The organism is Vogesella urethralis (assembly GCF_007644045.2).
Lineage (GTDB): Bacteria > Pseudomonadota > Gammaproteobacteria > Burkholderiales > Chromobacteriaceae > Vogesella > Vogesella urethralis.
Genome location: NZ_VMDW02000091.1, coordinates 1 through 56,001 on the forward strand (window position 1 = coordinate 1; position 56,001 = coordinate 56,001).

Annotated in this window: 55 protein-coding genes and 1 pseudogene (1 of these 56 only partly in view); 15 read left to right on the plus strand and 41 right to left on the minus strand. The window is 64.1% G+C overall.

Features of this window, described 5'->3' with window-relative positions; genetic code table 11:
- Positions 1-335 precede the first annotated feature (335 nt).
- From FLQ03_RS11005 to FLQ03_RS11025, 5 genes are all read left to right on the plus strand, one after another.
- Positions 336-1,043, plus strand: coding sequence for an energy transducer TonB (locus tag FLQ03_RS11005; protein WP_144373333.1), 708 nt, complete (start codon positions 336-338; stop codon positions 1,041-1,043).
- 3 nt (positions 1,044-1,046) lie between these two features.
- Positions 1,047-1,721: a MotA/TolQ/ExbB proton channel family protein gene (locus tag FLQ03_RS11010; RefSeq protein WP_144373334.1), complete on the plus strand. Its 675-nt coding sequence runs from the start codon at positions 1,047-1,049 to the stop codon at positions 1,719-1,721.
- Positions 1,708-2,121 carry an ExbD/TolR family protein gene (locus tag FLQ03_RS11015; protein ID WP_144373335.1) on the plus strand — a complete coding sequence of 138 codons (414 nt, stop codon included), beginning with the start codon at positions 1,708-1,710 and terminating at the stop codon, positions 2,119-2,121. Before FLQ03_RS11010 ends, FLQ03_RS11015 begins: the two co-directional genes overlap by 14 nt.
- Before the next feature lie 122 nt (positions 2,122-2,243).
- Positions 2,244-2,924: a Fe2+-dependent dioxygenase gene (locus tag FLQ03_RS11020; RefSeq protein ID WP_144373336.1), complete on the plus strand. Its 681-nt coding sequence runs from the start codon at positions 2,244-2,246 to the stop codon at positions 2,922-2,924.
- A 571-nt stretch (positions 2,925-3,495) separates the two neighbouring features.
- Positions 3,496-4,407, plus strand: a complete 912-nt coding sequence (locus tag FLQ03_RS11025; RefSeq protein ID WP_170252386.1) for a LysR substrate-binding domain-containing protein — start codon at positions 3,496-3,498, stop codon at positions 4,405-4,407.
- A 25-nt stretch (positions 4,408-4,432) separates the two neighbouring features.
- Here the strand turns inward: FLQ03_RS11025 and FLQ03_RS11030 are convergent, their stop codons facing one another.
- The 8 genes from FLQ03_RS11030 to FLQ03_RS11065 all read right to left on the minus strand — a co-directional run bounded on the left by FLQ03_RS11030 (position 4,433) and on the right by FLQ03_RS11065 (position 13,641).
- A complete protein-coding gene (locus tag FLQ03_RS11030; protein ID WP_144373338.1) occupies positions 4,433-6,418 on the minus strand; it encodes a hypothetical protein in 1,986 nt (661 codons plus the stop codon).
- On the minus strand, positions 6,418-7,080 hold the full coding sequence (locus tag FLQ03_RS11035; protein ID WP_144373339.1) for a hypothetical protein: 663 nt from the start codon (positions 7,078-7,080) through the stop codon (positions 6,418-6,420). Before FLQ03_RS11035 ends, FLQ03_RS11030 begins: the two co-directional genes overlap by 1 nt.
- A gap of 23 nt (positions 7,081-7,103) precedes the next feature.
- Entirely contained in the window at positions 7,104-7,508 is a 405-nt protein-coding gene (locus tag FLQ03_RS11040) for a prepilin-type N-terminal cleavage/methylation domain-containing protein (protein WP_144373340.1), read from the minus strand.
- Positions 7,489-7,944 carry a pilus assembly FimT family protein gene (locus FLQ03_RS11045; protein ID WP_420855656.1) on the minus strand — a complete coding sequence of 152 codons (456 nt, stop codon included), beginning with the start codon at positions 7,942-7,944 and terminating at the stop codon, positions 7,489-7,491. Before FLQ03_RS11045 ends, FLQ03_RS11040 begins: the two co-directional genes overlap by 20 nt.
- A complete protein-coding gene (locus tag FLQ03_RS11050) occupies positions 7,938-8,399 on the minus strand; it encodes a type IV pilin protein (RefSeq protein ID WP_144373342.1) in 462 nt (153 codons plus the stop codon). The genes FLQ03_RS11045 and FLQ03_RS11050 overlap by 7 nt, the downstream gene beginning before the upstream one ends.
- Before the next feature lie 424 nt (positions 8,400-8,823).
- A complete protein-coding gene (locus FLQ03_RS11055; protein WP_240802257.1) occupies positions 8,824-11,904 on the minus strand; it encodes an efflux RND transporter permease subunit in 3,081 nt (1,026 codons plus the stop codon).
- A complete protein-coding gene (locus tag FLQ03_RS11060; RefSeq protein WP_170252388.1) occupies positions 11,901-13,235 on the minus strand; it encodes an efflux RND transporter periplasmic adaptor subunit in 1,335 nt (444 codons plus the stop codon). Before FLQ03_RS11060 ends, FLQ03_RS11055 begins: the two co-directional genes overlap by 4 nt.
- Positions 13,236-13,455: 220 nt before the next feature.
- Positions 13,456-13,641, minus strand: a complete 186-nt coding sequence (locus FLQ03_RS11065) for a hypothetical protein (protein ID WP_144373345.1) — start codon at positions 13,639-13,641, stop codon at positions 13,456-13,458.
- Between the two features lie 206 nt (positions 13,642-13,847).
- On the opposite strand from FLQ03_RS11065, the gene FLQ03_RS11070 reads away from it, so the two are divergent.
- From FLQ03_RS11070 to FLQ03_RS11075, 3 genes are all read left to right on the plus strand, one after another.
- Complete coding sequence (locus FLQ03_RS11070; RefSeq protein WP_144373346.1) at positions 13,848-14,240, plus strand: YidB family protein; 393 nt, start codon at positions 13,848-13,850, stop codon at positions 14,238-14,240.
- A 215-nt stretch (positions 14,241-14,455) separates the two neighbouring features.
- Entirely contained in the window at positions 14,456-14,632 is a 177-nt protein-coding gene (locus tag FLQ03_RS19125; protein WP_170252389.1) for a hypothetical protein, read from the plus strand.
- A 57-nt stretch (positions 14,633-14,689) separates the two neighbouring features.
- Positions 14,690-15,247 carry a GNAT family N-acetyltransferase gene (locus FLQ03_RS11075; protein WP_144373347.1) on the plus strand — a complete coding sequence of 186 codons (558 nt, stop codon included), beginning with the start codon at positions 14,690-14,692 and terminating at the stop codon, positions 15,245-15,247.
- 103 nt (positions 15,248-15,350) lie between these two features.
- Here FLQ03_RS11075 and FLQ03_RS11080 read toward each other — a convergent pair whose 3' ends face one another.
- The 4 genes and pseudogenes from FLQ03_RS11080 to adh form a co-directional block, all read right to left on the minus strand.
- The gene (locus FLQ03_RS11080; RefSeq protein ID WP_144373348.1) at positions 15,351-16,058 is read right to left on the minus strand and encodes an META and DUF4377 domain-containing protein; all 708 of its coding nucleotides are present in this window, start codon (positions 16,056-16,058) and stop codon (positions 15,351-15,353) included.
- A 185-nt stretch (positions 16,059-16,243) separates the two neighbouring features.
- Complete coding sequence (locus FLQ03_RS19675; protein ID WP_420855657.1) at positions 16,244-16,900, minus strand: methyl-accepting chemotaxis protein; 657 nt, start codon at positions 16,898-16,900, stop codon at positions 16,244-16,246.
- A gap of 159 nt (positions 16,901-17,059) precedes the next feature.
- Positions 17,060-18,253 (minus strand): annotated as a pseudogene (locus FLQ03_RS19680) (FIST signal transduction protein); the annotation flags it as partial.
- A gap of 241 nt (positions 18,254-18,494) precedes the next feature.
- Positions 18,495-20,009, minus strand: coding sequence for an aldehyde dehydrogenase (adh, locus tag FLQ03_RS11090; protein ID WP_144373350.1), 1,515 nt, complete (start codon positions 20,007-20,009; stop codon positions 18,495-18,497).
- 274 nt (positions 20,010-20,283) lie between these two features.
- On the opposite strand from adh, the gene FLQ03_RS11095 reads away from it, so the two are divergent.
- Positions 20,284-22,134 carry a sigma-54-dependent Fis family transcriptional regulator gene (locus FLQ03_RS11095; protein WP_144373351.1) on the plus strand — a complete coding sequence of 617 codons (1,851 nt, stop codon included), beginning with the start codon at positions 20,284-20,286 and terminating at the stop codon, positions 22,132-22,134.
- Positions 22,135-22,259: 125 nt separating this feature from the next.
- Here FLQ03_RS11095 and FLQ03_RS11100 read toward each other — a convergent pair whose 3' ends face one another.
- From FLQ03_RS11100 to FLQ03_RS11145, 10 genes are all read right to left on the minus strand, one after another.
- Positions 22,260-22,973 (minus strand): hypothetical protein, encoded by a 714-nt coding sequence (locus FLQ03_RS11100; protein ID WP_144373352.1) that lies wholly within the window; start codon positions 22,971-22,973, stop codon positions 22,260-22,262.
- 61 nt (positions 22,974-23,034) lie between these two features.
- Positions 23,035-23,397: a roadblock/LC7 domain-containing protein gene (locus FLQ03_RS11105; RefSeq protein ID WP_144373353.1), complete on the minus strand. Its 363-nt coding sequence runs from the start codon at positions 23,395-23,397 to the stop codon at positions 23,035-23,037.
- Between the two features lie 22 nt (positions 23,398-23,419).
- Positions 23,420-24,055, minus strand: coding sequence for a roadblock/LC7 domain-containing protein (locus tag FLQ03_RS11110; protein WP_144373354.1), 636 nt, complete (start codon positions 24,053-24,055; stop codon positions 23,420-23,422).
- A 2-nt stretch (positions 24,056-24,057) separates the two neighbouring features.
- Positions 24,058-24,600, minus strand: a complete 543-nt coding sequence (locus FLQ03_RS11115) for a GTP-binding protein (protein WP_144373355.1) — start codon at positions 24,598-24,600, stop codon at positions 24,058-24,060.
- Positions 24,601-24,609: 9 nt separating this feature from the next.
- On the minus strand, positions 24,610-25,776 hold the full coding sequence (locus FLQ03_RS11120) for a response regulator (RefSeq protein WP_144373356.1): 1,167 nt from the start codon (positions 25,774-25,776) through the stop codon (positions 24,610-24,612).
- Entirely contained in the window at positions 25,754-27,178 is a 1,425-nt protein-coding gene (locus tag FLQ03_RS11125; protein ID WP_144373357.1) for a type IV pilus assembly protein FimV, read from the minus strand. Before FLQ03_RS11125 ends, FLQ03_RS11120 begins: the two co-directional genes overlap by 23 nt.
- A gap of 4 nt (positions 27,179-27,182) precedes the next feature.
- A complete protein-coding gene (locus tag FLQ03_RS11130; protein WP_144373358.1) occupies positions 27,183-27,953 on the minus strand; it encodes an oxygen-binding di-iron domain-containing protein in 771 nt (256 codons plus the stop codon).
- Positions 27,954-28,140: 187 nt separating this feature from the next.
- Positions 28,141-29,511 carry an NAD(P)(+) transhydrogenase (Re/Si-specific) subunit beta gene (locus tag FLQ03_RS11135; protein WP_144373359.1) on the minus strand — a complete coding sequence of 457 codons (1,371 nt, stop codon included), beginning with the start codon at positions 29,509-29,511 and terminating at the stop codon, positions 28,141-28,143.
- A 12-nt stretch (positions 29,512-29,523) separates the two neighbouring features.
- Positions 29,524-29,820: a proton-translocating transhydrogenase family protein gene (locus tag FLQ03_RS11140; RefSeq protein WP_144373360.1), complete on the minus strand. Its 297-nt coding sequence runs from the start codon at positions 29,818-29,820 to the stop codon at positions 29,524-29,526.
- A gap of 11 nt (positions 29,821-29,831) precedes the next feature.
- The gene (locus FLQ03_RS11145; RefSeq protein WP_144373361.1) at positions 29,832-30,953 is read right to left on the minus strand and encodes a Re/Si-specific NAD(P)(+) transhydrogenase subunit alpha; all 1,122 of its coding nucleotides are present in this window, start codon (positions 30,951-30,953) and stop codon (positions 29,832-29,834) included.
- Positions 30,954-31,506: 553 nt separating this feature from the next.
- On the opposite strand from FLQ03_RS11145, the gene ugpQ reads away from it, so the two are divergent.
- Positions 31,507-32,259: a glycerophosphodiester phosphodiesterase gene (gene ugpQ, locus FLQ03_RS11150; RefSeq protein WP_144373362.1), complete on the plus strand. Its 753-nt coding sequence runs from the start codon at positions 31,507-31,509 to the stop codon at positions 32,257-32,259.
- An 18-nt stretch (positions 32,260-32,277) separates the two neighbouring features.
- Here ugpQ and FLQ03_RS11155 read toward each other — a convergent pair whose 3' ends face one another.
- The 5 genes from FLQ03_RS11155 to FLQ03_RS11175 form a co-directional block, all read right to left on the minus strand.
- Complete coding sequence (locus FLQ03_RS11155; protein WP_144373363.1) at positions 32,278-33,084, minus strand: substrate-binding periplasmic protein; 807 nt, start codon at positions 33,082-33,084, stop codon at positions 32,278-32,280.
- Complete coding sequence (locus FLQ03_RS11160; protein WP_170252391.1) at positions 33,081-33,848, minus strand: substrate-binding periplasmic protein; 768 nt, start codon at positions 33,846-33,848, stop codon at positions 33,081-33,083. The genes FLQ03_RS11155 and FLQ03_RS11160 overlap by 4 nt, the downstream gene beginning before the upstream one ends.
- Positions 33,849-33,972: 124 nt before the next feature.
- On the minus strand, positions 33,973-35,580 hold the full coding sequence (locus tag FLQ03_RS11165; protein ID WP_144373365.1) for a sulfatase-like hydrolase/transferase: 1,608 nt from the start codon (positions 35,578-35,580) through the stop codon (positions 33,973-33,975).
- A gap of 322 nt (positions 35,581-35,902) precedes the next feature.
- On the minus strand, positions 35,903-37,438 hold the full coding sequence (locus tag FLQ03_RS11170; protein ID WP_144373366.1) for an aldehyde dehydrogenase family protein: 1,536 nt from the start codon (positions 37,436-37,438) through the stop codon (positions 35,903-35,905).
- 132 nt (positions 37,439-37,570) lie between these two features.
- Complete coding sequence (locus FLQ03_RS11175) at positions 37,571-38,470, minus strand: LysR substrate-binding domain-containing protein (RefSeq protein ID WP_144373367.1); 900 nt, start codon at positions 38,468-38,470, stop codon at positions 37,571-37,573.
- 106 nt (positions 38,471-38,576) lie between these two features.
- On the opposite strand from FLQ03_RS11175, the gene FLQ03_RS11180 reads away from it, so the two are divergent.
- The 4 genes from FLQ03_RS11180 to FLQ03_RS11195 all read left to right on the plus strand — a co-directional run bounded on the left by FLQ03_RS11180 (position 38,577) and on the right by FLQ03_RS11195 (position 42,947).
- A complete protein-coding gene (locus FLQ03_RS11180; RefSeq protein WP_170252392.1) occupies positions 38,577-39,938 on the plus strand; it encodes an NAD(P)/FAD-dependent oxidoreductase in 1,362 nt (453 codons plus the stop codon).
- Positions 39,939-39,952: 14 nt separating this feature from the next.
- On the plus strand, positions 39,953-41,308 hold the full coding sequence (locus FLQ03_RS11185; protein ID WP_144373369.1) for a flavin monoamine oxidase family protein: 1,356 nt from the start codon (positions 39,953-39,955) through the stop codon (positions 41,306-41,308).
- Positions 41,309-41,327: 19 nt separating this feature from the next.
- Positions 41,328-42,416, plus strand: a complete 1,089-nt coding sequence (locus FLQ03_RS11190; RefSeq protein ID WP_144373370.1) for a polyamine ABC transporter substrate-binding protein — start codon at positions 41,328-41,330, stop codon at positions 42,414-42,416.
- 315 nt (positions 42,417-42,731) lie between these two features.
- Positions 42,732-42,947 carry a hypothetical protein gene (locus FLQ03_RS11195; RefSeq protein ID WP_144373371.1) on the plus strand — a complete coding sequence of 72 codons (216 nt, stop codon included), beginning with the start codon at positions 42,732-42,734 and terminating at the stop codon, positions 42,945-42,947.
- Positions 42,948-43,617: 670 nt separating this feature from the next.
- Here FLQ03_RS11195 and FLQ03_RS11200 read toward each other — a convergent pair.
- The 14 genes from FLQ03_RS11200 to rpmH all read right to left on the minus strand — a co-directional run bounded on the left by FLQ03_RS11200 (position 43,618) and on the right by rpmH (position 55,201).
- Positions 43,618-43,947 carry a hypothetical protein gene (locus FLQ03_RS11200; protein WP_144373372.1) on the minus strand — a complete coding sequence of 110 codons (330 nt, stop codon included), beginning with the start codon at positions 43,945-43,947 and terminating at the stop codon, positions 43,618-43,620.
- On the minus strand, positions 43,944-44,189 hold the full coding sequence (locus FLQ03_RS11205) for a hypothetical protein (protein WP_144373373.1): 246 nt from the start codon (positions 44,187-44,189) through the stop codon (positions 43,944-43,946). Before FLQ03_RS11205 ends, FLQ03_RS11200 begins: the two co-directional genes overlap by 4 nt.
- A complete protein-coding gene (locus tag FLQ03_RS11210; protein ID WP_144373374.1) occupies positions 44,186-44,662 on the minus strand; it encodes a hypothetical protein in 477 nt (158 codons plus the stop codon). The genes FLQ03_RS11205 and FLQ03_RS11210 overlap by 4 nt, the downstream gene beginning before the upstream one ends.
- Positions 44,663-44,937: 275 nt before the next feature.
- Entirely contained in the window at positions 44,938-47,823 is a 2,886-nt protein-coding gene (locus tag FLQ03_RS11215) for a DUF927 domain-containing protein (protein WP_144373375.1), read from the minus strand.
- Positions 47,820-48,125, minus strand: a complete 306-nt coding sequence (locus FLQ03_RS11220) for a hypothetical protein (protein WP_144373376.1) — start codon at positions 48,123-48,125, stop codon at positions 47,820-47,822. Before FLQ03_RS11220 ends, FLQ03_RS11215 begins: the two co-directional genes overlap by 4 nt.
- 10 nt (positions 48,126-48,135) lie before the next feature.
- Positions 48,136-48,519, minus strand: coding sequence for a hypothetical protein (locus FLQ03_RS11225; protein ID WP_144373377.1), 384 nt, complete (start codon positions 48,517-48,519; stop codon positions 48,136-48,138).
- Complete coding sequence (locus tag FLQ03_RS11230) at positions 48,516-48,695, minus strand: hypothetical protein (protein WP_144373400.1); 180 nt, start codon at positions 48,693-48,695, stop codon at positions 48,516-48,518. Before FLQ03_RS11230 ends, FLQ03_RS11225 begins: the two co-directional genes overlap by 4 nt.
- Before the next feature lie 371 nt (positions 48,696-49,066).
- The gene (locus tag FLQ03_RS11235) at positions 49,067-49,288 is read right to left on the minus strand and encodes a helix-turn-helix transcriptional regulator (protein WP_144373378.1); all 222 of its coding nucleotides are present in this window, start codon (positions 49,286-49,288) and stop codon (positions 49,067-49,069) included.
- Positions 49,289-49,587: 299 nt separating this feature from the next.
- Positions 49,588-50,805 carry a tyrosine-type recombinase/integrase gene (locus tag FLQ03_RS11240; RefSeq protein WP_144373379.1) on the minus strand — a complete coding sequence of 406 codons (1,218 nt, stop codon included), beginning with the start codon at positions 50,803-50,805 and terminating at the stop codon, positions 49,588-49,590.
- Between the two features lie 494 nt (positions 50,806-51,299).
- The gene (gene mnmE, locus FLQ03_RS11245) at positions 51,300-52,652 is read right to left on the minus strand and encodes a tRNA uridine-5-carboxymethylaminomethyl(34) synthesis GTPase MnmE (RefSeq protein WP_144373380.1); all 1,353 of its coding nucleotides are present in this window, start codon (positions 52,650-52,652) and stop codon (positions 51,300-51,302) included.
- 202 nt (positions 52,653-52,854) lie between these two features.
- Positions 52,855-54,498 (minus strand): membrane protein insertase YidC, encoded by a 1,644-nt coding sequence (gene yidC / locus FLQ03_RS11250; protein ID WP_144373381.1) that lies wholly within the window; start codon positions 54,496-54,498, stop codon positions 52,855-52,857.
- A gap of 17 nt (positions 54,499-54,515) precedes the next feature.
- Entirely contained in the window at positions 54,516-54,725 is a 210-nt protein-coding gene (yidD, locus tag FLQ03_RS11255; protein WP_144373382.1) for a membrane protein insertion efficiency factor YidD, read from the minus strand.
- Positions 54,710-55,063 carry a ribonuclease P protein component gene (rnpA, locus tag FLQ03_RS11260; protein ID WP_144373383.1) on the minus strand — a complete coding sequence of 118 codons (354 nt, stop codon included), beginning with the start codon at positions 55,061-55,063 and terminating at the stop codon, positions 54,710-54,712. Before rnpA ends, yidD begins: the two co-directional genes overlap by 16 nt.
- Positions 55,064-55,066: 3 nt before the next feature.
- Entirely contained in the window at positions 55,067-55,201 is a 135-nt protein-coding gene (gene rpmH, locus FLQ03_RS11265) for a 50S ribosomal protein L34 (protein ID WP_088965802.1), read from the minus strand.
- 383 nt (positions 55,202-55,584) lie between these two features.
- Between rpmH and dnaA the strand changes: the two genes are divergently transcribed.
- Positions 55,585-56,001, plus strand: partial view of a chromosomal replication initiator protein DnaA gene (dnaA, locus tag FLQ03_RS11270; protein ID WP_144373401.1) — the start only. 1,038 nt of this gene lie beyond the right edge of the window; only the first 417 of its 1,455 coding nucleotides appear in the window; it begins with the start codon at positions 55,585-55,587; its stop codon lies off the right edge, out of view.

Sequence of the window (56,001 nt, forward strand, 5' to 3'; positions counted from 1 at the left end):
GGTTTGTTTAAAGAGCGGTGCTGACTTCGTTTCGTTTGCGTCGTCAGCTGAGGAGGCGAACTATACCCACCCCGCACTGGGCCGTCAACACCTCGGGCACAAAAAAGTGCAAGTAATTGCTTAAGTGGCTGATTTGCAAAGGTGACGAAAAGCAAAAAGGTTGGCCGCAAGCGGCCAACCTTTTCTTTATTGTGCAGCCGCCGGGCGCAACCGGCACGCTATAGACAGACAAAAGCCCGTTGCGCGCGTGGTCGCAGTGGCGTGTTGTCTACTTTGACACGAAGTGGCTATCGCATTAGTATTAATGAGAATAATTATCACGCTTACTCTCAGTAATGGAACACCGTGCTTTTCATTATGGCGCACTGGGCATCATCGGAGCGGCCCACCTGGGTTTGCTGTTCATGACCCCGGGCCATGCCGCGCAGACTACCCCGCCGCAAGTGTTGCCCATGATAGAGATGGTGCCGGTGAGTCAGCAGCAAGCTGCGCCCAAACCGCCTGCACCGCAGCCGCGCAAGCCCGAGCCGACGCCGCCTAAGCCGAAGGCACTGCCCAAACCGACGCCGACGCCGCCGGTACAGGTGAGCCAGTCCAAACTGGCGCCGCCGGCCAATGCCATTGCGGCACCCGCCCCCACCCCGCCGGCGCCACCGACGCCCGCTGCTGCTGCGCCTGCACCGACAGTCGTGGCAGATAGCCGCCCTGCAGCGGCGGAAAAGCCCGCGGCGGCAGAACAACCCTATATTGCACCGACCCCGATCAGCGGCATGAAAGGCAACCCCAAGCCGGAATACCCGCCGCTGTCGGTGGAGCTGGAGGAAGAAGGCACCGTGGTGTTGCGTGTATTGGTCAGCACCAAGGGGCGGGCACTATCGGTATCGATTTCCAAAAGCAGCGGCTATCCGCGCCTGGATAACTCGGCGCGCCGCACGGTAGCTAGCCAGTGGCAGTTCACGCCCGGCAAGCGCGGCGGCGAAGCGGTAGAAGAGTACTGCCTGGTGCCGATCGAATTTACCCATCCTCACAAAAACAAGACTTAAGCCATGAACCTGATGCTTACCTTTGAACAGGGCGATGCCGTACTGGTATCGGTTTTTCTGATCCTGATCCTGATGTCGGTGCTGACCTGGTACTTCATCGTGCTGCGTGGCTGGCGCGCCTGGCAGGTACGCCGCCTGAATCGCCAAGCGGACGCCCAGCTGTGGGGTGCTGCCAGCTGGCAGGCAGCCGAGAAAGACCTGCAGCAAAGCGAAGCGCCAGTGGCGGCGCTGCTGCGCGAAGGCCTGGGGGCGCTGCGCAAGTATCAGCAGCACCGTGACGGTTCGCTGGGCGAGGCGTGCAGCCTGGACGACTACCTGACCCGTGCGCTGCGCAAGCGCCTGTCGCAGGAACAGCAAAGCCTGGAAGGCGGCATGACCTTCCTGGCCACCATCGGCTCGACCGCGCCGTTCATCGGCCTGTTCGGCACGGTATGGGGCATTTACAACGCGCTGGTGAATATTGGCGCGCAGGGTCAGGTATCGATCGGTACCGTCGCCGGCCCGATCGGCGAGGCGCTGGTGGCCACCGCCGCCGGCCTGGCCGCCGCCATCCCGGCAGTACTGGCCTACAACACCTTTACCCGCCTGAACCGCCTGATCAACCAGGACCTGGATCATTTCACCCACGACCTGCATTCGCACCTGCTGACGCTGGGAGGCAAAGATGGCATTCGGTAGTTTCGACAAGGGCGCCGACGCGCCGATGTCCGAGATCAACACCACACCGCTGGTGGACGTGATGCTGGTCTTGCTGGTGGTGTTCATCATTACCGCCCCGCTGCTGACTAACGCGGTGAAGATCGACTTGCCGCAAGCCAGTGCCGCCGCGCACCAGGAAAAGCAGGAGGCGATCCGCCTGAGCATCGACGCCAGCGGCAAGATTTACTGGAATGACGTACCGATGGAAGAAGGCCGGCTGAAGAGCCGCTTTGCCGAGGCCGCCGCGGCCAACCCGCAAGTGGAGCTGCACCTGCGCGCCGACAAGGCCGTGCGTTATGAGGTGGTAGCCGAAGCGCTGGCCGACGCCCAAAGCGCCGGCGTCAGCCGTATCGGCTTCGTCACTGAAGCCCAGCAATAAGCCTGAGCGGCCTGCCCCACGGCAGGCCGTTTTGCCTATCGTGGCAGACCGATAGGCAAAACGCTGGCCAGGCGCCCCACCCGTCCACGCCGTTTGCCTACCCTGCTGTTACAGGAACCCTCATGCTGTTGCACATCCCTGCCGTCCTTACCCCCGACGAACTCAAGCACGCGCGCGCCCTGCTACTGGCTGCTCCTTGGCACGATGGCCGCGCCACCGCCGGCCAGCAGGCCGTGAGCGTCAAACACAACCTGCAGCTGGCGCCGGAAAGCGACGCCGCACGCGAACTGGCCGCCCTGGTGCGCCAGGCACTGTTCCGCCATCCTTTATATATGTCGGCCGCGCTGCCACAGACGCTGATGACGCCGATGTTCAACTGCTACCAGGGCGGCATGACCTACGGCAACCATGTAGACAACGCCATTCGCCGCGACCCGCTAAGCGGTCAGAGCATCCGCACCGACGTGTCGTGCACCTTGTTCTTTAGTGATCCGGAAGAATACGAAGGCGGCGAGCTTGTAGTGGAAGACACCTACGGCGCCCACAGCGTGCGGCTGCCGGCGGGGGATGCCATCCTGTACCCGTCCACCAGCCTGCACCGGGTAGAGCCGGTTACCGCCGGTGCCCGGCTGGCGTCGTTCATGTGGACGCAGAGCATGGTACGCAGCGATAGCCGCCGCGCCATGCTGTTCGATATCGACATGGCGATCCTGCAATTGCGCCAGAAAGTGGGGGACTGCGCAGAGGTGATGTCGCTGACCGCGACCTATCACAACCTGCTACGGGAGTGGGCGGAAGTATAGGTTGGCCGCACGGACAAAAAAAAACCCGCCGGACATAGCCGGCGGGACACCGTGGGACAGAGCAAAACCCTGATAAATCAGGATTTGACAGCGGGCAAGCCCGCTGCTCGGGCCGGGCCGGCATCCGACGGGTAGACCATACCCGTGACAGTCAGATGGCGACTCGCCCTACCACAGCCCCGTGAGGGGCGGGTTCGGCAGGCAGCGGGCAAACCCGCTGCCGGTATTCGGTAACAACGATAAACCAGTTGCAGTGTAGCAAGTGCCTGCCGGCGACCCAAGCTGTTCAATAAGCCGGGTTGCCGAAAAGACTGTTTAGCCGTCAGGACGTGCCAAGCAATGCGCCTCTTGGGCCATTTATTGCCATCATTTTTTTGCATGGCAATAAAGCGTTGCGCATTTAACGAAAAAGCCACAACAAAATTGCACAAGCCTAACAAAGGTGCCTGCTAAGCATTTATTCTTGCTACAGGTTTCGTCATTTCAGGCTAGCAGCTTACCCACAACATTGCACGTTGACAAAGCATGAATCCGCATGTTTACCATGCGTAAAAATCATGGAATTACTGCAATGAAACTGCCCCCGCTCAATGCCCTGCGTGTGTTCCTGGTGGCTGCCGAACATCACTCGTTTACCAAGGCTGGCGAAACCCTGCACCTGACCCAGGGCGCGGTAAGCCGCCACATCCAGACCCTGGAGGCCCATTACGGCCTGCCGCTGTTTGTGCGCCAGGCACGCGGTTTGACACTGACACCGGAAGGCGTGGCCTTGTTCCCGGCAGTACGCGACGCGTTTTCCCGCATCGAAGCGGCCAGCGACGCCATTTCGCGGCGCTCGCGCGAGCTGCGGGTGAAAGCCAGCCCGTCGATTGCCTCGCGCTGGGTGCTGCCGCGCTTTACCCAGTTCCGCAACCGCTACCCCGAGCTGATGGTGAGCCTGGTGACGGTGACCGGCTTCGACCCCAACTTCAAGAGCCGCGAGTACGACATCTCGTTCCAGGCCTGCGAAACGCAGGAGCCGGGCCTGATCTACCATCGCCTGCGCGGCGCTCGCTTCGTGCCGGTGGCCTCGCCCGACCTGTTCCGCGACAAGCCCTTGCCCAGCATCAAGCAGTTTCTGGACTACCCGCTGCTGCACCCGTCGCACGAAGACCAGTTCTGGTCGCAATGGTTTGCCCTGGCCGGCATGAACCCGGGCAACAGCATCGAGGCTTACGCCTTCGATACGCTGGACCTGGCCATCACCGCCGCCGCGCGCGGCATGGGCATCACGCTGGCCGAGGAGAGCATGATTGCCGACGACCTGGCCAACGGCAGCCTGATCCAGCTGTCGGATATCGCACTGGTCACCAGCTGGGCCTACTACCTGATTTATCCGCAAGAGCTGGCTACCCTGCCCAGCGTGATTGCATTCCGCGACTGGGCCCTGGCCGAATTCAGCGATGCACCGCCGGCCGGCAGCAGTGACGCCGCAGCCGGCTAACACGGGCCAATAACCCGCACAGCCACTACAAGGCGCGCACGCGGACGATGCGCACGGCGCTGACGGTGCCGCTGCTGCCACCGCCGGCGCTACCGCCGCCGCCACTACCTCCACTGCCGCCACTGCCTTGCCCGTCACCACCGTTATCGATGTAGCTCTGATCCGGCGTCAGCTGGCTGACGTCGATCTCCAGCCCTTCATTGGTGATTTCGCTGGGCAGCTCGCTGGCCAGCGTGTCGCCGTCGCCCACCCAGACCGCGCCACGAATGCTCACCTTCTGGCCGCTGACCAGGATCAGCTTGCTGATCACCACATTGCCGGCAATCTGCCAGCCATTGGGCGCAAACGAGCCATTCACCACCACCGCCATATTGCCCACCGGCACGCCAACGTGGCTGCCGGCAGCGTTCTGCCAGGTTTTCAAGCTGCCGCGATCGTCACACAGCTGGGTAGGGTAAACCGATTGCCGGCACGCCTCGGCACGCTGCGGGTTGGCCGCGGTGCCGGAAAAATTGGGCGCCACCAGCTGGCGCAAGCCGGTATTGCTGAGCCGCAAGGTGCCACCGGACAGCAGCGTGTTGTACAGCACGTTGCTGGCGGCACTGATTTCCACGCTGCCATCGTTGGCCGCGGTGCCCTTGAACAACACCACCCCGGGCGGCAGCTCCAGCCCGGCCAGCCGGCCCCAACCGGTGGCGGCGGTTTTTTCCCATAGCCGGCAGCTGCCACCATTGCAACGCATGAACGGCAAGGTAGGGGCACCGGGGAAGCTGGTCAGGCTCAGCGTGCTCTGGCTCAGGTCGTAGGTGCCGGCCAGGTCCAGCCCGCTGCTGCTACGCAGGTGCTGGATGCGCAAGGTGGGGCGGCCGCCATTCTGGTCATCAAAATAGAAAATGTAGTTGGCCTGCGCCGCCAGGCGGTTGGCGTCCTGATTCACCAGCGCCGTCTGGCAATCCACCGGAGGGATGGTCTGTGGCGTCGCCACCGTCAGCCGCGGCAGGGTTACCGTGTTACCGCTGGCCGGCGGCTCGCTGCAGACAAAGCCTTTGCCGTCCAGGCGGCAGCTGGCCGGCTGCGCGGCAGTGTTGTAATCGGGCAAGGTAAACGCGCGGCCGCCAATGCTGCCCAGCGTCAGCGTCGGCAACAGCCAGGGGGACGGCACGTACAGGTTGCCGCCGCCGTGCAGGCTGTCTATCTCGACCGGGCCGGTCGCCAGAAACTGCTGGTAGCTGATGCGCTGGTAGCGCGACGCGCCGCCGGGGCGCACGCGGCCGTCTTCGGCATTGCCGCCGATCACCACGCTGCGCGCCTGCAGGCTGACGTCACGGGCATTGGCGCCGCCAAACACCCAGATATCGCCGCCGGCCAGGTAGCTGCCGGTGTACTGGCCGTTACCGCCAATCTTGATATTGCCGCTGGCGCAGGTAGGCGACGACGCGCTGCTGCTGATTTTCTCGATATTGATGTCGCCGTCCACCGCCACGCCGCCCAAGCCGCTGCTGCCGTTGATGACCTGGAACAGGTTGCCGCTGACGTTCAGGCCGCCGTTCACCGCCAGCGCACTGCCTAGGCGGGCGAAGTCCTGACTGGCGGCGGTCAATTGCAGGCCGGCTTCCAGCGTGGCCGTGCTGTTGGCACTGCGACCAACGACGCGGAAGCAATAAGCCCCCGCCGCCACATTGGCGCAGCCGGGCTGAAAACGGATACGCGCCAGTTCGCTGCCGTCGGCCCGGCGCACGGCCAGCTCGTCCAGCGCGGCCAGATCGGTAGTCTGCTTGCCCTGCAGGTACTGGCGCAGCGCTTCCACGCCGGCCCAGGCGTTGATCTGGGCCTGGGTGCGGGCGTGTACTGCCTGGTTGCTGTCCTGCGCGGCGCGCACGTAGTGCATCACCCCCAGAGTGAGTGCCGACATCGACATGCCGGTCAGCAACACCAGCAACAAGGCGGCCATGCCGCGCTGGCGGGAAAGGTTGGCCGCACACAGCGGGCGGCGACGGCGGGAAAGGGGCATCAGGAAAAATTCATCAGGCAGATACTGCTGTTGACGGTTTGCTGGCCGGCATGGCCTGCCACGGCCAGCCGCAGCAGGTAGCGGCCGCCACTGGCCTGGCTGACCAGGCCATACGGCTGGCAACCGCCCGCAACCGGCAGCAAGGACAAACGCACCACGCCGGTATCCGGCGCGGCAGCGGGGGTAGGGGTGGGCGGCTGCAACAGCGGCGCCGCCACGCTCCAGCCGGCCCAGTCCATGCTGTTGCCCTGCAAGCGCCACAGGCCACCGCTGGCCGGGGCGTACACGCCGTCGTAGTGATAGACGCCGCTGGCATCACGGCTGCGCCACAACAGCGCCTGCCCCGCGCCGCTGGCAGCGGTCAGCGCACCGCTGGCCGGTAGCGCCAGCAGCGGCTCGGCGCTGCCGCCGGGTGTGGCCTGCTGCAGCAGGCGCAGGTCGTCCGGGTAGCGCGGCTGTGGTAGTACGCCGGAGGCAGCCGCATTGACATAACCGGCTTGCGACAACAACTGCTCGGCCGCCAGCAGCGCGGCGGCCAACTGGCCGTCTTGCTGTGCCCCGACCCGGCTTTCGGCGGTGACGCGGCTGGTGGTGCGGAACAGCGACAGCATGGCCATCACGCTAAACATGGCAATCAGCATGCCGACCAGTAATTCCAGCATCGACAAGCCCGCCTGGCGCCGCCTCACGAGCCCAGCGGGTCGACACGGACCTCGCCCCCCAGCACGGTGCCGCTGGCCTGCATCGCCGGCATCGCCACGCTGACGCCCTGGCTGGCCAGGCTGCCGCCCAACGGCACCACCTGCAAGGTGGTCGCCACGCTGCGGCAGCTGGCCTGCACGCCACTGGCGCCCAGCGCCAGGGTAGTGGTCACCGCCGCCGTACCCCGACAGGCACCTTGCGCCAGCGCCTCGCGCATCTGGCTCACCACCAGGTGCTGGCCGGCCGTGCGCTGCTGCGCCACCATGGCCTTGGCCGCCACGTAGGCGGTGCCGATACCGATGACCGACATCAACAACAGGGTGATCAGCGCCTCCAGCAAGCTCATGCCGCGCTGGGCGCGACGTTGCCTAACGCAAGCGGTTGGCACGATGGTCTCCTCCGTCGGCAGACAAGTGATAGAAAACACACGCCGCCAGCGGCAGGCCGGCGTTGTCCAGCGGCAGCGTATTGCTGCAGCCGGCGCTGGCGGCGGCGGTATCGGCCGCCAGCCAGCCGTCCACGCCCTCCGGCAGCGTGGCCGACCACGCCAGCGTGCCACTGCTGCCCTGGTACACCTGCAACTGGCGCGGCGCCACCAGGCGCAAGCTGGCCGCAGCCGTGCTGCCGGTGGCCGCCAGCGGGTTGCGCAAGGCCACGGCCCGCGCCTTGGCGTAGGCCTGTAACAGCTGCGATTCCGCCTGCCCCAGCCGCGCATTGGCCATCCAGCTGCGCGCCAGCGGCACGCTGGCCAGCAGCAGCACCATGGCAATGGTCAGCACGATCATCAGTTCCACCAGGCTGAAGCCGGCTGCCGGCCTTACCACACCGACACCCCGCCGCAAGCGCTGCCGCCACTGACGGCACGCACGTTGTTGCTGGACAAGGTGAGCTGGCAGCCGGCATTGCTGCCGCCAGGCAAGCCGGTGGCGGTCAGCGTGTAGCTGCCGCTGGCGGCCTGCACCGAGTAAGCGAAGCGGTCGCCCCGCGCCGGCGACCACGGCGAGCTCACCCCGCCGGACGCCAGATAGGCCTGGGTCGCCGCCGTATCGGTGGTGGGGTTGCTGGCCGGTTGCGGGTACACCAGCTGGCGCTGGTACAGGCTTTCCATGGCCAGCCCCAAGGCCACCAGGTCGGCGGCGGCGGTCTGCGCGCTGCTGCGGCGGACGTAACTCTGGTAAGCCGGCAGGGCGACGCTGAGCAGGATGCCGGCGAGCGCCACCACCACCACCATTTCCAGCAAGGTGAAGCCGCGAACGCGGGAGGAAGAAGAAAACGGCACAACTGGAACCTTATTGGTATTAATTTAGAAATATTGCTCTAAATTGTTGATTTCAAACATATTTCAGCAAAAGCAATGGTACATCAGCATTAAAATATTGCCAATGTGCCATTTTTTGCACATCAATCTGCGCAACTTCGGCTCAATTTAGCCATATTTTGGCGCCGGAAATTGCCCACTTCGGGCAAATTGGTAGTTTTGTGGTATTACCTACATATTCCTACAGCATGCATTGGTAAAAATGCCACAGTCGCAGCAGCCGCTTCGCGCCGGCCGTGCGCCGGTTACGGTCAAACAAACGCCCCGTGTGCAGGGCACACGGGGCCAAAATGGGCGACACCCCCGGTTGGCCTTGCCAAGCGGGGGTGTCGTGTTACATGCCAGACGGCGGTTTTAGCCGCCGCTGCGGTACGGCGCCAGGCCGTTAAGCCGCAAGCTGCTTGCGGCCAACCTTGGCTGCCAGACCGTCAAACCACAGGTACAGCACCGGGGTGATGTACAGCGTCACCAGCTGCGAGAACAGCAAGCCGCCGACCACCGCCACACCCAGCGGCTGGCGCAACTCGGCGCCGGCCCCCAGCGCCAGTGCAATCGGCAGCGCGCCCATCATGGCGGCCAACGTGGTCATCAGTATAGGGCGCAGGCGCAGCAGGCAGGCGGTACGGATGGCCTGCTGCGGGCTCATGCCCTGCTCGCGCTGCGCCGCCAGCGCAAAGTCGATCATCATGATGGCGTTTTTCTTCACGATGCCGATCAGCATCAGGATGCCGATGCTGGCGATGATGGTCAGCTCCTGGTTCAGCAGCATCAGCGCGCCCAAGGCGCCCATCGCCGCCGACGGCAGGCCGGCCAGGATGGTGAGCGGGTGGATGTAGCTTTCGTACAGCACCCCCAGCAGCACGTAGATCACCAGCAAGGCCACCAGCAGCAGCGTGGTCTGGCTGCCTTGCGACTCGGCAAACGCCGCCGCGTCGCCGGCGTAGCTGGTAAACACGCTGGCCGGCAGGCCGATTTCCTGCTGTATGGCTTTCAGGCGCGCATCTACCTCGCCCAGCGCCACGCCCGGCGGCAGGTTGAACGACAACGTCACCGCCGGCAGCTGGCCCTGATGGCTGACCGATACCGGCCCCACCGTGCGCTGGATGCTGGCCACGCTGGTCAGCGGCACCAGCTCGCTGCCGCTGCCGCGCACGTACAGGCGGGTGAGGTCGTACTCGTTCACGCGCTGGCTGTCGTCCAGCTGCAGCAGTACCGAGTAGTTGTCGTTGTCGGTGTAGATGGTGGCTACCTGGCGCTGGCCGAAGGCGGTATACAGCGCGGTGCGGATAGCCTGCATGCCCACCCCCAGCTGCGCCGCCTTGTCGCGGTCGATGTGCAGCTCGGCCTGCAAGCCCTTGCGCTGCGCGTCGCTGTTGACGTCCTGGAACAGGCTGTCCTTACGCATCGCGCGCTCCAGCTTCTCGCCCCAGTCGTACAGGCTGCTGCTGTCCACGCTCTGCAGCACGTACTGGTAGCGGCTCTTGCTGCTGCGGCCGCCCAGGCGCAGGTTCTGCACCGGGTTGATCGCCGCGCTCAGGCCGTTCACCTTGCGCAGATCCTTGCGCAGGTCGTCCACTACCTGGTCGATCTTGCCGCGCTGGCCGCGTGGCTTCAGCGTGACGAACATGCGCCCGCCGCTGCCGCTGACCGACGACGTCACCGCCGCCACGTGCGGGCTTTGCTGCACGATGGTGGCCGCCCGCGCCTGCAGTGCGGCCAACCGGTCGTAGGACACGTCCTGCGGTACTTCGGTATTGATGCTGATCTGGCCGGTGTCCTCCACCGGGAAGAAGCCTTTCGGAATGGCGTGGAACATCCACGCCGAACCGGCCACGGTGCCCAGCGCCACCAGCAGCGTCAGGCGGCGATGGCGCAAGGCGGCGTCCAGCGTGCGCTCGTAGGCCGCCAGCAGCGCATCGAAGCCGCGCTCGAATGCACGGGCAATGGCGTGGCCCTGGCCGGCGTCGGCATGGTGCGGCATGTGGTCGCGCCGCAAAAAGCGCGACGCCAGCAGCGGGATCAGCGTCAGCGACGCCACCGCCGACACCAGGATGGCCAACGACACCACCACGGCAAACTCGTGGAACAGCAGGCCGATGACGCCATCCATGTAAAAGATGGGGATGAAGATGGCCACCAGCGACAGCGAGATGCTGACGATGGTGAACGCGATCTCGCGCGAGCCTTTCAGCGCCGCCGTCATCGCGTCGTCGCCCTCCTCCATGTAACGCACGATGTTTTCCAGCACCACGATGGCGTCGTCCACCACCAGACCCACCGCCAGCGTCAGGCCCAGCAGCGAGATGTTGTCGATGGAATAGCCCATCAGGTACATCAGGCCCAGCGTGCCCACCAGCGAGATCGGCAGCGTCAGCGCCGGAATCACCGTGGCGGCCATGCGCTGCAGGAACATGAAGATCACCATGATCACCAGCGCAACCGTCAGCAGCATGGTGAGGTTCACGTCGTGCACCGCTTCGCGGATGGACTCGGAACGGTCGGACAGCGGCGTGACGCGCACCGAGCCCGGCAGCTGGCTTTCCAGCTTGGGCAGCATGGCGCGGATGGCGTCCACTACCGCCACGGTGTTGGCGTCGGACTGGCGGAACACCGCCAGCACGATGGAGCGTTCGCCGTTGACCCAGCTGCCGGTCTTCAGGTTTTCGATACTGTCTTCCACCGTGGCCACGTCGGCCAGGCGCACCACGCTGCCGTTACGGTTGGCCACCGCCATGGCGGCAAACTCGGCGGCGCTCTTCAGCTGGCTGTCGGACTGGATGGTCAGCACCTGCGACGGGCCTTCCAGCGTGCCCAACGGCGTATTGCCGTTGGCCGCGCGCAGTGCGGTAGCCACTTCGTCCAGCGTCAGGTTACGTGCGGCCAACCGTTGCGGGTCGGCCTTCACCCGCACCGCGTAGCGCTTCTGGCCAAACACCTGCACCTGGGCCACGCCGTTGATGGTGGACAAGGTGGGCGACACCAGGTTGTCCATGTAGTCATTCAGCTGCGTCAGCGACAGCGCCGGCGAGTTCAGCGCCAGCAGCAGGATGGGCGCGTCGGCCGGGTTGACCTTGCGGTAGGACGGCAGGCTGGTCATCTCGTCCGGCAGGCTACGCTGCGCGCGCAGCAAAGCGGCTTGCACGTCGAGTGCGGCGCCATCCAGATTGCGCCCCGGTTCAAACTCCAGCGTGATCGAGGTACTACCCTGGCTGCTGCTGGAGCTGATTACCGCCACGCCGGGAATGGTGGCGAACTGCTTTTCCAGCGGCGTGGCCACCGAGCTGGCCATGGTCTGCGGGCTGGCACCCGGCAGGCTGGCCGACACGTTGATGGTGGGCGTCTCGTAACTGGGCAGCGCGGCGATGGGAATACGCTGCAGGGCCAACAAGCCGCCGATGATCAGCGACAGGCACAGCAGCACCGTCATCACCGGGCGGCGGATACAGAGCTCGGAAATATTCATCATTGCGCTCCGCTGGCTGCCCGCTGGCGTTGGCCCGCGTCGGCCCGTGGCGCGCTGGCGTCGCCGCCCGCTGTCCGGGCAGCTTTATCGCCCCCGGTCACCGGGCCGCACTCGGCCAGGTTCTGGCCCCCCTTGCCGGCAGCGCGGCTGCCACGGCCACCCTCTGCTGCCGCACCGCTGGCCTCGCTGCGGCCAACCTTGGCTGCCGCACTGGCGTCCTGCTTGCGCGGCGGAGCCAGCGTCACCAGCTCGCCGGGGCGCACGTTCTGGCCGCCATTGACCACCACCTTCAAGCCGGGGGCGATGCCGCGCACGATGGCGCGCTCGTTCTGGATGGCCAGCAACGTCAGCGGTATGCGCTGCGCTTTGCTGTCGGCGCCCACGGTGTAGGCAAACTGGCCGTCGGGGCCGGTGAGCAAGGCCGCCACCGGAATGTTGGCCGCACCGCGGTAGGCGCCTGCTTGCAGCGCGACATTCACAAACTGGCCCGGCCACAAAGCCGTGCCGGCGTTATCGAAACGGGCTTTCAGCAGCACGTTGCCGCTGGCGCTATCGACCGCGCTATCGATAAAGGTGAGTTCGCCGCTGTGGCACTGCCCGGCGCCGTTACCGGTGCGCGCCACCACTTTCAGCGGGCCAGCCTGCTGCGCCTGGCGTACCGCCTGCAGTTGTTGTTCCGGCAACGTAAAGCTGACCGCCACCGGCGACATCCGCGTCAGCGTGAGCATCGGTGTGGCCATGCCTGGCTGCACCAGCGCACCGGGCGACAGGCTGATGGCGCCGACACGGCCATCCACTTGCGCGTAGATAGCCTTCTGGCGCAGGCTTACCCGGGCCGATTCCACCGCTGCGCGGTCGGCGGCCAAGGTGGCCTGCAAGCTGTCTACCTTGCCCTGCAGCGCGTCCAGCGCACTCTGCGAAATGAACTGCTGGCGGAACAGGTCGCGCCCGCGGGCCAGGTCGCGCTCGGCGATCTTCAGCTGCGCCGCGTCGCTGGCCTGCTGCGCCTGTACCCGTGCCAGCGCGGCGCGCTCGGCAGCGTCATCCAGCTGCACCAGCAGGGTGCCGGCTTTCACCAGCGTGCCCTCCTGCACCGGCACCCGGCTGACCACACCGGACACCTGCGGTTTCACCTCGACACGGTCCAGTGCGGTGACAGTGCCATTGGCCGTGAGCACCACCGGCAAGCGGTTGGGTTGCACCGGCGCCAACGCCACCACCGGCGGCCGCTTGGCGCGCGCGTTTTTATCGTCGGCCGCTGCCTTGCCGGCCTGCCACCACCATGCGCCACCGGCCAGGGCGGCCAGCACGGCGACTGTGAGCACTTTGTTCATGTTTGCCATCGCGGAATGTTCGATAGCAGCAAGCATAATCAAAAAGCACGACCGCCTTATGGCGAAGTTCATTAATGAATATGAACAATCTGTCCTGCCCTACGCTAGCTCAGCACCGGCAGCCTTCCATCAGACTGCCACATAAAAACAAAGCCCTTCCTGTTACAGGAAGGGCTGGGTCTGTTGCGGCCAACCGCTTAACGCTACGGCCGTGCCACACTTACTTTTTGTCGTCGCTGTCGGGGCTGTGCTGCTGCAGCAGTTTGCCCAGCAGCGGGTTGTTCAGCTTCTTGTCGTCCTTGGCGTTGGAGGCCTTGCCGAAACGGTCGGGCGAACCGGCTTTGCGGATGTTCTCGCGAACCTTTACCGCCTCGAAACGCTGCATGTCGAAGTAATTGATGGGCATGACGCTCTCCGGAATGGCAAAACGGGGCAGTATGCGGCAGCGCGCGGCGCTTGTCCATGCCGGCGGCGGGCAATGCGCTTGATAAAACAAGCAGTTAAGGCGACATGACGTCACTGTGGCCAAGCGTTTTATTTATAGAAACATTTATCTGTAACAAGAAAAGGTTTAAGTTGGTCGCTCGTTCCCCCTCAATAGAAAGGCACACCATGAGCATCCTCGACCAACTGGGCAGCCTGTTCGGTAACAGCGAACAAGGTGGCCTGCTGCAAGCCGCCAATACCCTGCTGGAAAACAACGGCGGCGTCGCCGGCCTGGTGGAGAAGTTCCAGAACGGCGGCCTGGGCGAGATCGTCTCGTCCTGGGTCGGCACCGGCGACAACCTGGCCATCACCCCGGAACAAATCCAGAGCGTGCTGGGTAACGAGCAGATTGCCGGCCTGGCCGAAAAACTGGGCATCGACCCGGCGGTGGCCTCGCAACAGATCGCCGAACACCTGCCCACCGTGATCGACAAACTCACCCCCAACGGCCAGGTAGAAGGCGACAACCTGCTGGCCCAGGGCGCCAGCCTGCTGGGCGGCCTGTTCAACCGCGGCTAAGCCCGCATCCCGCACCACAGGTTGGCCGCATGCGGCCAACCTGATGCGTCGCCAGGCATCAAGCAGATGCGTGGCCCGCAACCAGACCCGCCTCTTCCCTGTGCTTTTGCCAAAGTCTGGCAACCGGCAAGGCGACGCGAGTTTGCGCAACAAGAACCATGTCATAAAATGGAATTGCCTGCCGATTACCGTACCCACCGCCCGAGGTGAACAGCATGCATCTGCACACCATCCTGCAAGGGGCCAACACCGGCCTGCTGATTTTTGCCCTCACCGTCATCGTCCAGGGCCTGGCCACCCCGGCCAGCCTGCTGCAGCCCGCCAGCTACGTGCTGATCGGCGTCATCGTCCAGCTGGCACTTAGCTGGCGAGGTCAGCGCAAGGCCCGCTAAGCCCGTCGCCGGCGCGGATACCGCCGCGCCGCCGCTCCCCCCGCAGCAGGTCCCCGCATGCCGCTGTCGCTCTCTTTCCCCAACCACGCCTTGCTAGCCAGCTACCAGCAAGCGCTGAGCCGCGGCTGGGCCGGGCACGAGCAGGACCCAGACACCGCCAGCCGCATGCTGGCCGCCTGCCGCGCCGCACCCGACACGTATCTGCTGCACTTCACCCACTACCCGCTGCCGGCAACCGACATAGGGGCAGACGCTGACAATAGCGAACCCTACCTACCCCACTGCCGCTTCTGGATCAGCAACGACGAATACTGCGGCGAACTCAGCCTGCGCTGGCCACTGCCCGGCGACACCCTGCCGGCAGACTGCCCCGGGCACCTGGCCTGGTCGGTGGTGCCGTGGCAACGCGGCCACGGCTACGCCTGCCAGGCGGTGCGGCTGCTACTGCCACGCATCGCCCACCTGGGCCTGCCGTGGCTGGACATGGCGATGGCCACCAGCAACGTCGCCTCCTGGAAAACCGCCGAGCACCTCGGCGCCACACGCATCGCCACCTACCAGACCGGCACCGAACACGGCCACGTCAGCGCTTATCGGTATCGGTTGATGCTATGAAACTGCCCAGGGTGTAGCAACCAGTACTGCGGCCAACTGCTCACAAACAAAAAGCCCCGGCATGCCGGGGCTTGGTTTTTGAGGCCTTACTCGCGTTACACCATCAGGGGGCGATGCGGATCTGCTCGACGATGGTTTCCAGCACCCAGCGGCGGTCGGGGGCGTCGGCGGGCGGGTTGGCCACCTTGATCTCGCTGATGCGCAGGCGGTAGGCAGTGCCCGGCTCGAACTGGAAGCCTTCGATATCGCCGTAATGGTGTTGCCACGGCTGGTTGGCGCGCTCGCGCACTTGTAGGCACTGCATCGGCGCCACGCCGGTGCACGGGCGGCGCTCGGGGGCCACGTAGATAAAACGCTGGGTGGCCGGCTCGGCCGCCGGTACTGCGGTAGCAGCGGTAGTGACGTTAACCGGCAGCGGCTTGGTGACGTGAGCTGGAGCAGCCACCGGCTGCCATACCTGCTGCTGGGCCACTTCGCCGATCAGCAGTTTGTCGCCGTTCAGCCGCACTTGCGGGCGGCTGCGCAGCAGGGCTGCCAGGGCTTGCTCGCGCTGCATGGCGTCCGGGGCGCACGCCATCAGCGTGCTGGCCAGATGGCCTACCACCAGGCGGCCCTGCTCGATGCGGGCCGGGCCGAACATCCGGTTGCAGCCGGCGCTGGCCGAAAGCTGGCCGTCTTTCAGCTGCAGCGTTTGCAGCGGCTGGCCATCGGGGCCGGTTTGCTGCCACTGCCCTTGCTGTGGCACGGTGCTGCTGGCGCAGGCGCCGAGCAACAGCGACATCATGGCAATGCCAAGGCTTTTCCGGTTCATTTCGCGCTCCTGTTTGCAATCAACGGGGCAGCTTATGCCAATGCGCCGACACCGGTCAATGCCAACGGGTTTAACGGTTGTTAAGCGTGTCACAGGCTGTCACAGACGCGGGTGCCCAATAGCAACCGCCGCCAGGCAACCCGGCGGCGGCCACGGCCTGCTCCGGCGCACGCGCCGGTGGGCGGTTACTGTTTTTCCAGCTGCAGGATGGCGTCCAGCTCCTTGTCTACCTCGCGCATGCGGGCGTACAGGCTTTCGGTCTGCGCCAGCATGCTGTCCACGCGCTGCTTGCTGTCTTGCGAGGTGGCGGCCAGGCCGTGCAGCTTGCCCACCACTTGCGCCATTTCACCGGCAAAACCGCTGACCTGGCTGCCCATGCCGCGCACGTCGCCGCCGACGTCGCGCACGCCGTTCATCACGTTGTCCACCGCACCACCGGTGGCGTCCAGGTTGGCCTGGGTGGTGTTGGCCAGCTTGCGCACTTCGTCGGCGACTACGGCAAAGCCACGGCCGGCCTCGCCGGCACGGGCGGCTTCGATGGCGGCGTTCAGCGCCAGCAGGTTGGTTTGTTCGGCGATCTTCTTGATCATCTGCATCACTTCGCCAATCTGCTGCGCGTCTTTTTCCAGTGCGCCGATGCGGCCGGTCACGTTGCTGGCGGTCTGTGCCCCTTGGTCTACTTCCTGGCCAAAGCGGCTGATGTCCTGCTCGATGCTGCCCAGGTGCTCCACCAGTTGGGCGGTGGTGTCGCGGAACAGCGGCAGGCTCTCCATCAACTGGCCGGCAAAGGCCTTGTAACCGTTCAGCTCTTCAATCACGCGGCTCTTCATCTGCCCGGTCATACGGGCTCGCTCGAGTTCGCGGCGGTAGAAGTAGTTCTTGAAGTTGGCGTAATGCACCGGGAAGCGGTCGACAAAGTCGTCGCGGAAGGTGCTGCTGGCCGGGTAAAAGAAGATGGCGGTCAGCGTCTGGTTGATATTGACGCCCAGCAGCTCGCCAAAGGTGGAAAAGCCGGCGGTGGGGATGTCGCCGTAGACATTAGCGCGTGCCAGCGCGCTGGCGTTATTGAGCCGGCGCAGGATGCAATCGTTGAGGATGCCGCCCACCGGTTGCGGCTTGCCGCGGCTGAACTGTTCGAAGTCGCGGCCGGTGCGCTCGGCCAGGTCCACGCTGCGCAGCAGGAACAGCTGTTCGCCGAACGCGAGGTCGCAGGCAAACTGCAGGTAACCCTGCTGTTCGTTGATGGCCAGTACCGAGCGCACGAAGATCTCGTCGTCAATCTTGATGCCGAAGCTGTGGCTTTGCAGCTTGGCGCCCAGCTCGCTGCGCTGGCAGCGGAAGTGCTGGCACAGCGCGTCCAGCACGTTGCGGATCTCGCCACTCTTGCTGTCGATCACCGAGTGCACCTGGCGCAGCTCGGTGCTGGCCTGGGCAATGATGAAGCTGGTGCCGGTGTCTTCAAAGTTCTGGCTCTTGAAGATGCCGTAGCGGTAGGCGGGTGCCAGCTTGATGAAGGCAAACACCGCGTGGCCATCTCGTACCTGCTGGCCGTCGTACAGCCGCGTCATGCTGAAATCCAGCGGGCCGCCGGCCGAGCCGCCGACAAACAGGTAGGGCAGCTTGCCGGATTCGTACAGCGCCTCCATCAGGTAGCTCTCGCTATTGGACAGGCCGTCCACCAGCGTGAGCACAAAGCCCTCGTCGTGACGCATGGCAAACGGCAGGTTGATGCGGCCAACCTGGTCTTTCAGCTTGGCCAGCCGGCTATCGTGGCTAAGCGAGGGCTGGCCGGCCTTGATGTCTTCGCAGGCCAGCGGCACAGCCGCTACGTGCACGTCGCTGACCAGTGCCGCGTCAAACAGCTGGAACACCATGCTCTGCCACTGGCCGTTGGCCGGCAGATAGAGCGGCTGCTGGCGGCCGGCGCTGCACAACTCGCCGGCGGTGGTAGTGAGCACCACTTTGGCCTGCGGAAAGTGGCGCGCCACGCTGCGGCCAACCTGCTCCAGGTTGGCCGCGGGGTTCACATAGCCCAACACCAGCCGGATGCTGCTGCCGGCCTTGGCCGCCAAGGCCTGGTCGTAGCCCTGATTATCGGTGCGCACAATGTGCATCAGCCCGGCAGGGACAGCAGCGGGGCTGGTTTCGGAAGACGGTGGACGTTTCTTGTTGAAAAACAGCATGCGTTGCTCCATCGGTTGTCGTTGTGCAAGTACCGGGTCTGCCCTGGCTTTGTTTTACTTTTTATAGATTATCCTGCCTTGCTGATTATCTTCTCCATAAAAAATGCCACCTGTGTTGCGAAACATCAGGTGGCAGTCAATCCGCCGGCCACGAGCGACCATGGCCGGCCGGGGAGGAAGCAGTGTCAGAGCGGTTACCGGTGCCTCGCCCCCGCCCCGCAGGCGGCGGGCAGGCCACGGCAACCGGTACGGTTTAGAAGAAGCCCAGTTTGTCCTCGCTGTAGCTCACCAGCAGGTTCTTGGTTTGCTGGTAGTGGTCCAGCATCATCTTGTGGGTTTCGCGGCCGATACCGGACTGCTTGTAACCACCGAAGGCGGCGTGCGCCGGGTAGGCGTGGTAGCAGTTGGTCCACACGCGGCCGGCCTCGATGTGGCGGCCCATGTGGAAGGCGGTGTTGATGTTGCGCGTCCACACGCCGGCGCCCAGACCGAACAGGGTGTCGTTGGCGATATGCAGCGCCTCGTCCACGTCCTTGAACTTGGTCACCGACAGCACCGGGCCAAAGATCTCTTCCTGGAAGATGCGCATCTTGTTGTGGCCTTCAAATACGGTGGGCTGGATGTAAAAGCCCTGCTCCAGCGCGCCGCCCAGCATGGCGCGCTCGCCGCCGGCCAGCACGGTGGCACCTTCCTGTTTGCCCAGGGTGAGGTAGCTCTGGATCTTGTCCATCTGCTCTTGCGAGGCTTGGGCGCCAATCATGGTGGACGGGTCCAGCGGGTTGCCCTGCTTGATCTCGGCCACGCGCTTGAGGGCGCGTTCCATGAAGCGGTCGTAGATGGATTCGTGTACCAGCGAGCGGCTGGGGCAGGTGCACACTTCGCCCTGGTTCAGCGCAAACATCACGAAGCCTTCGATGGCCTTGTCGAAGAAGGCGTCGTCCTTGTCGCACACGTCGCCAAAGAAGATATTGGGCGACTTGCCGCCCAGCTCCAGCGTCACCGGAATCAGGTTTTCGCTGGCGTAGTTCATGATCAGGCGGCCCACCGGGGTAGAGCCGGTGAAGGCGATCTTGGCGATGCGCTTGCTGGTGGCCAGCGCCTTGCCGGCCTCGGTACCGAAGCCGTTCACCACGTTCAGCACGCCCGGCGGCAGCAGGTCGCCCACCAGTTCCATCAGCACCAGAATCGACAGCGGGGTCTGCTCGGCCGGCTTCAGCACGATGCAGTTACCGGCGGCCAGCGCCGGGGCGATTTTCCACGCCGCCATCAGCAGCGGGAAGTTCCACGGGATGATCTGGCCCACCACGCCCAGCGGCTCGTGGAAGTGGTAAGCCACGGTGGTGGCGTCGATCTCGCCGATGCTGCCTTCCTGCGCGCGGATGCAACCGGCGAAGTAGCGGAAATGGTCGATGGCCAGCGGCAGGTCAGCGTGGGTGGTTTCGCGGATCGGCTTGCCGTTGTCGAAGGTTTCTACCGTGGCCAGCGTAGCCAGGTGCTGTTCCATGCGGTCGGCAATGCGGTGCAGGATCAGCGCGCGCTGGGCGACGCTGGTCTTGCCCCACGCGGTTTTGGCGGCGTGCGCGGCGTCCAGCGCCAACTCCACGTCGGCGGCGTCGGAGCGCGCCACCTCGCAGATCACCTGGCCGGTGACCGGCGTCACGTTCTCGAAGTAGCGGCCGGCAACCGGTGCCACCCACTGGCCGTTGATGTAGTTGTCGTAACGGGTTTTCAGGTTCAGACCGTACTGTGCCGGGGTAATGATGCTCATCTCTGTATCTCCTGTTGTGTTGGTGTCACCTCGCCGGGTGTAAATGCCACAGTGCATCCCGCGTGCCAGCCTGTTGCCATGCTGCAGCGCAACCAGGCCGTTGCCCTTATCGATGCAGCCTTCTGGTGCATGCATGTTGCATCGCAAAAATCACGGCTTTTTTTGGGCGTACTTTCGCCGCAGCGGCGCGGCACACTTCGGGCCGCTGCGGCGCACCTGGCTGTGTCAGCCTGCTACAGTTGTATCGATACAGTGACACACCGTGGAGAACCCCATGTCCAGCCTGCCCTTGGCCGAAGTACGGCGCCGCTTTTTCGACGGTGACGATGTCCCGGAAAACAGCGTGCCGCAGCCCATCCTGCACTCGTGGCGGCGCTGCCTGGGCCTGGGCCTGCCGGCGGGGCGGCTGCGACAACCCGAGCGGCTGGACCCGAACACGTTGCAGCAACGGCAGCAGGCCAGCGCCGACTGGCTGCAGCTGGCCAAGCCGGCCATCGACGCGCTGTTCGACAGCGTGGTGGACGATGGCCACGTGGTGATCGTGGCCGACGCCGACGGCGTCATCCTCAACCAGATGGGCCACCCGGCGTTTCTGGACCGCGCCGAACGGGTAGCGCTGCTGCCGGGCATGGACTGGCGCGAAGACGTGCGGGGCACCAACGCCATCGGCACCGCGCTGGTCACCGGCAGCGCCGTACGGGTGCGTGGCAGCGAACACTATCTGGAACGCAACCGCCAGCTGTCGTGCACCGCCAGCACCATCCTCGACCCGCAAGGCCGCCTGCTGGGCGCGCTGGACGTATCCGGCCTGCCGCGCAAGCTGGGCGAGGCGCAACAGCTGCAGGTGATGACGGCGGTGCGCCATATCGAACAACGGCTGTTCGACGAGCACAGCCGCAGCCTGCACGAGCTGCGCTTTGCCCCCGACCCGGCCACACTGGCTACGCCACGTTGCGCGCGGCTGGCGTTTGACGACGACGGCGTACTGCGTGCGGCCAACCGTGCCGCGCTGGCCGCACTGGGGCTGGACTGGCATTGCCTGGGGCAAACCAGTTTTGCCGGGCTGTCCGGCCTCAGCCTGGAACACTGGCTCAGTCGCCACGGCAGCGGCATCGCCTCGCTGCGCCACGGCGGCCGGCTGTACTCGGCCAGCCTGCTGCCGCCCCGGCTACCGTCCTTGAGCGAGCGCCCCACCCTGCTGCACAGCGAGCCGGCAGCACGCGCCGAAAATAGCCACGACAAGGTTGGCCGCAAGCAGGACCTGGCGCTACCCGCCGGCATGCTGGACACCGCCCGCCGCCTGCTGGAAGCCGACATCCCGGTGCTGGTACTGGGGGAAACCGGCGCCGGCAAGGAACGCTTCGTGCAGGCGCTGCACGCAGCCAGCAGCCGCGCCGCCGCACCGCTGGTGGCGGTGAACTGCGCCGCCATCCCGGAGGGGCTGATCGAATCGGAACTGTTCGGCTACGAAGAAGGCGCCTTTACCGGCGCCCGGCGCCAGGGCGCCCGCGGCCGCCTGCGCGAGGCCGACGGCGGCGTGCTGTTTCTGGATGAGATCGGCGACATGCCGATGAGCCTGCAGGCGCGGCTGCTGCGCGTGCTGCAAGAGCGGCTGGTGGTGCCGCTGGGCGGTGGTAGCGGGCAGAAAGTGGATATCCGCATCGTAGCCGCCACTCACCGCGACTTGGGCGACGAAGTGGCCGCCGGCCGTTTCCGCGCCGACCTCTATTACCGCCTGTGCCACTACCCGCTCACGCTGCCGCCGCTGCGCGAACGCGGCGACGTGGCGCAGATTGCGGCCAACCTGCTACTACAGCACGGCAGTGCCGGGCGCGGCATTACGCTGTCGCCGGCGTTGGCCGACTTCATCCGCCGCTACCCGTGGCCGGGCAACCTGCGCCAGCTGGACAACCTGCTGCGCACGCTGCTGGCGCTGGTGGACGACGGCACCGTGCTGACGCCCGACCACCTGCCCGCCACGCTGCGCGCTGCACAGCCGGCACAGCGCCAGACGGCCAACACCCTGCACAGCCTGCTGCAACAGCACGGCGGTAACGCCAGCGCCGCCGCGCGGGCGCTGGGCATCAGCCGCAGCACGTTTTACCGCCGCCTGCGCGATAGCTAAGACCGCCAGCCAAACACAGCGTCCCGCCGGATGCGCAGGATAGAAACACCCCCTGCGTGCCATGCCAGCAGGGGGTGTTTCTTCAAGCGGAGACCTGCCGACAGCACGCCGGCAGGGCGCGACGCTTACCAGCCCATCTGGCGGGCGATGTCGGCTTTGGTCTGCACGCCCCAGCGCAGCTGTTCGTCCACATAGCTGCGGATGGCTGGCTGTTGCAGCAGCTGCTGCAGGTCGTCTTTGGCCGCAGCCGGCACCTTGTGCAGACGGTCTACGGTGAGGTAATCCGCCTTCCAGCTTTCCAGCGTGGCGGTTCTGAGCTGCAAATAGGTTTCACCGGAACGGGCGCGTTCCAGCCGGGCCGAGATGCGGACGCAACTCTGTCTATCCTCACGCAGGCTGTCTTGCTGTCTGGCCACCGTCACCCAGCCTTTTTCTTCCTGCTGGTGGTCTTTCTGGCAGGCGCCAATCAGCTGGGTAAACGACACGTGCTGGTTAAACGGAGACAAGCTGGTATTGAACGCAATCAGGTCGCCGCTTTCCACGTCTTGTACCGACAACCAGGCGTCAGCGGTTTCGCTCACTACCGTGCTGCTACCCTCTTCGGTCACGTCTGGCGCGTCGGTTTCCACTTCGCTGATCAGCCAGTTCCCCGCGGGCAGCAGCACCCGCTTCTTGCCCAGTTCGAAAGCCTGCATCTTTTCGCCGATGACGAAATGACGCTCGAATTTTTCACGGCGTGACGGATTATCCTCGAACATGCCAAAGGTCAACGGTTCTGCCACGGCAGCGGCGGACAGTGCCAGCAATAGCGTGGCGGCCAAACCTGCTTTTGTTTTCATGATGCGCCCTGTTTGTTATGCCAGCACATGATAAACAAGCGCAGTCATTTCGCATAGCTGGCTATAAAATTTCGGACACACTGCGCGCCGCACGCTTGGCGTCCAGAAAGATCAGGCCCAGCTTGGCTTCCTTGCGGGCAATGACGGTCAGTACCGCGTCACGGCCGGCGTAACTCATCAGGATGTAGCCGGCGTCTCCCTTCACCATTACTTGTTCCAGCTCGCCGCGGGCCAGCTCGCGGGCGGTACGCTCGCCCAGCGACAACATGGCGGCGGCCATGGCGCCGACGCGGTCTTCGTCGACGCCCTGCGGCAACAGCGCGGCCATGGTCAGGCCGTCGGAGGAAATGATGGCAGAGGCCTCGATGTCGGCAGACGCGCCGTTGAGGTCGCTGAGGATGGATTTGAGCAGTTGTTCGCGCATGGTGTTGGCTTCCGGTAATCGTTCAGGCGTAACGGCGACACAGCGCCTCGATGATGGCAACAAAGGCGCTATCGCCCAGTCGCGGTTGGCCGCCAATCACCAGCAGGAAAGTCTGGCGGCCCAGGTAGAGCGGGTGAAACCCCAGCTCGGCGTGGCCGGCCGGGTCGATCAGGGCCCAGGCTTGTGCGCCCAGCCCCAGGTTTTGCTGCAACAGCCGGGCATGGCGCCGCGCCATGCCGATGATGTCGCCAGCCAGCGCGGCGATCTGCTCCGCCGCCTCGTGACGGAAACCGGCGGTGGCGTAATACAGGCCGTTATCGTCGGCCAACAGCGCGCGGCCCTCGCCGGACAACAGCGCCAGCAAGGCAGGCAGGCGGCTTTCCAGGCTACCGGCCGGTTCGCTGCGCCCGTCGCGGCGGCCCTGCACGAAGCCCAGCCGTTGCAGGCGGTACAGTACGGTCAGCGCCTGCTCTGGCGACTCGGCTTCACACCATTGCTGCAGGCGCGCTTCGTTCAGCGGCAACTCGCCGCCATGCTGCAGCAGTTGCAGCAGCAGCTTGCGGTCGGCACGGGCCTCGCCGTGGCTGACGGCGTACCAGGCGCCGGCCGGAGTGACCTCGGCGTACAGCGCGCTGTTGAGGCTGAGCGGGGCGTCCATGGCTAGCCCTCCAGCCCCGGATCGATCGAATACAGCAGCGCGCACACCAGCGACTTGATGTCCTCACGGTTGCGGGCGTCCACCTCGAAAATCGGCGGGCGCAGGCCCAGCGTTTCCAGGATGTCGGCGTAATGCGCGGTGGTGGGCGTACCGGCCAGGTCGGTCTTGGTAATGCCCACCACCAGCGGCGCATCCTGCAGCAGCTTGTCGAACGCTTTCAGGAAAAACTGCAGGTCGCGGATGGGGTGCGGCCGGGTGTTGTCCAGCAGCAGGATCAGCCCGATGCCGCCTTGGCTGAGGATGTCCCACATGAAATCGAAACGCTCCTGCCCCGGCGTGCCGTACAGGTGCACCTTGGTGTCATCGTCCAGCATCAGCACGCCGTAATCCAGCGCTACCGTGGTGTGGCCCTTGCGGTCCAGCGTCATGTCCGAGGCGGTGGCGTCGGTGGTCACCGGCGGGATATCGGACAGACTGGCGATGGCTGTGGTCTTGCCGGCGCCCACCGGGCCGGCAAACAGGATTTTGTTGTCACTGGGTCGCATGCAAAGCCCCTACAGGTTCTTGATCCGCCCCAGCAGGCGCGACAGCAGACTCTGTCTGGCCGGCGGCAGGGGCGCGGGTGCCGGCGTAGCCGGCCGGGTAGCGGACGGCGCCGCTTCGTTGGTCTTGCCCACCTGCTCCAGCAGGCCCAGCGCATGGCTGGCGGCGATGAAATTGCACAGCGTGGCCGGCTCCATTTTCAGCAGGCTTACCGCCACGCGCAGGCTGGTGGGCGTGCGCGACCACAGGCCGGCAATACGCAGCGCGCCGTCCAGCGGCGCCAGCCGCGTCAGGTTGGGCCACTGCCGCAAACGCAACGGGGTATCCGGGTCGATGCCCGCCAGCAGGCGGCCGCGGCAGCTCCACAGCGCCACCTGCCACAGCAGCGTGGGCAGCGCAATGCGCACCACCGGCTCGTCGGCCGGCGCGGTGGCGCCCTGCGCCTGGCTGGCCAGACGCAGGCCGTTCAGCTCGCACAGCTGTTGCACGCTGGACAGCGTGGTATGCAGCGTGGCCATGCCCTGTACCGGGTCGACACAGGCAAACAGCCGTTGCTCGCAGTACAGCAACTGCGGCTGCTTCTGCCGTGCCGCCTCTACCAGCAAACCGTAAATGGTGCCCACCGGGTGAAAACGCTGCAGGATGCGGCGCTGCCCGCCCTGGCGTGCCACGGGTGGCGCCTCGCCCGGCGGCGGCGTGGTTGGCCGCACCGCGGCCGGGGGCGGTACCGGCGCGGGGGCTGGCCGCACCGCAGCTGTGGCTGCCAGCGGCGCCGACACCGGCGCGGGCGTCACCGCCGGCGGCGGGCTGACAGGCGGCAGCGCGGCGCTATCGGCCGCGGCGTCCGGTGTGGCCAACAACTGGCGTAGCAGCGGGAACAGCTTTTCCATGCGCACCGGCTTTACCATCTGCAAGGCCGGGGCGTCGTCGCTGGGGTAGGCGGTAACGATCAGCGCCGGCAGCGCGGGGTGTTGCTGGCGGTACTGCTGCCACACTTGCCAGCCGGTAGCGCTATCGACATCGATAATGGCCAGCTGCGGCGTACCGCCGTGGTCGCTGGCCAGCCGGTACGGATGCAGCGTGTGCAGGCGGAACGCCATGCGGAACAGCGCCAGCTTGCGTTCGTCCATGCCGGCGGTGAGAACGGTGATCGGCTCAGCCGGCGTGCTGACAGACATGGTGCTCCTCCAGCGGGTCATCCAGTTTCAGAAGCTGGCGCAGCTGCGCCAGACGGGAGGCCACCTCGGCCGGCGGGTGGCCCAGCGTGGCGCGGATGTGTGCCAGCAGCGCGCGCAGCTGGCCGGCGGATTCCAGCCGTTGGTACAGGTCCAGCAGCAACGGGTACAGGCGCACGTCGGCCGGGTTGCGGTACAGCGCCTGCTCCAGCACTGCCTGGGCTTCTTCCACCTGACCGTATTCCAGGTAGGCCTCGGCTTCGTCCAGCGCGTCGCGGGTGGTGGCCGCCGGCGCCGCAATGCTGCCAACGCGAACCAGCGGCAGGGCGTCCACGTCGGCAACCGGTGCCGGCACGAAACCCCAGGCACGCCCCAGCGCGTCCAGCCCGGCGCTGTCCTGGCCGGCCGCCAGCGCGTCCAGCAGCGGGTGGCTACCCAGCGCAAAACCCATGCGCAACAGGCGCTCGCGCAGCGCCGGGCCGTGGTCGCCCAACAGCACGAAACTCTGCCACAGCCGTCGGCAGAAGCCGGCCAGGTTGGCCGCACGGTAGTACAGATGCAGGATGTCCATCAGCAGCGTCAGCGGGTGACGGGTATGCGCCAGCAGGTTTTCCAGCGTGGCGATGGCAGTCGCGGTTTCTCCGTGCTGCTGCAGGATGCGTACGCCCTGACGCGGCGGCAGCAGATGGCAGATGGCCTGCCGCTCCAGGCCGTCCAGCGCGGCCAACGGCTGCTGGCCGGCCACCAGCAGCAGGCTGCCGTCCGGGCTGGCCGGGTTGGCCGCCGGCGCGGCGCTGGCCGCCCGGGGTGCCGGTTGCGGTGGCGCCAGCCCGACGCGGCGGCTGACGGTAGCGATGTCCCAGCCCAGGCTGTCTTCGGCGAATACGCGCAGCGCCAGGTTGTCGGGGTCGACGCGCAGCCCTTCCACTACTGCCTGGGCGGTGTCGGCTTCGGTCAGCATGCCCAGCGCGGCCAGGCGTTGCAGGATCTCGGTGAAGTCGTCGATGGCGGCCAGGCGCAGGTACAGGCCCAGCAGGCGCGCCAGCTCGCGGCTGGCCGGCGGGTTCTGGTCGGCGTAGCTGCGCAACAGCGCGGCGGCGCGGTCGAGGTAGCCGAACTGCAGGTAAACGTCGGCCTCGGTCAGCTGGTCGGTGTCGGCAACGCCGATTTCCAGTTGCAACTCGTCGGGGCCGGCCATGGCGTCGGCGGCGGCCTGCGCGGGTGGTGCTGCCTGAGCCGGCGCGTCGTCCGCCACCACGGCCACCGGGTGCAGAATGCGCGGCGGCGGCAGCCGGTTTTCGGCAGCCGGCGGTGGGCGGCGACGGCGCATCACCCACAGCAAGCCCAGCAGCACAGCCGGGCTGGCCGCCAGCAGCAGCGTGGTGTCGTCGGGCAACGGCAGCATGGCGTTAGCGGCGCGGCGGGAAGTCGGCTTCGGTCAGCAGGTCGGTGCCGCACTCCAGTTTCTCGAACCAGTCGAGGAAGCGCTTCACCATGTCCTTGCCTTTGTAGGACGCGCCGTGCTGCGGCACGATCCACTCCACGTCCATTTGCCGCACCATGTTCACCCACAGCCGGGCGGCGCGGTTATTGCTCATGTAGCGGCGATGGAAGCCGGACATGTGGTGGTCCACCAGATGGCGGTCGAAGTCTTCCACCGGCTGCGCGGCGCTGACGCCGTCCATCAGCGAGGCGCCGATGTCGCCGGAAAACAGGATCTTGCTGATCGGGTCGTACACCTGGAAAAAGCCGACGGTGTGCAGGTAGTGTGCCGGGACGATTTCCAGCCGCGTGCGGCCCAGCGGCAGCGTCATGCCGCGCGCCGGGATCGGAATCAGCCGCCCTTCGGTAGCGCCCTTGACGCAGAAGTGCGGGATGAAACGCGTCCATTCCTGCGCGATGACGATCTGGGCATCGGTAATCAACAGCCAGCCGTTGGCAGAGGCGATGATGTCCGGGTCCTGGTGCGAAGCAAAAATATAGCGGGTATGCGACGGTAGGAAGTGGTCGGCCATTTCCGCCAGCAGGTGTTTGTAGGTGAGGTTGCCGCCCGGGTCCAGCAGCATGCCGTCGCCGTCGTGGACGATGGCGAACTGGTTGGCCTGGATGCCTTCACCTTGTACCAGGTCGGTAAAGGCGATGCATTTGTGGTTGCCGTCGTTGTAGAGAACCTGTGCCATAGCGCGTGCGAGCCACCTGCTCGATGCAAACCGGATAGGTCTGAAAGATTAGCCAGCCTAATACAAACGGGTATTGACTCGGGTCAAACGGGGGGCAGCCTGTTACCGCTGCCGTAACAGGCAGCGGCAACAAAAAACCCTGCTTGCAAGGCAAGCAGGGTTGGTCGGTGCCAAGGTTGGCCGCAGCTTAGTGCGACACCGCCTTCAGCATGTCTTCTACGACTTTCTTGGCGTCGCCGAACACCATCATGGTCTTGTCCATGTAGAACAGTTCGTTGTCGAGGCCGGCGTAACCCACGCTCATCGAGCGCTTCACCACGATCACGGTACGCGCCTTGTGCGCTTCCAGGATCGGCATGCCGTAGATCGGGCTTTGCTTGTCCTTCTGCGCCGCCGGGTTCACCACGTCGTTGGCACCGATCACCAGCACTACGTCGGTATTGGAGAAGTCGGAGTTGATCTCTTCCATCTCCTGCACCTGCTCGTACGGCACTTCGGCTTCGGCCAGCAGCACGTTCATGTGGCCCGGCATGCGGCCTGCCACCGGGTGGATGGCGTAGCGCACGTTGACGCCTTTCTGGTGAAGCAGCTCGGCAAACTCCTGCAGCGCGTGCTGGGCGCGCGACACGGCCAGGCCGTAGCCAGGCACGATGATGACGCTGTCGGCGTTGCTCATCAGGAAGGTGGCGTCTTCGGCAGAACCGGACTTGTAGTTCTTCGGCCCGGTGTCGGCGCTGCCGCCGCTGCCGGCTTCGGCACCGAAACCACCCAGCAGCACGCTGGCGATGGAACGGTTCATCGCCTTGCACATGATGTAGGACAGGATGGCACCGGAAGAGCCCACGCAGGCGCCGGCAATGATCAGCACCGGGTTATTCAGCGTGAAGCCGATACCGGCGGCAGCCCAGCCGGAGTAGCTGTTCAGCATCGACACCACCACCGGCATGTCGGCCCCGCCGATAGGGATGATCAACGTTACGCCCAGCACCAGCGCAATGGCCACCATCATCAGGAAGGCGCCGTGGCTATCGGTGAGGAAGTACGCCACGCCAAAGCCCACCATCGCCAGCGCCAGCACCAGGTTCAGCAGGTGTTGGCCGCTGAAGTTCACTGCTTTGGCGCCAAACTTGCCGGACAGCTTGCCGTAGGCCACCACCGAGGCGGTGAAGGTGATGGCACCGATAAAGGCGCCGATGAACAGCTCGATCTTTTGCACGCCGGTGTGCTCGACACCGGTGTGGAAGATGGCGGCCACGGCGATCAGCACCGCGGACAGGCCTACCAACGAGTGCATGGCGGCCACCAGCTCCGGCATGCCGGTCATTTCCACCGTCTTGGCCTTGTACGCGCCGATGGCGCCGCCGGCCACGATGGCGCCGGCAATCAGCGCCAGCACCGGCTTGTCGAGGATCATGAAAGTGGTGGCCACGGCGATCAGCATGCCGAGGATGCCGTAGCGGTTACCCTGGATCGCGGTAGTGGGCGAGGACAGCCCCTTCAGCGACAGGATGAACAGCACGGCGGCCACCAGGTACAGGATTGCGGATACGTTCTCCATCTGTGCGATTCCTTATTTTTTCTTCTTCTTGAACATGTCCAGCATGCGCTGGGTGACCATGAAGCCGCCGAAGATGTTGATGCTGGCCAGGAAAATGCCGATGGCCCCCAGTACCGATGTCACGGTGATCTGCTGGCCCTGGATATCCACAACCTGCAGCATGGCGCCGACGATGATGATGCCGGAGATGGCGTTGGTCACGGCCATCAGCGGGGTGTGCAGCGCCGGGGTAACGTTCCACACCACGTGGTAGCCGACAAACACGGCCAGCACGAAGATGGTGAAACTGGTGATGAACGGGTCAACCATGATGGGTCTCCTTAGTTGGCCGCAGCAAAGCGAACCTGGCCGTCGTGCGTCACCAGGGTGGCCGCCAGCAGGTCGTCTTCCAGATTGAGGGTGAAGCCTTCCTTGCTGAGCATCAGCGACAGGAAGGTGAGCAGGTTCTTGGCGTACAGGCTGGAGGCATCGGCCGCCACCTGGCCCGGCAGGTTGTACACACCCACCACGGTGACGCCGTTGTCGGTGCGCTGCACCTCGCCCGGCACCGTCAGCGCGCAGTTACCACCGGCTTCGGCCGCGATGTCGATGATGACGCTGCCCGGTTTCATCGCCGCCACGATGTCGGCACTGATCAGCGTGGGCGCCTTCTTGCCCGGAATCAGCGCGGTGGTGATGATGATGTCGGCCTGGCGCGCGTGCTTGGCCACCAGCTCGGCCTGGCGACGCTTGTAGTCGTCCGACATCTCGCGGGCGTACACGCCGTCGTTGGCTTTCTTCTCTTCCTCGGTCATCGGCACTTCGATGAACTTGGCCCCCAGGCTTTCTACCTGTTCCTTGGTGGACGGCCGCACGTCGGTGGCTTCCACCACCGCGCCCAAGCGCTTAGCGGTGGCAATGGCCTGCAAGCCGGCCACGCCCACGCCCATGATCAGCACGCGGGCCGGCTTCACCGTACCCGCCGCCGTCATCAGCATCGGCATGAAACGCGGGTAGTAGTAGGTAGCCAGCAGCACCGCGCGGTAGCCGGCGATGTTGTTCTGGCTGGACAGCACGTCCATGCTCTGCGCCCGCGTGGTACGCGGCAGCAGCTCCATGGCGAAGGCCGATACCTTCTTGGCGGCCAGCGCCGGGAAGGTGGTGTTCTGGTACGGCGCCAGCTGGCCGATCAGCACCGCGCCGTCTTTCAGCTCGGCGATGGCGTCGTCGGGCAAGGGGCGCACGGTCAGCACGATGTCGCCTTGCGCCAGCACCGCAGCGCGCGATGCGGCCAAGGTGGCCCCCGCCTCGGCAAAGGCCGCATCAGGCAGCGCGGCTGCCAGGCCGGCCCCCTGCTCCACCACCACGGCGTGACCCATGGCGACGAGTTTCTTCACCGTTTCCGGTGTGGCGGCCACGCGGGTTTCACCTGCCAGCCTTTCGGCCGGAATAGCGATTTGCATGGTCTTCCTTTCTGCAAATGGTTGAATGACAAATAAAAGCTTCAGAGATAGCGAACGCCCGTGCGAGGCCTGAATTCGAACGAGCGTTTGAATTATTACTACAGCACGACTTTTGATTTGGCGCAATACTTTTACATAAAAGCGACATGCCAGACGGGCTGCCACTGCGCCAAGGTCGCGTCATCGTTGTCATGAATACTGTCTGACAACTTCTTAATCAACTGATTTGAAATTACTTTTTCACATTTACTTCACATTGTGCGGCCAACTGTGGCGTGTATTGCACGTTGCTGCGCTGCGACATCGATACTGCCAGGCGGTCAACACACGCACCGGCACGGGGAAAACACGCGTCGAATCAGCATATTGCGGCGCAACATGTGCACCACAGTAGACAATCTTGTCCGACACTTTGTAAAGAAGGGTTTACGCTTAAGGGATAACACTTGTATGAAATGCAGCTAAATACCGACGCCGAAACAGAATTTCCCGGCTGGCGTGACTTTTTTGTAACGCACCCCGTTACGATCTTTTCATGAATCGGAGTCAAAACATGCACTGGCCATACCCACTGGGCTTTGCCCACCGCCTGGGCGGCGCCCTGGCACCGGAAAACACCCTGGCCGGCCTGCTGCTGGCCCACAGGCTGGGGGTGAGCGGGGTGGAGTGCGACGTCCAGCTTAGCGCCGACGGCAAGGCGGTGATCATTCACGACCACCAGCTGGAACGCACCACCACCGGCAGCGGCGACGTAGCTGCGCAGCCGCTGGCCGCGCTGCAACGGCTGGATGCCGGCCGCCACCACCACTTGGCGTTTGCCGGCGAGGGCGTGCCGTCGCTGGCCGAGTTGGCCGCACGCTGCCGCAAGCTGGGCATGGCGGTGAACCTGGAACTGAAGCCGGCAGCCGACGCGGCCAACATGGCGCAGCGCTGCGTGGCCGAGATCGTCAGCCTGTGGCAGGGCGCGGTGCTACTGCCGCTGCTGTCGTCGTTTGATGTCGAGGCGCTGGCAGCGGCACGGCAACACGCACCGCAACTGCCGCGGGCGCTGCTGCTGGAAAAACTGGATGGCCACAGCGTGGCACAGGCGCAAGCACTGGATTGCCGTGCCATCCACGTGCACTACCGGGCGCTGGACGAAGCCACGGTCCAGGCGCTGCACCAGGCAGGGCTGGCGGTGATGGCATGGACGGTCAACCAGCTGGACGACATGCAGCGGCTGCGGCACTGGGGGGTGGATATGTTGTGCACCGACCGGCCGGACCGGCTGGACAGCAGCTGGCTACCCAGCCGCCACGGCACTTAGCAAGCGCCGCACACGTCGCTAGCGGCCATCGAAACCACAACCGGGCAACCGGCGACCGCTCTGGCCATCACAACGCCGGCTGGACACGACCTTGCGGTTGGGGTCCAGCTGCCCCAGCGCCCGCATGCGGGTAATGGCCAAGGCCACCTCGGCACGATACGGCCCCCACGGCGACAGCCGCGAAAAGGCGATATAGCCACCGTAACCGGGCATCAGTAGCGGCATCTGCTGTACGCGGCCGGCCAGCGCGGTAGCCGTCAGTACGCTGCGGCCGTGCCACACCGGCGCAATCACCACGTCCACCCGCCCGGCCACCAGCTTGCGCATCGACTCCTCGGTCTGCAGCGCCACGTCTTTCTGCAGCGTGCTGTCCTGGTCGAAACGGGCAAAGTAGCGGCGGTCGTGGGTAACGCCTACCCGCAAGCCGGCCAGGTCCTCGTAGCGGCGTAGCGGACGCGGGTCGTTGCGGCGCATGAAAAAGGCGATGCGGGCGTCTTCATCCAGCCCCGGGGAAATGAAATCGATATAGGCCACCCGCTCCGGCGTGGCGGCCAAGCCTAGCGCCACGTCGGCTTCGCCGCGCTGCATCAGCTGCAGGCAACGGCTGAGCGAACAGACGATAAAACGCGGCGTGGCGTCCAGCTGCTCGGCGAGCTGGCGCAGGATGCGGGCGTACGGGCCTTGCGCCTCGCCATGGGCGTCCACCGTTTTCCACGGCGGCATTTCGCTGAAGGCAATATTGAGCACGGCCGGCGGCGCGGCCCACAGCGGCAGCGCCAGGCCCAGCGCCATGGCCCCCGCCAGCAAGCGTTGGCACAGCCTCATGGCGGCCCGCGCCTGATCGCCTCGGCGTCGGCCTTGGCCAGCAGACGCTGGACGGTACCGTCCTTCAGCATGCCGGCCAGCTGCGCTGACAGCACGCCCTGCAGCTGCTGCGCCACCGGCGAGTGGCGGGAAAGCGCAATACGACGTTGGCCGCCAAACTCGAAACGGACTTCGGCTTCGCGAAACTGATGACGATGACGCTTGCCACGCAACTCGCCTTGCGCCTGCAGGCTGTTGATCATCAGCACGTCAAAACGCTTGGCCAGCAGCTTGCGCAGCGCGCTATCCACATTGGGCGCGGCATCGCGCTTCAGACGGCGGTCGTCATCGAACCTCGGGAAGTAATGCACACCGTCCACCACACCAATGCGCAGCGGCAGCAAATCCTCGTAGCTGCGCAATACCCGCGGATCGCTGGCGCGCTGCAACACCACGGTACGGGTGCTGGGGGCAAACGGCGGGTCGAGAAACTGCAGATAGCTGTCGCGGTCAGGCCCACCCTTGATGCCGATGCTGATGTCGGCGCTGCCGTTTTCCAGCATCGCCAACACCCGCTTCAGCGGTACCTGTTCGATCTGCAGCACCAGCTGGCTGCGTCGCGCCAGCTCGCGGATGATGTCCACGTAGGCGCCGGCCGGGCGGCCGGCCGCATCCAGCACCTTGTAGGGCTCGGCCGTATTGAAGGCGAACACCAGGCGCTGGGCATGGGCAAACGGTGTTAGCAGCAGCGCAAGCGCGGCCAGTACGGGCAGGAGTGGTGGCATGGCGTCCGGTATCAGCGTGGCTACGCGCCATGCCGAGAAAAGTCTTACAACTATCGTCTGCATTTAATATCAGAACATTGTAGCAACAATTCCCGTACCCACTGTAAGGCAAAGTACGGACCACTCAGCTACCCACGGCGGGGGTGGCCGCCCGTCGCAGCCAGTCACTCAGCAGCAGTGGCGGGGCAAAGTGTAGCTGCCCGCCCTGCTCGCGCAGCGGCCGCAAGAGGTTGTCCTGCCACAACAGTTTGCCCAGCAGATAATGCTCGCCCTCTCGCCACTGCGGGTTGCTGACCCGGTAGCCCAGCCTGGCGGCCAACCATACCCCGGCTTCGTAATGGCTGACATGCGACTGGGCCGCCAGCGCCGCGGCGGCGGCCGGCGGTGCCTGCCGCGCCAGCAGCAACATCGGCACGTCGGCTACCTCGGGCTGCAGGTCGTTATGCCCCCAGCGCCCCTGCTCGCCCAGCAACTGGCCGTGGTCGCCGGTGATCAGCAGGTAGCACTCGCCGCGCAGCGCCTCGAACTGGCGGATGATCTGGCCCAGCACGTCATCGGCGTACAGCACGGCGTTATCGTAGGCATTGGACTTGCGCGTGGCGTACGGCAGGCTGTCGTCGGTCGGCCAGCGTGCAAAGCGCGCGCCGGCGTGGCGGTAATTGTCCTGATAGGGGCTGTGCGCGGTGCGCAGGTTCAGCATGACGAAGCTGCGCGCGCCCAGCTGCTGCGCTGCCAACAGCTGCGGTAGCGCGTGGTCGTGCTGCTGGCGGAACAGCAGCGGGTGGTCTTCACGGCTGATGCGCACGTCCATGAACGGGCTGCCAAGGTTGGCCAGCAGTTTGGACTCCTGCGACGACAGCCACAGCGTGCGAAACCCCTGCTGCCGCGCCAGACGGAACAGGTTATACGGCTGCTGGCGCAACAGATGGTGCTGCCCCGGGTGGCTGACCAGGTTCACAAAGCTGGGCAGCGACACCGCGGTCGCCACCCCCGACGCAATACCCGGCCGCGCCAGCAGGCCCGGCGTGGCGGCCAACTGTGGTGTGGTAGCACGCGGGTAGCCCAGCACCCCCAGCCGGCTGCCGCGCAGCGAATCCACCACCACCACCCATACGTGCTGCGCCTGGCTAGGCAGCGGCTGCAAACGGTACGGTTGCGGCGGCGGTAACGCTAGTGCGGCCTGTTCGCGCCCGGCCAAACGTACCGCGTAGTAGGCAAAAGCGTTCAGGCTGTTGTGCAGGCTGCTACGTGTCGGCCCGGGCATGAAGGCGTCCATGTCGCGGTAGGTAGCGCGGTAAGGCTTGGCCAGCAGCACCGCCAGCACCAGCACCGCGCCCAGCACACGCCAACCCGGCGCTGGCGGCGGCAAGCGCCCCAGCAGCCAGGCCAGCAGCCCGTACGGCAAGCCCACCGCCAGCCATACCGGCCAGTGGTCTTGCCAATGGTGGCGGGCGCTCTGCCATACCTCTCCCGGCTGACCAAACAAGCTCACCAGCTCGGCCGGCGCCAATGGCTCGCCGGCAAACGAAATATTGCCCAGCTGCACCAGTTGCATGGCCGCCAACAGCGCCAGCAGCGGCCAGACCAGCCAGCGGCGGCCCAGCAAGGTCAGGCCCAGGGCAAACAGCAGCAGTACCGCAACGTAGCGTAGTTCCAGCTCGGCCTGGTTGGCCGCAACAAACTGCTGGTGAATAACATCATCCAGCAGCAGCAAGGCGGTACAGACCAACACAGAGACTGTCCGCAACCAGCGTGGGGAAAGGGTGAATCGCAAACGATACTGCACTTGGCCGACCCTGACTTGCACAAAAGGCGTTCAGACTGAGTAGTCCGTGCATGGTTCAGGCAGCAAGCCCCCTAGGCCGCGTAGCTATGCGGCGATGGATATGGCTGACGGCTACTCCGTCGTGCCACCCAGTCGCCAAACAAGAACGCAACATCACCATCTTGGCCGCCGTTATAGCCAAGGTCGCATTGGCTATGCTGCCTCTAGCACTGACAGCAATGGTGACATCATCCGTAGCGGCACATCACTGAAAGCGTACCCGAGAAAGTCAGGACTCAGCCGGTTGCTGCGAAACGGTGATGGCGGGATGAGGAAAGGCATCCTGATCAGGGTAAGGAAACCACTCCTCATCGTCCTGCAACTCGGGGGCCAGCATCACCATCTTGGCTTGACGGAACTGTGCCAGCCCTTCCGCGCCCAGCTCGCGGCCACTGCCGGTGAGCTTGCGGCCACCAAAAGGAATGGCATCGTTATCGTTCAGCGGGGTATTCACCCACACGATGCCCGCGTCGATGGCAGCAATGGCGTGCATCGCCTCGGCCAGATCGCGGGTAAACAGGTTAGCCCCCAGACCAAAAGCCGAATCGTTGGCCAGCGCAATCGCCTCGTCCAGGCTGGCCACCTTACACACTGGCGCCAGTGGGCCAAAGCTCTCCTCGTGCATGATATCCATCTGATGGTCCACCTCCAGTACCGTAGGCAGGTAGAACCAACCTTGCGTCAGCTCCGGCGGCCGTGCGCCACCGCAACGCAACCGTGCCCCTTGCTGCAAGGCACGCGCCACCATCGCCTCGATACGCTCGCGCTCGCGCTGCGACACCAGCGGGCCGATGTCGACCTTGTCCAGCCCGTTGCCCACGCGCAGACGGCGCGTTTCCGCTACCAACGCCTCCACAAACTCAGGGTAGATGGCTTCGTGCACGTAAATGCGCTCGGCGGCGGTACATACCTGTCCGCAATTGAGAAAGGCGGCAAAAGCGGTAGCGCGTGCGGCCAGGCGGATATCGGCCGACGGCATCACAATCAGCGGGTCGTTGCCGGAGGCCTCGATCAACACCGGTTTGAAACGCATGGCCGCGGTTGTGGCCACGGCCTGGGCGGCACGAACGCTGCCGGTAAACGCTACCGCATGCGTGTGCTCGTGTGCCACCAGAGCCTGCGCCACCTCACTACCGCCGCACAACAGCTGCACCAGGCCTGGTGGCAAGTGGTCGAAAGCCTGCTGCATCAGTAGCAGGGTAAGCGGTGTCAGTTCGGACGGTTTGACGATGACAGCGTTGCCGGCCGCCAGCGCCGCAGCCGCCTGCCAGGCAAATAGCAAACACGGGAAGTTGTACGGCACGATACAGACCACGACACCCAAAGGCTCCTGGATCACCATCTGCAACTGTCCGGCCACAGCCGGGCCAGCCACCCGGCCGGCATCGTGCCGGGCCAGCTCGGCGTAGTAGGCAAAGGCACTGGCGCCGGCCCCTGCTTCCCAATGCGCCTCGCGAAAAGGCTTGCCCATCTCGCGGGTCAGCACTTCTCCCAGCCGGGCAGCGCCGGCCGTGAGCTTGCGCGCCACCTCGTGCAAAGCCTGGGCGCGGTCGGTAGCGCTGGCAGCCCACCACTGCCGGCGAGCTAGGTTGGCCGCATGCACCGCCTGCGCAATTTCATCGGTGGTAGCGTCAGCGTAATGGCCGACAGGCAGCCCGGTGGCCGGGTCGGTCACAATGTGGGTCGGGCCTTGCCCGAGATGATAGCCGCCTGCCAGATAATGGTGGCCGGACAGTGCCTGCCATGGAGTTGCTTGCTCAGTCATGTATGGTCCCCTGCAACGGTGATGCCGGCAACCGCAGCCGGCCTGATGGCAGCTTGCGCCTGGCAAGCAGAGGGAACAAGATGCGATATCTAGCACCGCTATCAGTTTATTTAACAACGGCAGGGCGGTGTTTCAGTCGCAAGCAGCCGGGAAGTCCTGCTGCAGGCGCTCTACCAGCCAGGCGCAGAACCAGTGAACATCGTCACCGGGCTCGCCATCCGGCAGCAACAATTGGTAACCCTCCAGTTGCACACTGTCCGGTAGTGGCTGTACCAGATGGCCGCTGCGTAACGCGGATGCCACCAGAATATCGTTAGCCAGCGCCACACCACCGCCGGCCAATGCCACGTCGATAGCGTGATCGGCACTCAAAAAAGAAATCTGTGGCACCAGTTGGGCGCGGATGCCAAAGGCGGCAAACCAGCTGCTCCACCACCAGCCATCGTCTTCGTGCACCAGCTTGTGCGACAGCAAGGCCGCCGGGCTGGCCGGCACACCGTGTGCCGCCAGGTAATCGGGGGCGCACACCGGAAAGACTCGCGGCCGCGCCAGCGTGCGCACCAAGCCGGTAAAATCGTGCGGACTGCCATAGGCAATAGCAAGGTCAGCTCGGCCAGGTGCGACCGTGCTGAAGGTGGCGTCGGGCTCCAGCGAGATGCGCAGCCCGGGCCGCAATACGGCCAGCTCGGCCAGATGACGGTTTAGCCAGCGGGTGGCAAAACCCGGTACTACCAACAGGCGTAGCCAGCGTTCGGCACTGGGCGGCAGCAGTTCGGCACCCGCTTTGGCAATCTGCTGCAGCGCCTGGCTAACCGCAGCGAAGTAACGTTGGCCATGGCTGGTCAGAATCACGCCGCGTGGTGTGCGTTCAAACAGTTTTACGCGCAACCGGTCTTCCAGCAGCTTGATGTGGCGCCCGATGGCCGGCTGGGTAACGTGCAACTCGGCGGCGGCAGCGACAAAGCTGCCATGCCGGGCTGCCGCTTCAAAAGCCCGCACGGCGTTGAGTGGTGGTAGCCGCAATAAAGACATCGCTGCCTCCGGTATCAGTTTTTCTAACATCCTCCGGCAAAAAGTGCGTGTTGTGAAGCCATGCGGTCGCGTGGCATCGTGCGGCCAACCCAGCGAGGAGCCCGCCGTGCAACACTTCTATCACGCCAGCCAGTACCAGACCGCTACGCCACCACCCAGCTATTGGCACGACATGACCCCGCCGCCGCCTGACAGCGGCAGCCTGCACGAGCTGCAACACTGCGACGTTGCCATCGTCGGCGCCGGCCTCACCGGTTTGTCGGCGGCGCTGCATCTGGCGCGCGACCACGGTATCCGCGTCGTGGTAGTAGACGCCGGGGCCCTGGGCTGGGGTGCCTCCGGTCGCAATGCCGGCTTCAACACGTTGCCGGCCACCAAGCTGTCGCTGGCCGAACTGCTCACCCGCTGGGGTGAAACCGAAACCCGGCTGTTTCTGCAATCGCAGTACGAGGGGCAAAACCTGGTGGAGGCATTCTGTACGCAGCAGCAACTGGCCATCCGGCACGGCCGCGGCAGCTATATGGTGGCGCATGCGGCAGCCGCTTGGCAGGGGCTGCAGGAAGAGTACGCACTGTGGCAACGCTATGGCCCGCTGCCCTGCCGGCTACTGGACGCCGACAGTTTTGCGGAAGAAGGCCACGGCGGGCCGGAACAGCATGGGGCACTGCACCTGGACAATGGCGGCGGCCTCAACCCGCTGGCGCTGGTCTATGGCCTGGCCAGCGCCGCACAACAGCATGGTGCCCGGCTGAACAGCCACAGCCCGGTTTGCCGGCTAAGCCATGGCGGCGGGCACCACATATTGCACACACCAGATGGTCGCATCCACGCCCGTCACCTGCTCTTTGCCACCAACGCCTACCCGGCGCGGGTACAGCCTGCCACCCTCAACCGCCGACAGCTGCCGGCCATTTCGAACATCATCGTCACCGCGCCACTGGACGAACAGCAATGGAGCAGCCACGGCTACCACACCCTCAGCCCGGCCTTCGACAGCCGCCATCTGCTGCACTACTACCGGCGCTTGCCGGACGGACGGCTACTGTTCGGTGCCCGTGGTGACCTCAGCGGCAGCCCGCAACACGGCGTGCGGCAGCAACAAGCGTTGCAGGCCGCCATGGCACGCAAGTTTCCAGCCTTTGCCGATTGCCCGGTGGACTATTACTGGCGCGGGCTGGTCTCAGTCACGCGCGGCATGGTTCCGGCCATGGGCGAAACCCGGCCCGGCAGCCGGCAATGGTATGCCTTTGGCTGCCACGGCAATGGCATCAACACCATGCCATGGATGGGGCGAGCGCTGGCACGCCGCATTGCAGGCGTGCGGCCAACGGCTACCGAAGCCTGCGCCGTCTACCAGACGCTGCCTCCCCGGTTACCCCCGGGTGACTGGCTACAGAAACTGGGCTTGCAACTGGCTTATCAACGCTACGCCTGGCTGGACGAACAACAAGCCAGCCAGGCCCCATAAAGGAGCAAAGCATCATGAATCGACGTCAACTTCTGGCCTGTACTGGTGCCCTGCTGGCGGGCAGCCTGCCGGCGGCTCTCGCCGCGCCGCGCGCCGCGAACGGGCGTGCCATCGTGATTGGCGCAGGCATGGCAGGCCTGGCAGCGGCACGCTACCTGACCGACCACGGCTGGCTGGTCACGGTTCTGGAGGCACGGCCGCGCATCGGCGGCCGCATCTGGAGCAGCACACACTGGCCCGACATACCGGTAGACCTGGGTGCCTCGTGGATACATGGCTCGCAGGGTAACCCGCTTACCCGGCTGGCACACGAGGCCGGAGCGCGCACAGTCGCTACCTACTATGAACGCAATCAGGTTTACGACCGCCATGGTCGCCCGCTGTCGGCGGCGGGGCAAGGAAAGCTGGACCAATGGCATGCGCGACTAGAACGGGCGCTGCACGAAATCCAGCAAAGCGATACCGACAGCAGCCTACAACAGGCATTGCAACAAGCGCTGCGCTGGCCCGGTCTGTCGGACGACGACAGCACGCTGCTGCACTTTCTGGTCAACAGCACCATCGAACACGAGTACGCCGGCCCGTGGCACGCGCTGTCGGCCCACTGGTTTGACAGCGCGGGTGCCTATCAGGGCGACGATGTGCTGTTTCCGGCCGGTTATGCCGCCCTGCCGCAGTGGCTGGCCAGCGGGCTGGATATTCGCCTCAACGAAGTGGTACAGGCCGTCCACTCGCGAGATGACAGCGTCAGCGTGCACACGACCAGCACGCAGTATCAGGCCGACCGGGTAGTCGTTACCTTGCCACTGGGTGTGCTGCAGGCCGGCAACGTGGTGTTTAACCCGGCGCTACCGGTGGCCAAGCAACAAGCCATCGCAGCCTTGGGCATGGGGCATTACAACAAATGCTATCTGCGCTTCGAAAAAGCGTTCTGGCCACAGGACAAGGACTGGCTGGAATACATCCCGCCGCTGGCACAACGCGGGCAATGGAGCGAATGGCTCAGCCTGAGCCGCGTCAGCAGCAAACCGGTTCTGCTGGGCTTCAATGCGGCCGACTACGGCCAGGCCATCGAACAACAAAGTGACGAGAAAATCGTGGCTGGCGCCATGCAGACACTGCGCACGCTGTATGGCAGACAGATACCCGACCCGATCGATGCGCAACTGACCCGCTGGAGCAGTGACCCGTTTGCACGCGGTGCCTATTCGTTCAACCGCGCCGGCTCAACGCCCACACAGCGTACACAGCTTGCCGCTGCCGCCGGGCGCGTCCACTTTGCCGGCGAAGCCACCCACCGCGAACACTTTGCCACCGTCCACGGCGCCTACCTGTCCGGCCTGCGTGCCGCAAGGGAAATTGCCGGTTAAACGCTACAGGAACCTCGCCATGAAACTACGTCTCCTCGCGCTCGCCAGCGTACTGGCCAGCCTGGGCAATACCGCCCAGGCCGCCGGCAGCGTCAACATCTACAACTGGACCGACTACGTTGCCGAAAGCACGGTCCCGGCCTTCAGCAAAGCCACCGGGATCAAGGTGAACTACGACGTATACGACAGCAACGAAATCCTGCGGGCCAAGCTGATGACCGGCCAAAGCGGCTACGACGTGGTGGTTCCCTCGCATACCACGCTGGCGTTAGGCATCAAGGCCGGGCTGTTCGAACCGCTGGACATGAGCAAACTGCCCAACGCCCGCCATCTGGACCCGGCGCTACTGAAGCTGTTGCAGCCATTCGACCCCGGCAACCGTTACGCGGTCCCCAACTTCTGGGGCTTCAACACCGTCGGCATCAATACCCGCCAGGTACAGAAAGCGCTGGGCAGCCCGCTCCCGGACAACCCGTGGGACCTGATCTTCAAGCCGGCGCTACTTGCCAAACTCAGCCGCTGCGGCGTCAGCCTGCTGGATTCGCCAGGCGAGTTCTTTCCGGTGGCCCTGCACTACTACGGCAAAAACCCCAACAGCGACCATCTGGCCGACTACCAGGCCATCATGCCGCAGCTGATGGCACTGCGCCCTTACATCACCCGCTTTTCCTCGTCCGGCTACTACAACGAGATGGCTGGCGGTAGCCTGTGCGCAGCCATGGGCTACAACGGCGACTTCAACTTTGCCCAGATGCGCGCCCGCGAAGCCGGAAACGGGGTGCAGATCCAGGCTCTGCTACCCAAACGCGGTCTGAATGTGTGGTTCGATGTACTGGCCATTCCGAAAGGGGCACCCCATCGTGACAACGCTCACGCCTGGATCAACGCCATGCTGGCGCCACAGACTGCGGCTGCCAATGCCAACCACGTGGCCTACGCCACCGCAGTACTGGCCGCACGCCCCTACGTGAAGGCAGCACTGATCAACAACCGTACCATCTACCCCGGTAGTAGCGACCTGAAAGACAGCTATGTGGCACAGCCACTGTCTGCCACCACCATTCAGGGCTACACCCGGCTGTGGCAACAGTTCCGCAGCGGACGCTGAGACCCGGCCGTACTGCCTACCTACAAACAAGCCCCGACTGGCGGGGCTTGTGCCGGGGTATGCGAACGCTGGCGAACGTCGGCGGAAGTGAAATTATCGATGCAGAATGTTATGAGCAAGCCTGAAACCCTTACCAAATAAGGAATCCGTGCTTTTTAAAATTCGCGTGTGTACCTAAGCGTGTACCTAAAACTTCTGGCTGGCCATTTTTGGTCGTGAGGCTTGTCGCATTTCCAGCGCCTTACATCAGATAGAGCGGCCCCAGAAAATGACATAGAATTATCTAACTGGCCACCAATCTTGAGGAGAAAATTGATGAGTAAAAGCACGCACCTGCAAGTTCATACATCTGACGGCAAGAACATTGGCAACTTTGATGGCGAATTCTTCTACACAACCCCTGCTGTTAATCTCCGTGTTGACGGGGATGAGGTATACACCTTGGATATGCCTTGCAAGTACGTTGGCACCTTCGAAGAGAACGCAATCAAGCTGCTAGACGGTTCTATCCCCTACTACTTCACCGAATAAACTAACGAGCCGCACTCCTGCAAACTGGATAGCTTTCCCTGTTCAGGGCGAGCTATCCTTTCCACGCAAGTCCGATACGGTAGGCACCGCAGCGGACACCTCAACATTCCTCAACTCCTGCCCTTCGGAATTTTCCGCATTTGCCGCACCGTCGCTGTTAAACCCCTGTTAACACCACCTGTTAAAACTTGGCCCAGATTGTTAAACCGTTAACACGCCCTGGGCGATTCTGTACGCATTCAAAGCTATGCCAGGCAAGGCCAAGCGCCTGTTACAGGCCGCTGCCGGCTGGATGTTAAGCCTTTAACAATTTCCTCCAGAGGGGAAAAAATCTGCACGTGGGAATACGGGCGGTCTAGAGGGGCGGGCATCACAAGGTTTCGATACCCCCCCTCCCTTCCCTACCCTGGGGGCAAGGCACTGCCAGCCGCGAAGGTGGCCACGGCAAGGCGTATTGCTTTGATACGTTCGTAGTGCTTCGCTACGCCGTAGCCACCTACACCAGCCGGCACGTTACGTTATGTCACGGTTGGCGATAGGAAGATGCAGCCTTAGGTTTTCTTAGGTTGCTCGATACCTGAGCATTTCTTAGCCAGGCGCGGCGTATCGGCACCTCAACATTTCTCAACAGGGCAAACGCCATGGCGGTGCCTCTTCACACGGGGCAGTGCTATGCTTCCTCTCGAACATGGCTGACCACCGGAAAGACGGCTGCCGGGTGATGCTGCTGGTTCACACCAGCGGACAACGAGGATGAGGACACCGCCGCACCTTCAGCCATGCCCACGACTGGCACCGCTTCATGCTCACGCCCTGTGATGTGACACCATAGCGCCAGCAGCGCCATGCCATCGCTGTGCCTCGGTTCTGAGCCATGCTTGCTATAGCGGCAAAGCTTGTCACGGCTCACCCCTGTTTCTGTGCATATGTCGCCGTAACTGATACCGGCATGAGCAATATCCGCAATCACTTGCGGCCAATCCACATACGGCGCAGTCATGCGCTCCCCTCCTCGTTCCTCGTGCTGTACTGCTTCACCATGCGCCGGCCCTTGTCGGCGGTACGCTCTACCATCACCACAGACACCTCACCCTGCCGCGCCAGTCTGGCCAGCGTGGCGGATAGCTCGGACAGCTCACAGTGGCCCGGCAGGTAATGCTGTATCTGGCCCAGCGTCAGGCCGCGCCCAGCATCCACCAGCAGGGCCAGCACGCTACCGGCCAGCCCCTTGCGCTGCTTCATGCGGCCAACCTTCCTTGCCCAGCCTCCCACCCGCAATGCCCCACGATATGCCAGCGGCTGTAATCGGCATCGCCGGGGATGTTGGACACCCGCCAGGGCTTGTACCGCTTGGCGCAGATACCCATGGTGCGGCTGGCCCGTGGCGCTTGCTTCACGCCCACCAGCGACAGCGCCATGGTACGGTCATCGGTAGTGGTCAGTTCGCCCCGCCAGTGGCGGCAGGCCAGGCACTGGTTATCTGCTGCTGCCAACTGTTCGGCCTGCTTGCGCGGTACGCCGCCGTCGTACTCCATGATGGCGGCCCGCTCCTCGATGGCCTCGCGGACGTTGTGCCAGCGGTCGATATGCGCCAGCCAGCCAGCGCGGATGGTGTCGGCGTCACACTCACCGGACACCAGCTGCCGGCGAATGATGGCCAGGTGTTCCGCCTGCAGTTCTTGCGGCCAACCTTCCAACGTGGCGACCCGCGACACCAGCCCGGGCAGATCATCGGGGATGGGGTGGCCGGTGTCGGCATCGTTCGCCGCGACTGCCGGGGCATTACCCCCTGTTTCAGTCGTTTTTCCGGGTGACTGTTTTTTGGTGGGAACAGTGGGAACAGTGGGAACAAAACCCTGAAACCCCTGCTGGGTAAGGCTTTCAGCCGTTCCCACTTTTTGTTCCCACTCTCGGCTGTTCCCACTTTTTGGGGACAGCGCGGGCGTTTGGGCCGTGTGCTGTAGGGTGGTAGCCAGCCAATCGGGGATGCTCATTCGTCGCCCTCCAGTGCTGCGCTGGTCAGCACGTACACATTCACTGTGGTTGAGTTCAGCGCCTTGATACGTTTCTTGCGGGTACTGCGCTGCTTATTGCCGTCGGTATCCCCGGCCAACATCCAGCCGGCACCGATCAGGGAGCGGGCAGCGGCCAGGGTCTGAAACCCCTTGCACAGCTCTTTCTTGAACGGCTCCGACAGTACCCAGAATTGCAGCTCGCCGGCCTCGTCGGTGTAACGGAAGCCTGCCCGGTTGTGATGGCGTGCCATCGATTCCGGGTCTGCATCATGGTCAGGGAAGCGGGTAGACCCGTGCGCCTGCATGAAGGCGGCCACCTGGGCGAACAAGGCGCGGTCATCAGCGGCAAGGCCGGTATTGTTCTCGGCCAGCCATTCACGGAAGCACTGCCGGGCGGCGCGGTACGCTTCACCAGGTGCCCAGCCTGTCACGCCGTAGCGGGTGGCCAGCTCACCGGCAAAGGCCACCAGGGCGAAGCGGGCCGCTACCCGTCCGATTTCCTCGGCTGCCCCTTTGGGCACACCCAGATTGCCGATAATGGCGGTCACGCTCTCGCGCACATTGGCCCGGATGGTTTCCTGCTCGGCCCCACTGGTCAGCTGCTGCAGGAAGGCTTGCCCGGCTGTGCCGTAATACTGGCGGGTGTGGGCCTTCATGGCGTCGGCAAAAGCTTGGCCGTTGGGGTGGTGGTGTAGCTGCTCCAGCGTGCCCATACCAGCCCCGGCATCAGCAGGGATGGCGGGTAAGCGGGCCATCTGGCCACCCTTGGCGGTTTTGCCGGCCTCGGCCATGTGCTGGGCCAGGTCGATTTCGCCGGCAGACAGCAGCATCACGCGCCATGTTTGCGCTGGGCGGTTGCCGCCTTCCTTGGTCATACGGGCCTTGGCCTGGCCGTTGGCGATCAGGTAGGCCGCACCCCCGGCGTCTGTCGCGGCGATCTGGGCGAGTTCGTCCAGTATCAGCAGGCCATCGTTACGGCCAAGGCAAAGCGCCTCCAGGCCGTTCTGCGTGGTGCGCCACTTCTTGGCGAAGCGGTCAGGGCTGCCCCATACGCTGGCGGCAGGGTCCAGCAGCGTGGACGTTTTGCCCTTGCTGGTGGTGCCCACGAAGTGGAAGCCCCCGCCCGACTCGCCGGCCATGTCTGCCAGCACACCAGCAAAGGCCACGGCAATGGCAAACACAATGCGGCTGTTACCCGCTGCCGGGCCGGCAATGTGCTGCTGCCACTCGGCCAGGGTGCCGGCGTGGTCAAAGTCGCCACTGTCCGCCCCCTGATAGATCACGCCCTCGCCCTCCTGCTCGCCATAGACAGCGGCAGGCAGCACATAGCGCAGATCATGCCAGCCGATACGGGACACGCAGCGCAGGCGGGTGGCGGACTCGGGGCGATGGGTCAGCACGTAATCCACCAGCTTTTGCCGGGCCTTGCCGTTGGTGGAGATGGTCAGCCCACCCCGCGCCAGTTCACGCCGGAATTCTGCCGTGTCGCTGGCGGCCAGCATTTCGACCGGGCAAGCCCACTGGTGCGGGTGGCCGTCGTTGTCCTGCCAGGCCAGCAGGCGGCCCCAGTTGCTCTGATTGGCGTCGCGGGTTTCGCCCAGAATGTAGAGGGGTGCAGACAGCCACCACAGCTTGTCCTTGTCCTTGCCGTCGTCGGATGGCTCGCACCAATACACCCCGTCACGCTGGCCGGGGATACCCTCCGACACGAAGAACGGGGAGTCACCTTGCGGCGTTTGCGGGCTGATTTCGTCCGAAAAGTGGGAACGCTCGGGAGTGGGAACAGAAAAGTGGGAACGGCTGTCAGCCTTATCTGGCAAGGCTTCTAGCGTTTCTGTTCCCACTGTTCCCACTGTTCCCACCATTTTTAAGTCACCCCGGAGAACGTGCTTTTTGACCTCTTCCAGCCCGGCCAGCTGGTGCAGGTCGTTGTAGTCGCTTGGCGCTTTGCCATGCTGCTGGCGGTACTGCTCGGCCTGTTCCTGGGTGAATACCGGCACCACCGAACGGCCACGGCCCTGCAGCAGCTCGGCAGCGCGGCTGGCCGCTTTCTGGCCGGTCAGGCTTTCGTCTGTATCACCGCACACCAGCACCTGCACATCCAGCGGCAAGGCACTGGCCAGCCGGCCCGCGATCGTCACCAGGTTGTGGGCGTTGAAGGCCACCACCACCGGCAAGCCCGTGGCTTGGTGCAAGGTGCAGCCCGTGGCCCAGCCTTCGCACAAAAGAACGGTTTCCGTATCTTTGAGCCTGCCCAAGGCCAGCGAGGCACCTTTGACCTGGCCACCCGTCAGGAAACGCTTACCGCCATCGGCGCCAATGATCTGCAGGTTGACCAGCTCACCGCCGTCCCGTAGCGGGATAAGCAGCATGTCGCGCAGCTGGGCCGCGCCCTTGGGCTGGATACCCTTGGCCTGCAGGTAGGTGTGTTCGCTGCTGACAGCATGGCCACGCCCCCACAGGTTGGCCGCTTTCTGCCGGGCGGCGTCCCGCTGCTGCTGGGCCAGCGCCTCGGCCTCTGCCTGGGCGGCCTGCCGGTCGGCCTCGATCTTGGCTCGCTCCTCGGGGCTGGGCGGCTGGTAAGGCGCGGTCGGGCGGTAGCCGTTCTGGATGGCCTCGGCAAACAAGCTGGCAATGGTGATACGCCCGGCAGGCTTAATACTCTTCCAGACAGATCGTGCTGCCTTGGGCTGGTAGTTGTCGGCGGTGCGGCTCCAGTCATCCCAGATGGGGAAACCGGCCTCGCCCAGCTCCGATTTCACGGCCATGCCGTGCATTACCCACTTGTCGCGGTCGTGGGCGTCTAGGTAAGCCAGTGCAGCGCGGATATCGTCGCCTGGCGCTCGGTACGGGGCATTCATGCGGCACCCCCTTGCTGGTCGATCTGGGCCATTAGCTGGCTGAGTTTGTGGCACACGGCGATATCGTCAGCCACAGCAGCCGCTGCTGCTGCATAGCAGGCCACCACTACCAGAAAGCCACGCCGGCTATCTGGTGGCAAACCGTTCAGGGCGTCGGCCAGCCAGTACGGCGTTACCGCTTCACCGGCTCGTGCCTGGGCGCGGATACGGTCTAGCACTTCAACAGCCAGGGCCGCACCGCAGCGATACGCCGGCAAGCCGGTGGCCTTGCCCGCTGGCAGGGCAATCAGTTTCTTGTCCATGTTGTTACCTCTACGGCAGGGGCGTGGCAGGCGTAACGGCCTGCTGCTGGGTCAGGGCTTGGGCGAGGGCAGCCAGTAGTGTGCTGGTGTCGCCTACGCGCTCCAGGTGAATGCTGCTGTCAGCGAAGGCCGTCAGGGTGACGATGGCCGCAGGCCGGGTAATACCGGGGCGGCGCAGGGGCAAGGCGACCTGCTTAATCGCCTGCTTTTGGGCAAGGATGCGGCACAGCACGTCCTGCATGGCGTCAAGGTCGCCATCCCGCTGGATGCTGACATGGCCATCAGCAAAGGCGGTCAGGGTGATGGCTGCCACCGGCTGGGGCTTCATGGTGATAACAGCTACTGGGGCAAGGGTGGCGGCGACAGTTACGCCGCTGGCGGTGGTGGTGTTCATGCTTTCACCTCCGACACGGTGAAACCCTGGGCAGCGGGGGCAATGGCCACGCGCTTGCCTTGCGACACCAGCAGACGCGCCATAGCGCATGCCTGGGCATGGGTCGGTACGGTAGATACAGGAACAGAGAAAACAGGGAACAGGGCGCGAACGACGCGCAGGGCGATGCTAGGCATGGTGGCCTCCTCTACGAGCTGATAACCCGACTCCTCGCCGCCAAGCAGGGAGGCAGGCACGTGGCAGGGTTGGCGGACCGGCATAGAGGAACCGGCGCGTGCAAGCACGCCCCCACCACGGCCCGCCATAGAAAAGGGCGCACCAATGGTGTTACGGACGGACATAAAAATAGCCGCAAGGCGGCTGTCCGCCTCTATGTTCGGGCCGCCAAGCCCGGTGCCGCTATTGAACGGCACGGGGGCATTATGGCGCTGCTGGTGTGGGGTGGCAAGCCAGTGCTGCAGACGGATGGGGGCAAGAGGCACGGGCATGCAGGCCAGTGCCAGACGGCCCAGCCAGGTAACAGCGGTAGTGCAAGGCAAGGTAGCCATTACGCGGCCTCCTTGCGGCTGGCGGCCTGCTCGGCAATCCAGGTGTTCACTTCACTTTCCAGCCAGGCAACAGCGCGGCCACCCAGCTTTACCGGCTTGGGGAAAGTAGGATCGTAGTCATTGGGGCGTTTGGGATTGGGGGTAATGCGGGCATAGATGGCACTTTTACCAAGCCCGGTCTTGCAGATCAGTTGCGGCAAGCGCAGCAGGGTGTCATTCATCAGAGGCAACTCCTTTTCGTGGGCGCAGTGGCGCTTTGAAAAAAAATGCCTCCTCTGAATAGAGGGCTTATTTATTGGGCCATGCAGTGCAAGCCCCGTCAACACCTATACTTTGACGGGTGTACCGTAATGTGCCGCAATGTGTAGCAGCGTGCCGTGTCGTGCGATATCACCACGTATCAGGAAGGCCGCAGACGTCCGCAAACGTCCGGCATCACTTTTTCCTTACTTGTATCTGATATGCAACACTCCGCAGACCTTAACGAACCCATACAGACCATTGCGGAACTCATGTCAGCCTATGCACTACGGAAAAGCGGTATCACCTCAGCGCCCTGTACCGCTGACTGCACAAAGTCAGCCCATGCCTGCATGATGGTCTTGCGCTGCTCGGCATACTCGGCCCGGTTGTACACACCCTTGATACCCACGATCTTGTGAGCCAGTGCCTTTTCGATGGCATCAGACGGGTGCCCCATTTCGTGCAGATGGGTGGATGCGGTACGGCGGAAGTCGTGCAATACGAAGTGCTGCACATCCAACGACAAGGCCCGCACTGCCTGATTTAGTGTGCTGCTGGCAATCGGGCGATCTTCCATGCCCCTGCTAGATGGAAACAAATACACGGAACGGCCAGCCAGGTGGTGCAGCTCCTGCAACAAGGCAATGGCCTGGCGTGACAGGTACACACGGTGCGGCCTGTCTTTCTTCATGCGTTCAGCTGGGATATCCCACACCCCCGCATCTAAATCGACCTCATCCCAACGGGCCTCGGTCAACTCGGTTTTCCTCACCATCGTAATGGCCAGCAGGTGCAGTGCCAGCTTGAGGCTACGCCGTATATCCGACGCATACACACCGCGCAGTACCTGGCCCACCTCCTCGGCAGACAACACACGGGTACGGCTTTCCTCGCTGGCGATAAAGCGAGCAACCAGTACGCCCGCAGGGTTGGTATCAACCACCTGGCGAGCGATAGCGTAGTCGTACATGCGCTTGAGGACATTGCGGGCTAGCAAGGCCATCTTGGGCGAGCCACGCGACTTGATGCGGTCGCACAGCTCCAGCACGTCAGCCGGCTTCACATCGGCCAGCGGCATGCCACCCAGCCACGGCAGCACGTCCTTTTCCATGATGCGTGTCATGGTGCGTTGGTAGCTTGCTGACTTATCGGGCAACTGCTGCCCCAACCATTCGGCAGCAAAAGCAGCAACGGTGTTTAGACGCTCGGTTTTGGCCTCCTGTACAGCACGCTTGGGCGACTCACCACGCGCCACCAGGGCGGCCCACTCATCACGCTGTTTGCGGGCAGCAGACAGACTGATTTCCGGGTACGGGCCAATTGTCAGGGCAGCTTGGCGTACGCCGTGCAGCTGGTAGCGATAACGCCAAATCTTGGCACCACTGGGCATCACTTCCAGTAGCAGGCCGCTGGTGTCGCTTACCCGATACCGCGCCACCTTCGGTTTCAGCGCCTTGATAGCAGTATCGGTAAGGGGTTTTGCTTGACGTGCCATGCTTCACGCTCCTTTAGGTACACAGATTGGTACACACAAAATCCGGCTGTAAGCCTTGCCAGTACTGGGTTTCTCACACCAGCAGTAGCGCCAGGCATGCCACAAACGGCCCAAAACTGGGGATATTTCGGCCTGATGGCAGCGTCTGGGCCATAGCTGTGTACCTAAAACAGGCCCGTTTCGGGGTAATCACGTCCTTTAGGTACACGGGATAGGTACACAGGAAAAATCCCAGAATCTAAGCCAGCAAAGGCTTGTAGCACTATCCGGTGCCGGAAAATGGCCCCCTCACAAAAACAGGCCATTCAGAATGTAGTAACGGCATTGTTTTAGGTACACACGAACACCAGCCAAAGTGCTGTGTGTACCTAAGTGTGTACCTAAAACTTGCGGAAGTCCACGAACCTTAGCGAACCCTAACAAACGAAAAAGCCCCGACTGGCGGGGCTTCTTTAGGGGCATGCGGACGTTAGCAAACCTCCGCGAACATGATTTTATTTTCCGATGCAGAAACGGCTGAAGATGACGCCCAGCAGGTCGTCGGGGGTGAACTTGCCGGTGATTTCCGACAGGTTGTTCTGCGCCATGCGCAGCTCTTCGGCAAAGATTTCCACCATCTGCCAGTCGGCTTCGGCCAGCGCCAGGTGGTCGGCAGCGCGGGCGATGGCGTCCAGGTGGCGTTCGCGCGCCAGGAACACGCCTTCGCTATCGCCGCTGTAGCCGATCATCTCCAGCAGCAGTGCGCGCAGGGCGTCCACGCCGGCGTGGGTACGCGCCGACAGGTGCACCACCGGGTGGCCGTCCTGCTCGCTGCGGCCAACCTCGCCACCGGACAGGTCCACCTTGTTGAACACGTGCACGCGCGGCAGGCGTGGCGGCAGCTTGTCCAGAATGGCTTGTACCTCGGGCACGATGCCATCGCGGCTGTCGATCAGCAGCAGCGCCACGTCGGCACGCTCTACCGCCTGCCAGGTGCGCTCGATGCCGATCTTTTCTACCACGTCGTCGGTGTCGCGCAGGCCGGCGGTATCGATGATGTGCACCGGCACGCCATCGATAACGATCTCCTCGCGCACGGTATCGCGGGTGGTGCCGGCAATGTCGGTGACGATGGCAATGTCGTCGCCGGCCAGCGCGTTCATCAGGCTGGATTTACCGACGTTGGGTTGCCCCACCAGCACCACGTGCATGCCCTCGCGCAGCAGCGCGCCCTGCTTGGCGGTTGCTTGCACCTGCTGCAGTTGGCCGCGCAGGCGGCGCAGGCGGCCGACGGCGTCGGCTTTTTCCAGGAAGTCGATGTCTTCCTCGGGGAAGTCCAGCGTGGCTTCCACCAGCATGCGCAGGTTGATCAGCTCGTCCACCAGGCCATGGATCTGGTTCGAGAACGCCCCCTTCAGCGACTTCAGCGCGCTCTTGGCGGCGCTTTCGCTGGCAGCGTCGATCAGGTCGGCCACGCTTTCGGCTTGCGCCAGGTCCAGCTTGTCGTTCAGGAAGGCGCGCTTGGTGAACTCGCCCGGCTCGGCCAGGCGTGCACCCAGCTGCAGGCAGCGGCTGACCAGCATTTTCATCACCACCGGGCCGCCGTGGCCTTGCAGCTCGATGACGTCTTCGCCGGTAAAGCTGTTGGGGCCGGGGAAGTACAGCAGCAGGCCGTTATCGATGGCGCTGCCGTCGGCGGCGTAAAAATCGGTGTAGGTGGCGTAGCGCGGGCGCGGCGTTTTGCCGCCGCTGATGGCCTGGGCAAAGGGCAGCAGGTCGCGGCCGGACACGCGTACCACCCCCACGCCGCCGCGACCGGGGGCAGTGGCAATGGCGCAGATGGTGCTGGGGGTGTAGCTGAGACTCATGGGGGTTCCTTGGATTCTGTGGCCACGAAAGCCACGAAAAGACACCCAAAGACGCGGCATCAGGCAGACGCTGACAGGCGGCTTTCGTGTTCTTTCGTGGGGTTCGTAGCTGATGGCATTGTAGCTCGCCGTGCGGGCCGGGCAGCAAAAAGCCCGGCCAGAAGGCCGGGCTGTGATTCTACCGTACAAGGTTGGCCGCAGATCAGGACTGCAGGGCCGCCTTGCGGGCTTTTTCGATGCTCTGGTTCACGTACCACTGCTGCGCGATGGACAGCAGGTTGTTCACTACCCAGTACAGCACCAGGCCGGCCGGGAAGAAGAAGAACATCACCGAGAAGGCTACCGGCATGATCTTCATCATCTTGGCCTGCATCGGGTCGGCCGGCGGCGGGTTCAGGAAAGTCTGTGCGAACATGGTGATCGCCATGATCAGCGGCAGCGCGTAGAACGGGTCCGGGCGGGCCAGATCGTGGATGTACAGCCATTCCGCCTGGCGCAGCTCTACCGAGGCCAGCAGCGCCCAGTACAGGCCGATGAATACCGGGATCTGCACCAGCATCGGCAGGCAGCCACCCAGCGGGTTCACTTTCTCGGTCTTGTACATCTCCATCACGGCTTGCTGGAACTTCATGCGGTCGTCGCCGTACTGCTGCTTCAGGTTTTCCAGACGCGGTGCCAGCACCTTCATCTTGGCCATCGAGCGGTAGGAGGCGGCGGTCAGCGGGTAGAACACGGCCTTCACGGTGAGGGTGAGCAGCACGATCGCCCAACCCCAGTTGTTCACCAGCGCGTGCAGCTTGGTCAGCAGCCAGAACAGCGGCGACGCGAAGATGTGCACCATGCCGAAGTCTTTGGCCAGCTCCAGGCCTTCGGTCACCTTGGTCACGGTGTTGTATTCCAGCGGGCCGGCAAACAGCGGTACGGTCAGCGACGCGGTCTTGCCCGGTGCGACGGTGGGTACCGTCACCAGGGTGGCAGCAGAGTAGGCACCGTTTTTCGGCTCCAGCAAGAACTGACAGCTTTGCGGGGTAGCGCACACCTTCTGGCCCTGCTCCGGGCTCAGCACCCAGGCAGTACCGAAGTAATGCTGCACCATGCCCACCCAGCCGTTGTCTGCCACTTTGGCGTACTCGGCCTTGCCTTTGTCCAGGTCTTCAAACTTCACCTTCTGGAACTTGGCGTCGTGGGTGTACACGGCCGGGCCGGTGAAGGTCTGGGCAAAGCGGCTTTCGCCTTCCGGCGCCTTGCCGTCACGCAGCAGGCGGAAGTAGGCGGTGGTGGACAGTGGGGTGGTACCGCCGTTCACGATGTCGTAGCGCACGTCGATGACGTAGCTACCCTTGCTGAAGGTGTACACCTTGCTCACCTGCACGCCATTGGCGGCCGGGGCAGTCAGTTTCACCTCCACCTTGTCGCCGGCCAGCGCGTAGCTGGCTTTTTCGGCGGTAAACACGGTCTTGTGGGTGGGCAGCGCGGTGTTGCCGGCGGCGATCAGGCCGGTTTGCGCCACGTACAGGCGGTCACCCTTGTCGGTGAGCAGCTCGAACGGCTTGGTGGTATCCACCGCGCCGTCGTGCTTCAGCAGCTGCAGGCTGCGCAGGTCGCCACCATTGGTGTCGATCTCGGCGCGCAGCACGTCGGTATTCACTACCACGCGCTGGCCTTTGGCCGGTTTGGCACTGTCTGCCAGCTGGGCAGACGGTACGTCGGAATGCGGGGCGGCTGTCGCGGCAGCTTGTTGCTGCACGGCAGGCTTGGCGGGCGGCTTCGGCGCGAAGTATTCCTGCCACAGAAGCAGGATGCCGAAAGACAGCGCGATGAAGATAATCAGTCGTCTGGAGTCCATCTCTCTTACCGGAAAGGTCAGGGAACCGGGTCATAACCGCTGCCGCCCCAGGGGTGGCAACGGCAAATCCGTCGTGTCGCAAGCAAGCCGCCCTTGATGGCGCCGTGCTTTCTTAATGCTTCGATGGCGTAGGCCGAACACGTTGGCTGATAACGGCAACGCGGCGGCAACCAGGGGCTGATGGCCAGCTGGTAGAAACGCACCAGAAGTATCAAGAGTTTCGACATCGGGCTAGTTTAGCAAATAGCGCGGCCAGGGCTGTGACAGCTTGTTGGTAGTCGTCGCGGTGGTAGGCCTGACGCGAACGCACCACAAAGTCCATGGCGGGCAGCGTGTGCTGGTTCAGGCGAAACCATTCGCGCACCGTCCGCTTGATGTAATTGCGGCGGTTGGCGCGTTTGGCCACCTTTTTGCCCACCACCAGGCCCAGACGCGCATGCGTCAGGCCGTTAGGCCGCGCGTACACCTGGAACAACTGGTTGCTGCGCGCGTTGCGCAAATGAAAAACGGATGAGAACTCATCCGTTTTTAAAAGCCGGTGCGCACGGCGAAATGTGTTGTCCAAGCGTTAGACAGCCAGACGCTTGCGACCTTTAGCGCGACGGGCGGCCAGAACGGCACGACCACCACGGGTCTTGGAGCGAACGAGGAAGCCGTGGGTACGCTTGCGGCGGGTATTGGAAGGCTGGTAAGTACGTTTCATGATGGTTTTCCTGTTTCGAAACGGAAATAAACGCGTGATTACACAGATAAAGCCATGTTTTGTCAAGCATTGCGTCTTTAAAGGCGGTAGCAGCACCGCCCTGCCCTACGGGCTGACGCATTATAGAGACAACAAACGCGCCCGTAACGGGCGGCCAACTGCACAAAATGTTTGCAACGCTGTGGATAACTTTGGGCAAAAGCCGTAGAATAGCCGTTTGAAAAAGCTGCCTGCTGCCGTGCCCTGCAAAGCAATCTTGATCTGCACACGGCGCCCTGATGCAGGCCACCCAACCATAACCGTCGGTGTTACTCGCCGCCGGTTCTCCCGCCCCCAAGACCAGTTGTCTCGATTACGGCGGGATTTTGTTTTTAATGACTTTGATGACTGCACCGGAACACTTCTGGCCTACGTGCCTGACGCGTCTGGAGGAAGAACTGTCCTCCCAGCAATTCAATACCTGGATCCGTCCTCTGGCCGCCGAGCCGTCCGAGGAGGCGCTGGTATTGTACGCGCCCAACCGTTTCATCCTGCAGTTCATCAAGGACCGCTTCCTCGCGCGTATTGAAGAGCTGGCCATCGAGCTGCTGGGCGAAATGCCGGTAGAGCTGCGCATTGGCGCGCCGGCGGGCAAAGCCCCGGCGCCGGTTACGCCGCCCAAAGCCACGCCGCGCAGCAACGGCGCCGCGCCGGCCGCTGCGGCCAACGTGGACGTTGGCGACGCTAAACCTGCCGACAGCAAACCGGCCAGCAACCCCAGCGTGGCCACCAGCCCCAAGCAAGCGGCGCTGAAAGCCATT

What these genes read in the sequence shown, in the direction of transcription:
- FLQ03_RS11005 (WP_144373333.1), top strand. Translation starts at nt 336, where the DNA reads ATGGAACACCGTGCTTTTCATTATGGCGCACTGGGCATCATCGGAGCG.
- FLQ03_RS11010 (WP_144373334.1), top strand. Translation starts at nt 1,047, where the DNA reads ATGAACCTGATGCTTACCTTTGAACAGGGCGATGCCGTACTGGTATCG.
- FLQ03_RS11015 (WP_144373335.1), top strand. Translation starts at nt 1,708, where the DNA reads ATGGCATTCGGTAGTTTCGACAAGGGCGCCGACGCGCCGATGTCCGAG.
- FLQ03_RS11020 (WP_144373336.1), top strand. Translation starts at nt 2,244, where the DNA reads ATGCTGTTGCACATCCCTGCCGTCCTTACCCCCGACGAACTCAAGCAC.
- FLQ03_RS11025 (WP_170252386.1), top strand. Translation starts at nt 3,496, where the DNA reads ATGAAACTGCCCCCGCTCAATGCCCTGCGTGTGTTCCTGGTGGCTGCC.
- FLQ03_RS11030 (WP_144373338.1), bottom strand. Translation starts at nt 6,418, where the DNA reads ATGCCCCTTTCCCGCCGTCGCCGCCCGCTGTGTGCGGCCAACCTTTCC.
- FLQ03_RS11035 (WP_144373339.1), bottom strand. Translation starts at nt 7,080, where the DNA reads ATGCTGGAATTACTGGTCGGCATGCTGATTGCCATGTTTAGCGTGATG.
- FLQ03_RS11055 (WP_240802257.1), bottom strand. Translation starts at nt 11,904, where the DNA reads ATGATGAATATTTCCGAGCTCTGTATCCGCCGCCCGGTGATGACGGTG.
- FLQ03_RS11060 (WP_170252388.1), bottom strand. Translation starts at nt 13,235, where the DNA reads ATGAACAAAGTGCTCACAGTCGCCGTGCTGGCCGCCCTGGCCGGTGGC.
- FLQ03_RS11065 (WP_144373345.1), bottom strand. Translation starts at nt 13,641, where the DNA reads ATGCCCATCAATTACTTCGACATGCAGCGTTTCGAGGCGGTAAAGGTT.
- FLQ03_RS11070 (WP_144373346.1), top strand. Translation starts at nt 13,848, where the DNA reads ATGAGCATCCTCGACCAACTGGGCAGCCTGTTCGGTAACAGCGAACAA.
- FLQ03_RS19125 (WP_170252389.1), top strand. Translation starts at nt 14,456, where the DNA reads ATGCATCTGCACACCATCCTGCAAGGGGCCAACACCGGCCTGCTGATT.
- FLQ03_RS11075 (WP_144373347.1), top strand. Translation starts at nt 14,690, where the DNA reads ATGCCGCTGTCGCTCTCTTTCCCCAACCACGCCTTGCTAGCCAGCTAC.
- FLQ03_RS11080 (WP_144373348.1), bottom strand. Translation starts at nt 16,058, where the DNA reads ATGAACCGGAAAAGCCTTGGCATTGCCATGATGTCGCTGTTGCTCGGC.
- FLQ03_RS19675 (WP_420855657.1), bottom strand. Translation starts at nt 16,900, where the DNA reads ATGACCGGGCAGATGAAGAGCCGCGTGATTGAAGAGCTGAACGGTTAC.
- adh (WP_144373350.1), bottom strand. Translation starts at nt 20,009, where the DNA reads ATGAGCATCATTACCCCGGCACAGTACGGTCTGAACCTGAAAACCCGT.
- FLQ03_RS11095 (WP_144373351.1), top strand. Translation starts at nt 20,284, where the DNA reads ATGTCCAGCCTGCCCTTGGCCGAAGTACGGCGCCGCTTTTTCGACGGT.
- FLQ03_RS11100 (WP_144373352.1), bottom strand. Translation starts at nt 22,973, where the DNA reads ATGAAAACAAAAGCAGGTTTGGCCGCCACGCTATTGCTGGCACTGTCC.
- FLQ03_RS11105 (WP_144373353.1), bottom strand. Translation starts at nt 23,397, where the DNA reads ATGCGCGAACAACTGCTCAAATCCATCCTCAGCGACCTCAACGGCGCG.
- FLQ03_RS11110 (WP_144373354.1), bottom strand. Translation starts at nt 24,055, where the DNA reads ATGGACGCCCCGCTCAGCCTCAACAGCGCGCTGTACGCCGAGGTCACT.
- FLQ03_RS11115 (WP_144373355.1), bottom strand. Translation starts at nt 24,600, where the DNA reads ATGCGACCCAGTGACAACAAAATCCTGTTTGCCGGCCCGGTGGGCGCC.
- FLQ03_RS11120 (WP_144373356.1), bottom strand. Translation starts at nt 25,776, where the DNA reads ATGTCTGTCAGCACGCCGGCTGAGCCGATCACCGTTCTCACCGCCGGC.
- FLQ03_RS11125 (WP_144373357.1), bottom strand. Translation starts at nt 27,178, where the DNA reads ATGCTGCCGTTGCCCGACGACACCACGCTGCTGCTGGCGGCCAGCCCG.
- FLQ03_RS11130 (WP_144373358.1), bottom strand. Translation starts at nt 27,953, where the DNA reads ATGGCACAGGTTCTCTACAACGACGGCAACCACAAATGCATCGCCTTT.
- FLQ03_RS11135 (WP_144373359.1), bottom strand. Translation starts at nt 29,511, where the DNA reads ATGGAGAACGTATCCGCAATCCTGTACCTGGTGGCCGCCGTGCTGTTC.
- FLQ03_RS11140 (WP_144373360.1), bottom strand. Translation starts at nt 29,820, where the DNA reads ATGGTTGACCCGTTCATCACCAGTTTCACCATCTTCGTGCTGGCCGTG.
- FLQ03_RS11145 (WP_144373361.1), bottom strand. Translation starts at nt 30,953, where the DNA reads ATGCAAATCGCTATTCCGGCCGAAAGGCTGGCAGGTGAAACCCGCGTG.
- ugpQ (WP_144373362.1), top strand. Translation starts at nt 31,507, where the DNA reads ATGCACTGGCCATACCCACTGGGCTTTGCCCACCGCCTGGGCGGCGCC.
- FLQ03_RS11155 (WP_144373363.1), bottom strand. Translation starts at nt 33,084, where the DNA reads ATGAGGCTGTGCCAACGCTTGCTGGCGGGGGCCATGGCGCTGGGCCTG.
- FLQ03_RS11160 (WP_170252391.1), bottom strand. Translation starts at nt 33,848, where the DNA reads ATGCCACCACTCCTGCCCGTACTGGCCGCGCTTGCGCTGCTGCTAACA.
- FLQ03_RS11170 (WP_144373366.1), bottom strand. Translation starts at nt 37,438, where the DNA reads ATGACTGAGCAAGCAACTCCATGGCAGGCACTGTCCGGCCACCATTAT.
- FLQ03_RS11175 (WP_144373367.1), bottom strand. Translation starts at nt 38,470, where the DNA reads ATGTCTTTATTGCGGCTACCACCACTCAACGCCGTGCGGGCTTTTGAA.
- FLQ03_RS11185 (WP_144373369.1), top strand. Translation starts at nt 39,953, where the DNA reads ATGAATCGACGTCAACTTCTGGCCTGTACTGGTGCCCTGCTGGCGGGC.
- FLQ03_RS11190 (WP_144373370.1), top strand. Translation starts at nt 41,328, where the DNA reads ATGAAACTACGTCTCCTCGCGCTCGCCAGCGTACTGGCCAGCCTGGGC.
- FLQ03_RS11195 (WP_144373371.1), top strand. Translation starts at nt 42,732, where the DNA reads ATGAGTAAAAGCACGCACCTGCAAGTTCATACATCTGACGGCAAGAAC.
- FLQ03_RS11200 (WP_144373372.1), bottom strand. Translation starts at nt 43,947, where the DNA reads ATGACTGCGCCGTATGTGGATTGGCCGCAAGTGATTGCGGATATTGCT.
- FLQ03_RS11205 (WP_144373373.1), bottom strand. Translation starts at nt 44,189, where the DNA reads ATGAAGCAGCGCAAGGGGCTGGCCGGTAGCGTGCTGGCCCTGCTGGTG.
- FLQ03_RS11215 (WP_144373375.1), bottom strand. Translation starts at nt 47,823, where the DNA reads ATGAATGCCCCGTACCGAGCGCCAGGCGACGATATCCGCGCTGCACTG.
- FLQ03_RS11220 (WP_144373376.1), bottom strand. Translation starts at nt 48,125, where the DNA reads ATGGACAAGAAACTGATTGCCCTGCCAGCGGGCAAGGCCACCGGCTTG.
- FLQ03_RS11225 (WP_144373377.1), bottom strand. Translation starts at nt 48,519, where the DNA reads ATGAACACCACCACCGCCAGCGGCGTAACTGTCGCCGCCACCCTTGCC.
- FLQ03_RS11230 (WP_144373400.1), bottom strand. Translation starts at nt 48,695, where the DNA reads ATGCCTAGCATCGCCCTGCGCGTCGTTCGCGCCCTGTTCCCTGTTTTC.
- FLQ03_RS11235 (WP_144373378.1), bottom strand. Translation starts at nt 49,288, where the DNA reads ATGAATGACACCCTGCTGCGCTTGCCGCAACTGATCTGCAAGACCGGG.
- FLQ03_RS11240 (WP_144373379.1), bottom strand. Translation starts at nt 50,805, where the DNA reads ATGGCACGTCAAGCAAAACCCCTTACCGATACTGCTATCAAGGCGCTG.
- mnmE (WP_144373380.1), bottom strand. Translation starts at nt 52,652, where the DNA reads ATGAGTCTCAGCTACACCCCCAGCACCATCTGCGCCATTGCCACTGCC.
- yidC (WP_144373381.1), bottom strand. Translation starts at nt 54,498, where the DNA reads ATGGACTCCAGACGACTGATTATCTTCATCGCGCTGTCTTTCGGCATC.
- yidD (WP_144373382.1), bottom strand. Translation starts at nt 54,725, where the DNA reads ATGTCGAAACTCTTGATACTTCTGGTGCGTTTCTACCAGCTGGCCATC.
- rpmH (WP_088965802.1), bottom strand. Translation starts at nt 55,201, where the DNA reads ATGAAACGTACTTACCAGCCTTCCAATACCCGCCGCAAGCGTACCCAC.